The following is a 57,671-nucleotide window of genomic DNA, read 5'->3' on the forward strand; positions in this document are numbered from 1 at the left end:
CCCGCAGCAATGGTGATTATCGCACCGGGAGACATCCGTAACGGAGGTATGTATTTATCAACGCGCGAAGCGCGGAGAACCATCAGCGGCGCAGAAAGGCAGAAGGCTGCAATGGCTGCCAAGGCCATAACATTTCTGCTGATGGCCCAACCATAACGGTGGTGCTAAACAGGAGTGCTACAGTCGGACCTGCCGCCAGCCATCGCCAAGCACTAAGCCAGCCTTGAAGTGCGATTACCGTAGCGCGGAATCTATGCGTTCGCCGCGCGCGCAGGTGTTGCAGCCAGTAATATGGGTACAACATCGGTCCCCAGAACCAGATCTTTTTTTGCCGAAACGCAGCGCGATAGGTCGATGGAGCATCGGCGTTCTCGAGATAGGGAATGGGCGAAATATTCTTACCCATTGCCCGCAAGCGGAAACCAAAATTTAAGTCCTCAGTGAGAGTATCTTCGGGCAACCCACCCAACGTTTCGTAGAGCTCAGCCCGAATAAACAAACCGTGACCTACACAATGCGCATTGTAAAACCGCTTTTGAAATTGGAACCCATGAGATTGGTTGAGCAACCGAGGAATTTCATGGCTAAGTGTCCAGAAGCTTTGGTAAAGCGCGTTTGCCTTGGCCAAAATACCATTTAAATCATTGAAGTTTCTTATAAATAGTGCAGATTGTTGAAAGACATCAAATGTATTTTGATTGATAATCTGAGAGTAAACCCAGCGCATTGTCGCCGGGTGAGGGCGAGAATCAGCGTTGTATATTGCGATGTAATCGTCGTCGCCTATCATCCTTGTGCGTCGCATCTCTGTAAAGGCAAAATTAATCTGATGCGCCATTGATCCATTCTGGCGCGGATCATGGACCAAGTGTAGACCTTGCTGCGGATTATGACTAATCATTTCCTGCACAAGGTCATACGTTGACTGACCGGAACCAGGTTTGTAGGGCTCTCTTGCAGTGGTGCAGATGACTATTTTAAGCGAGTGTAGTGATCTCATGTTATTGAGAAAATACGTTATCGTCCCCGGCAAGCGATCACGCTCCAACAATGCCGGGATCACGACAACAATCTTCTTGCCGCATGTAGAACCGTTGGTAGGCGTGCTATCTGATGTATTCTTCGCTGTGGACTGAAGATAAGAGATAGAACGCCATGCACGCAATATATTAATCACGACCACAGTGGATAATAAAATAGTGAGTGTAAAGATCAGTGTGCTCAAGATAGTAATCCCGCAGTGCACAGAGCCTGATTGAACTCAGGGTCTTCCTGCAACCAGATTCTCTGACTTTGTAAATACGTGGGATGAAATGGCATATAGAGAATATTCCAGACGATATTGAGCCGAATGAAAGCGATAAGTTCGGTCAGAGGGGTTGAGGGTATGTAAGCGCTTAGGAAGGTATGAGCCTGACTGGGGCTAAGCGCGGAACTAATGATGAACTGCGAGAGATCCACAAATGGGTGATCAATACGTGCGCTACTCCAGTCGATCAGTCGCAACCGACCATCGAACAACAGCATGTTTCGGTCATGCAGCCCACCATGAACCAAGCAAATTGGGTCTTCTCGTACAGATTCAGCAAAATTCAGAGACTCGAAAAGTCGCTCAGAAACCTTTAGTCCGCGTAGATTAGATATTAGCGGCGCGCAAAGCGCATCCCATATTCGTCGCGGGCAGTAGCGCGATGTGGAGAGTAAATCGTTCTTAAAACCCTCTATATCTAGCTCAGCTACAGGGGCGGTATGCAATATTGATAACAACTGACCAAGTGCGTGAAGATGATCGTTGATCGTCTTATCAATCAGCCTGCCTTCGCGCTCCACTAGAACTAGGCCATCATCGTATTCAACACAACCAAGCGGCTCTTCGATAAGTGCTTGGAACACCGTTCGTGGGAGACACCGGCACAGCGCTTCGCGTTTTATATATGCCGGATCGTAACCCTTGATACAGTGTACTGCTACACCTTGAAAAACGAATGCGTTATGCCCCTGCTGCCGCAGTCGAAAAATTTCCACCACCACTAGCCGTATTCCTTTACTCTTTCTCCGTTATTATTGCACCACTAGCCGTAGCGTTTTCGGAGGCTTAGGTGAGGGAGAGAAGGGAGTTGCTTCCCTTCTCTAATTTGGAACACTTGTATCAATTAGGGTAATTACCGCCCCCGTACTGCCGCCCGAAATCATGCTGTTTACATGAAGTTTGGCGCCGTTTACGACTATGACTTTTGGTCCCTTAATAGTATTCATAGATGGAATACCACCTTTTGGTGTTAATGTAGGCATTCTTCTTCTCCTAATTGTATATTGATGGAAGTATACAATAATAACTGTATGGTAATTATATTTTTTATGTAAAGTGAAAATAATTCGTCTATTATTATAGATGGCAATCAATACAGTATAATTAAAATTATACTCAATACATAAAACACTGCAAATATAACAATGCATTTCGATTGTATACTAAGGTTGTTATGTTTTCGATGATAGAATTGTAGCAATACATCGAGGTTGTTGCACGAATATGCTTCATGCGTTAGCCGTGAGGCGACACCCAAGTGGTCCGGCACAAATCCTATTGGCTCTTATTGCTCGTTAGCCCCCGGTTGTTCAGGATCTTCTTACGGATAAGTAGCTGTTTCAGATAGAATTGTTGTTGCTCCCGACGTGTTGTTCAAAATGCACTGACTGGGGGAGCTATAGAAAGAGTATCCAAAAATAAAAAGTGCTTTTTCAGTCATATCGTGCACTCAGCAAGCTAGTTAAAAATGTCAATTAACCACCGTTATTGTACATGTCCATAACGGCCAAGGGTGCATTGAAAATACTGGGTTTTTGAACCTGTTTTTTGCGAATGTACAAAAGTAATTCAATTATTTTATTTTTGTACATCGACTTGTGTACATGCTGAAACCATAATATAATTAGCAAACACAGTGGGTTAGTTTTAAATTCCTATTGTCGCATCTTATCAATATTTATGTTTTTGGACAAACAGGCTGCAAAAATGATTTTTGGCTATGTTCGTGTCTCTACCGAAGAGCAGAATCTAAGAATGCAAGAGCAAGCTTTGCAGGAGGCTGGCTGCGAAGAAATTCTAGCTGACAGAGGGGTGAGGGGCAATGCTGTTGTCAAACCTCAGCTCGCGCGCCTTCTCGATAAAGCACGAGACGGGGATACCATTGTCGTTTGGCGGCTGGACCGTCTTTCCCGATCCCTGCAAGACCTCCTTGCTTTGATGGAGGATCTGGAGCAGCGTGGTTTGCATCTACACTCCATTAAGGAACAGGTTGATACGAATAGCCCAGGCGGAATGCTCTACTTTCATATGGTGGGAGCATTTGCGCAATTTGAGCGTGACGTAATTCGCGAGCGTACTCGGTCAGGCTTGGAGAGTGCCAAGCTTGCGGGTGTGAAGCTTGGCAGGCCGCAAAAGCTAACCGACGAGCAGTGGCAGGCTTTAAGGCCACACATAACACTTCATCCAGATAACAACGGGAAGTGGCAAGGCATCGCGAAAGCAGCAACGCTAGCTGGGGTCAGCAGATCTTCAATCTACCATCGCCTGCAATTGGAAGCGCAATCACTCAGTGATGACTAATGTGGGTTGCCATCAATGTAGAAGGTAGCTCAGTGACCATACCGGACATTCGACCTGATATAGAACTTCCCCAAGCAGAACGAGCTTTCAACTTTAGGTCGATCTCATTCTGCTTGCTGCTGAGGGCGGAAAGCTAACCTTTACAATGGTTGTAAGACGACAAGCAACCTCCCGCAATCGAACACTCATAGCATCAACAACTCAACGCACTACAAGCTGTTTGAATACACGGTTACCTACGCTTAGTACGAACAAGGCGTGCTTTTGATATTATTGCTGAAAGACTAACCACAAGATCAATACTGCCTGTATCATCAATGCATTGTTTAATGACACGCCCAATCGTTGCGTCATCGAAACCGGAAGTGATTACAATGTCGGTTGCTTTGTCTAGGCCCGGGAAACGCTCAATTATCGCTCTCTGTGAGTAATGATTTTCACTGCGTTGCTTACTGTCGGACTCTCGGTGTTTAACAAATTCAAAACTGTTTTGCTCAATCCTGCGCTTAGCGTGACCACTAGCTGATTTTGACAATAGCGGTTCACGGGGCATTTGATTTTCATTTACAGATGAGTAAATTTTCGCACGCCTCTTTGCTAGCACACTTTGCCCAAAGGGTAGATAAAACCATTGCCAAACCGAGCTTCCAGAAGGATATTCTTTTCATGAACCTCCAACTCACCAATACCGGTAAGTGCGAGCACATCTTTCCACAGAACAACAGCATCTGATTGGTTTGCTGGTGGTTCCCACTCAGAAACATCTGGTAAGAAAAACTTATTGCATCCGCTCCTCGCGCGATATCAGCCATCCGATGGGCTTCCGATTTAAGATAACCGAGGTCTTGAATTTTCCAAGTCGGTTCATGCTTTGTCAAAGCACCCAGAAGTGCTCCAGCCATCGTTGCAATTGTATCGGTATCGCTTTCCAACTCGTTTGCAGACTGGACAAGCGCATCCGTGATATTTTCTGGGGTGTGCAACAGTGAGAGCACTTGAGCTGCTAGTGCCGTTTGAACCCAGATCCCCTAAATTTGTCAGTTAGGCACCCTAGATGACTTAGTAGTTCGTGGTAGTTTGGCGAAGAAGGCGTATTGAAAAACATCTCTACCAGCGAGATGTCATGAAACGCTTCTTCTTGAAACTTCTGAATAGCTTCTTCAAAGCTCTGATGGGATTCTCGTTCCATGATGGCCTCCAGATAGAACCAAGCTCGTTATCTCTGTCGATAATACCGGGCAATTTATCCATGTAGGCAATGAATTGCTTTGCTTCTAAAATTGATGGAATCTCACGATTGACCATTGTTCCCCAAAGGCACAAAGCGTGAAAAACAGCGCCGCAGAAACCATGAGGATGCCCATGTGTAACAATCGAGTCACGCATGACACGAAGGATCATTTCATCAAGAGTACCTTTTGCGCTCCAAACATGAGGCTGAACCCGCATGGCTGCACCGTTGCCGCCAGCCATGGTATATCTTTGGCGATCAGTAGCAAAGAAATTTGAAAACCAATTTACGCCTCGCTTAGACAGGTTTGGCTGCTGCTGCTTTGGAACCAACGCCAGCACCCAAGCAGTACCCTTGCCAAGCAGTCATTTCAATTTTTGCGAAAGCTTCCACGTCAAAAACGCCATTGCCGCGAATAGCTCGGGAAACACAAAGCCTGAGCTGGGTGTCATCTGAATAGGTGCCCGCCGGCAAATCGACCTTAACACCATTTCGTCCTCCTATTAGCCGCAGCCAAGCGATTGGCTCAGAGACGGTCGCTTGGCCTGTTCTATGTTTCACGCCACCTGGGCCTCTAGAAAGTTCAGTCATCCAACCAATCGCATCGCCTGCTGCCGCCCAGAGGGCAGAATTAGTCACCGCGCGCTCGTAGTCAGGCTGACTGTGCAAGGTAACTGGAGCATTTTCGATATGATCTCTCAATTTCCCTGCCCTCCAAACTTCTCAGGTTTGACAAACACTTCAACACCACTGTAGTTGAAATCTCGTAGCAATCCTACCGCCTTATCATGGTGATCATCTTCCTCGACATATACCGCTCTCAAGTGATCTAGACTAAGTCTTTTTGGGTATAAGACTTCTGCCTGTTCACAGGTCGGCAAGTGCGCTCGTCTTGTGCCACGAGAGACACTCCAAGGTCCATTGTATCCTTTGGTTTTTCTATTTACCCTGGGTGCAAACAGTGCTTCAAATCCTACGACATTTTGTCCTCGCTGACAGCAGTCATAGCTATTATTTGTTGTTGCGAACCATACCCCCTCGTGCGTCATCACCTGTGGGTCAAAGGAAAGGATACACCACCAATCCGCATCATCTTTATGCCAGCTTTTGGAAACGTCCAAAATCTACTGTTGATCTCAGAAATTGAAAGATTAACAAACCTGATCCAGTCTTCCGTTTTATCAAAGTAGATAGACTGCTCTGGGCGCTCAGAGGAGTTGAACTTAAGAACGTGTCGGAGCAAATCACTTTCTACCAAAAGTGGGCGAGAAAGCAGATCTTGACTAGCTAGCGCACCCGTTAACCCGCGGTTGGTCGAAAAATGCAAAATCTCCAAAATGTTTCTTTGGTCGATAATCGCTTCTAAACTCAAAGCGCCACACCTTTGTACGTACTCGCCACGAAAAAGTCAGTTAACCTCGACTCTTCCCCAGGTTTAAATCCGACGATTACCTGCTTTCTTGCACGCGCAACAGCAACCGCCAGAAGGCGACGAAGGACTTGAATCTGATCCGTCATCTCCTCATCGCCAAAATGCGTATTTTGTGATTGAAACCGAGAATGATCACATGGTCGTACTCAAGCCCTTTTGCGGAGTGAAATGTCGAAATCGCGACATTGTCGCTGCCTTCAGGCCAGTCAGGGTTCTGTTGCATATTGACAAAGCCAATGCCCGCAGAGTTGAGTTCGTTTTTGATTGTCTTGAACCACTCACCTCCCTCGGGCTTCAAGAATGCAACCGTTTCATTTGCAAGGTCAACATTTGAATGAATGTAATCAATCGCCCAAGCAATCTGCATGGAGTACTTGCCCGAAATCACCTGGGGAAGCGGCCCAGTTGTTTTAGCCGCATTTAGGTCAGGTAAAACACCGTCGGTATCCACAGAAATGCCTTGCAAGATACCAGATGCAAAAGCAGCGATTTCCTTCGTGTTTCGATGGTTTCATGCAGGCGATGAGACCGATTGCCTGTAACATCAATGCCTGCCTCAACCCAGGTAAAGCCTCGCGCATATATTCGTTGTGCGGTGTCGATCACAAACGTTGCAGAATGATCATCGGCCAAATGATGCTTAATTGCTCTAATTTGATTTGCAGAAAAATCTTGACTCTCGTCAACAATGGCAATGTCATATCCAAGGCAGGACACCTCATGGCGCATCTTTATGGCCAGCAGGTTCCAGTCCACCAATTTTTCATCATCAAGATACTGCAAATATGGGTAAACAACCTCGTCGAGAATTTTACGTCTGAGGCCTGCTCCAACACGTGGCTTTACACCACGACCACTGCGCTCCGTGTTTATGTATTTTTCAAGATTATCCGGTTCGAATCTACCAAGAAGATATTCAGCTTCTTGATCAACGTAAGATGCATCTAGGCCACTAAATCCACTTGCCAGTTGTTTAAGCGTAGTACGACAATTTGCTGAAATCTTTGTAACACCAGTATTGTTCATCGCCCACTTTGCAAAGGTGCAAATTTCAATATGGTGACTTTGGTCGATCACTTGAAATTCAGCTAAATCCCGAACATATCCAGCCAACGTTCTGTTAAAGGTGAGCAAAAGAACTCGGACGGGGCTATCATCTTCGACACGATCTTTCCTTGCTCGCAGCATGTTGGCCAACGAAGTCAATCTGAGCAATGCAGTTGTGGTTTTACCACTTCCCGCAGAGCCCCGTATTAGTTCTGCGCCGGACTGGTTTGCGCTAAATAATTTTAGCTGTTCCGATGAAGCCGTAATGCGCCCCAAGTGTTTCATAATCTACCTATGTATATATCGACCTCCCGCAGCTTGCACACTTCATTGCTAAAAGCGAATATATAATTATATTCACTCATGAAAATTTTACGCCTAATATATTGTTGCAGATCAATCGAATGTCATTCCAATCCTGTGTAATGCGTTAACGTCTGTGATGACAGGCAGAAATGCAACATAAAGCAGAGTTGTCTCGAATAGCGGGTTAGGGCGCTCAAGTATTCACAAAGAAATTATTTGGGTATCTGCAAAGGCTACGCCCAAAAAAAAGCGAATTGTCTCAACCCTTGATGGAACCACCTGAGTGGCTGCTTGTGGCCCAATATAACTCGATGCCGATATATTTCTTCCATTTTTGCACCGCAGCGAACGGCAGTAAAGTCCGCATTGCAGACCTCTAGCCGTCGCAAAACTGATCGTTTGTGCAACATGGGGTCGGTTCCGGTATGGGGCAGAATGACACCCTAAGGGTTTTTGCTATGCGCTTCATGGTATTCAGGACGGTATTTTTGTTGATACCGAGATCGCGAGCGATCCAGCGGTAGCTGCGCCCTTCGTTGACAGATTGAATTACGGTCCTTGTTAATCAGTAGTCTGTTCAGGACAATTTGAGCGCCAGTAAAATCAACGTCTTACAAGGTCAAAATCCAAGGGGTTCAATTGAGACAAAAAAGCGGCTATCTACGCTCGGGTTTCCACATCAGACCAATCCTGTGATCGGCAGGTCGCAGAACTGACGGCGTTTGCGCAGCGCGGTGATTATGACGTCATTAGCATCTTCAAAGAAACGGCTTCAGGAATCTCCGAAAACCGGCATGGTTCAAAAACAGCAGTTTTTAGTTAACACCGAGCACACGCCATTCAGCCATGGGGCGGCATTAAATATGCCTCCTTCTTATCCCGCAAGACACAAAAGTGTTCACTTGGTTTGAACCATGCCTAGAAATGGACTAAATTCTCTACGCGTGAGGATGCCATGTAATTGGCATCCTCCTTGCAAAACCATTAGACGACAAAGTTAATGCTGTACTCGCCATAAGAGGTGCTCTCATCCTTCCATTGTTGTTGGGCATTGGCATAGGACGGCATTTCTTCCAAGCGTGAGTGCATATCTTTATTATAGGCTTCAAATAGCTCCTCGTAGGCAACCAATAATCGGTTAACAATGGGATTGTCAGATTTAAAATCTTCATCCCCGTGATCAGCGTGATTTTGATAACCGACCTGAGCTGTTGCTCGTGCCTTCGCCCATTCAAAGGAAGCTTTCTCCTCTGGGCTCGCCTCATTCTCAAGAAAAAGAATATGATCTTTAGATGCTTGTAAATGAGGTTTTAGGCTAGGAACATCTCCGAACATTGCTTGCTGCTCTTGATCGTCCATCGCGGACTTAGCTGCACTCATTTCCTCCGTGGAGAACTGCCCACCTTCATTGCTGGCAATTGCAAAGAAAGTTCTCCGATCAAAATCAAGAGCATCAAACGTTTCTCGTCTGAATGTACCCGTGATGTTGCGGTATTGACTGGAAGTGACACCAGTTTCTTTATAGCGGGCATCCAAAGCAGAGCGAGCATCGGATGCTACTTCTGAAATCGCTTTTGACTTTGGAATATCAGTTGCTTTTTTGTAGGGGAGGCAACCTCAGGTGCTGGTTTGGTCTTTTCTGCTTGTGTACTGGTAGCCTCTTTTGGTGATTTATTCATTGTTTTTGAAAAACTATAAACGCTACTAAATGAGCTTGAAATGACGGACATAATATATCCCCTTGCGTGATGTGTGAAAGTTGCATAAATTATAACATGCACTCTATGTAGTATTGAAATGATTAGTTAGGGAAATTAAATGAAATTTACTAATGATGAAATTGTTTTTACTACAATTAATGTTTGAAAACTCAATATTTGTCAAATTTTAATAGATTGATAAACATCCGATTGCAAGTCAATATTTCTCCAATTCTATTCAAATTACATTGAGGTCTCAAATATAAGCTTAGAGGTTTGGAAATTCAAAACTGGGCTTACTATTAGCTCAAATGGCTCGCTAAATGTTGAATGTATCTAATATATCGAAACGCGGATTCAACTCGCCAGTACAATTTTACCCATGGTAGGCCCAGTGGGCACGAAGTTGCATATTTGGCCATCTTGAAGATCAGATGGAGAACGAATTGCACGGTATTTAGAGTATACCCAAATTCACACTTTCAGTGAACACAGAGTGAGCCCGGTATCTTGTTCATTTTGGGTTAAATTTGTGTTAGTGAACAGAAATGGCTCATGGCATACCCAAAATGAACAAATTTATGTCTCGCATCGGTTACGCTCGCACCTCTACCACCGATCAGAATCTGGAAGCGCAAGTTCTTGCATTGGAAGCAGCTGGGTGTCATCTGATCCGCTCGGAACAGAAGAGCGGGGCTTCTCTCAAAGAGCGTATTGAGTTGCAGACAATCCTGGACTTTATCCATCCGAGCGAAACTCTGGTGGTCACCCGCATTGATCGGCTTGCCCGGTCTATGCATGACCTGCAAGTTATTGCACGGCGCTTGCAAGACAAGGGTGCTCATTTGTTTGCGACTGAGCAGCCTATCGACACCTCAACGGCTGCCGGCAAAGCTTTCTTCGATATGCTCGGTGTCTTTGCAGAGTTCGAAACCAATCTGCGCCGCGAGCGACAAGCAGAAGGCATTGCGGCGGCAAAGACAAGAGGTGCTTACAAAGGCCGCCCGCCACAGATTGATACAAAGAAGATTGAAGTGCGGCTTGCTGCTGGCCAGAGCCCAACGGAGATTGCCCGAGAGCTCGGCGTCTCTCGAGGAACAGTTTACAAGGTAAAGAACCGATGACCAGCCAACGTGAAAAACATGTGCGCATCACACCCCGCCTGAGCGAAACCCTTGAGAAGGAAATGCTGAAAGCCTGTCGTAAAATTGCGGAAACTCATGGGCTGGAAGTTGAGCAAGGTGGGAAGCGTCTCAAATCCAGAGGCGATGCTTTTGAAATGGTGCTGCGGGTAAAGGTTCCGGTGGCAGAGGGCCAGGATGAGGATTTAGACAAAGAACTCTTTGAACTTCTGTGTTCGCGATATGGCTTAAAGAAGGAAAACTACGGCGAGATATTTAGTGATGGGGAAGAGCGTTTCCGCATTGCTGGCCTGGATACTAGGCGTCCCAAATACCCGATCTCAGCGAAACGGATCTCTGATGGGCGACTATTTAAGTTCTCGCCCGAACAGGTTCGCGTGCTGCTTCAATCAATAGCTAAAGTTCGCTGATTGTTCCTCAAGATGGCCAAATATGCAGCTATGTGCCCATAGGGCCAACCAGCGGGCGGCGGTTGGGTAGCCAATCAGCAGCAGCCGACAAGCCAATTAGAATATCAAGAACATGATAGTCGGTTCCATCGATGCCCAGAGCAGGGGCAGCCTTTTTAATCGCGATTGAGACTTCGGCTTTGGTGGTTTCAACAATATCATTTGCCATTGCCAAATTCTGACTGGCGATGATAGCAGGCGTCAGTTTGCGAAACGACGCAACATTACAATTCATAGTCATGGTTTCTCTCATATTTGAGTAAAAACCCGAGACCTTGAAAAAAGGCCGCAAAAAACCTGTCGCATAAATGCGTTTTTTGTCTTGCAGCAATTTTTTGGGGATGCTAGAAAATAAGTGCGAGTTATTTGTTCTAGCATTCCCCTGGTGGCCTCCGGCTTCCGGGGTTTTTGTTATTTAGGGTTTGGCTTTTGCCTGTCTCCAAATATTTCAAATAAAATTCATATTAACTTGCAACGCTAAGCTTGTGCCTATCTCTATTCAAGGCATGCTTGGCTAAATGCACAGATTACTCATGCTGTTAAGCTCAAACCCTCACCTGATGCTTTCCAGAAGTCCCTGCAGCCGCGCACCATCAGGGCTGTCCAGCAACGTCACTTTTTCCTGATTGGCTTTGCCCGGATTGATGATCATGTCGTAGGAACTTGCGACCTGGGTCCCGCCATCGACATTGCTGAACCGCAGAACAGCTCGGGCACGAGGAACTCCATCACTGTAGGACGCGTGCTGTTTTCGCTCATCACTGTTTGGGGTGAGGATCTGCTCCACGACAACCGTAGTGCCGGCACTGCGAGTAACTTTGAAGCCTCTGCTTTTGAACTCTTCAATCACAGCCTTTTTCGCTGCTGGAAGAGGCTTTTGCATCACCACACGGGGCGGCTGTTTTGATGAGACCACAACAGATGTTGTCTGACACGCGGCCAGCATCATGGTAGCGGCAATAATAACAAATATCTTTTTCATTAATGGTTCCATTTCAGAGGTTTATCGGATTTCGATTTGGGTTAATTTGCGAGATTTCTTTCATTGCGTGTTTCATTTTCCCGCCATCAAAACGGGGGAGAGCGCTGTCAAGGATCGGGCCTCTGGTGGGGTTTCTCCCACCGAAGTGCTCTTGCACGCAGGCCGACCTGCAGGAGCGATTAGCGGTTGCAGGTCGTGTCCTTCCTGTGTGAATTTCGGGCCGGAACTGCCGGCGCGAAATTCACACAGGAAGGATGGGGAGGCGGGAGGTCCGAGGAGCGATAGCTCCCTTGTCCTTGACAGCGATCGGGGGCAGCGCCCCACTTTTTTTACGACTATTCATCAAGGTTTCCCTTGCTGAGCAGGCCGAAAACAGATTTGTGTAGATGCAGATCGCCAGCCTGAGCTTTGGCCACACAGCCGCGAACAAACCCACCATATGAGTTGATCGTTGTCTTCGGATCGGTGCTTCTGCGCTCGGCAATCAGGGGTCTGTTCGGGCTGAGTGCGAAATCCTACGCTAAGAGCTTAGGACTCGTTTTCCATAGTCTCTTAGATTTCCATTTGGATCGACGTATCTGTATAGAGTGACTGGTTTCACGCCCAGTTCCTTGCAAAGATCGGCAACAGATGTACCCCGATTTTTCATTGCGGCTTGGGCCATACGAACCTGAGTTTTAGAAAGTGCAAATTTGCGGCCACCTTTTCTGCCTCGTGCTCGGGCAGCGGCTAAGCCGGCCATTGTTCGTTCGCGGATCAAATCGCTTTCAAAGTCTGCCAACGCCGCAAATATACCGAATGATAAGCGGCCTGCTGACGTTGCTGTATCGATCTGCGCACCCGTGCCGGTTAACACCTTAAGGCCCACACCGCGTTTCGACAGATCATTCACAGTGTTGACGAGGTGGTGCAGGCTGCGCCCAAGGCGATCTAATTTCCAAATCACAAGGGTATCGCCTTCTCGCAAGGCTTTTAGGCACGCCTCAAGCTCTGGGCGGGCCTCTTTCTTGCCTGGCGCACGATCTGAATAGCAATTGGCCACGTCAACCCCGTTTAAAATCAGCGCATCGTGTTGCAAGTCAAGCGACTGACTACCATCAGCTTTTGAGATCCGAGCATAGCCGATCAGCATGTTTCACAAACGTACGTTTGTGATACATGACCTTCAGCGTCGCAATTAGCCATTGAACATGTTCCTTTTCGCATATCACAAACAAAGATAAATAATCCCCTGATAGAAAGCAAAAGAAACATGGCACACCGCACCATCTTAACAGAACGCCAACGCGCAACCTTATTCGGCTTGCCCACCGACGAAGCCTCGTTACTTCGCCACTACACATTGGCTGATGATGACCTCGAGTACATTCAAACACGACGTCGGGCCCACAATCGCTTCGGTTTTGCTCTGCAGCTTTGCGCTTTACGTTTTCCAGGACGATTACTTACTCCCGGTGAAGTGATCCCCGAGGAAATATCCCAGTTTCTTGCTGCGCAACTTAATCTGAAGCCCTATGACCTGATGGAGTACGCGGCCCGTGAGGAGACGCGTCATGAACACCTCGCCGCTCTGCGATCAATCTACGGCTACAAAATGTTTTCCGGGCGAGCCGCACGCGAGCTGAAGGTTTGGCTTGCCGGCGAGGCTGAGGTGGCGCACTCCAATGAGGACTTGGTGAAGCGATTCATAAAGGTGTGCCGGCACACGCAAATCATCTTACCAAGTATGACCACGGTTGAGCGCCTATGCGCTGATGCCCTAGTCGCCGCTGAACGGAGGATTGAAACACGTATCGTTGAACGCTTGACTAATGTGATGAAAGAACAGCTTGATGCTCTTCTTACCGAAAACGTAGAGGGTCGGGTCAGTCGGTTTATCTGGCTGCGCCAATTTGAGGTTGGCAAGAACTCGGCGGACATCAACCGGTTGTTGGATAGGCTAGAGTTTCTGCAGGGTGTTGAGTTGCCTCTTGATGTGGTGAGCAGCGTTCCTCCCCATCAGATTACCCGCCTGCGTCGACAGGGTGAACGCTATTTTACAGACGGCTTGCGGGATATTTCCAGTGATCGGAGGCTCGCTATTTTGGCGGTTTGTGTTTTGGAATGGCGTGCTGCCATAGCAGATGCCGTTGTGGAAACCCATGATCGTATTGTGGGCAAAACCTGGCGAGATGCAGCAAGGGTATGTGATTCACAGATCAAGGATGCCAAGGCATCTCTGCGAGAGACTATGCGTTCTTTTGAAGAGTTAGGCGCGGCGTTGCTGGAAGCAAAAGAGGAAAATGCACCACTTGATCCGGCAGTCGCAACCGCTTGTGGATGGCACAACCTCAAAGGCCTTGTCGCCATGGCCGCACAGTTGAACAAAACGATATCGGCAGAACCATTGGCGTATGTCATTCATGGCTATCATCGATTTAGGCGTTATGCGCCGCGAATGCTGCGTGCGTTAGATATCAAGGCGGCATCGGTTGTGGAACCGCTGATGGCTGCGGCCAGTATTATTCAGGAAAATAGAGTCATAGAAGAAAGGCCCATAACCTTTCTGCGACGGAGTTCAAAGTGGCTCCGGCATCTCAAGACCGCTGCCCCTGACACTCACCGCTTGTGGGAAGTGGCTGTGATGTCCCACCTGCGCGATGCCTTTCGGTCTGGCGATATCTGGCTGGCGCACTCTCGGCGCTACGGTGATTTAAAGCAAGCTTTGGTATCGATTGAATCCGCGAAGGCCTCATCCCGCCTGACTGTACCGTTCGATCCTGAGGAGTGGCTGAATGATCGAAAGATACGTATGGCTGACGGGCTAAAACGCTTGGCTATTGCCGCCAAAACGGGTGCCATTCCAGGAGGAAATATTGAGAATGGCATCCTGAAACTAGATCGTTTGTCTGCCGACGTCCCCACTGAGGCAGATGAACTCGTCCTTGATCTCTATCGGCGGCTGCCGGATGTGCGAATTACCGATATGCTGTTGGAAGTGGACAAGGCCACTGGCTTTACAGATGCTTTTACCCATCTGCGCACGGGAGCACCCTGCAAAGACAGGATTGGGCTGCTCAATGTGCTGCTCGCAGAAGGGCTTAATCTTGGCCTCAGCAAAATGGCAGAAGCCACCAACACACATGATTATTTCCAGCTATCGCGCCTATCTCGTTGGCATATAGAAAGTGACGCCATCAATAGGGCACTGGCTATGGTGATAAAAGCACAATCTGCCTTACCCATGGCCCGGTATTGGGGCGCAGGCACAACCGCATCCAGTGATGGCCAGTTCTTCCCAACAACTCGGCAAGGAGAGGCTATGAACCTCATCAACGCGAAGTACGGCAATGAGCCAGGACTGAAAGCCTACACCCATGTATCCAATCAGTTTGGCCCCTTTGCCACCCAAAATATCCCAGCGACTGTGAGTGAAGCGCCGTTCATTCTTGATGGTTTGTTGATGAATGAAACTGGCAGAAACATCAAAGAACAATACGCTGATACCGGCGGGTTCACTGACCATGTCTTTGCAGTCACATCCCTTCTGGGGTATCGGTTTATCCCTCGCATTCGAGATCTGCCATCAAAACGTTTGTATGTATTTGATCCAACCGGCGTTCCTAAAGAATTGAAGGGGTTGATTGGTGGTAAAGTCCGCGAAGGCACAATTGAGGTCAACTGGCCAGACATTTTGCGCAGCGCAGCTACCATGGAGGCTGGGGTCATGCCTCCCAGTAAGCTCCTGCGAAAGTTCGCCGCCCATCCCAGACAGCATGATCTGGCTATCGCCCTTCGTGAAGTGGGACGGGTTGAACGGACACTTTTTATAATTGAATGGGTGCTTGATACAAGTATGCAGCGCCGTGCTCAGATTGGGTTAAACAAAGGTGAATCTCACCACGCCTTAAAGAATGCGCTGAGGATCGGGCGTCAGGGTGAAATCCGTGATCGTACGACAGAAGGTCAACACTACAGAATGGCTGGCCTCAACTTGCTTGCCGCCATCATAATCTATTGGAATACTGACCAGCTTGGTAAGGCCGTTGCACAACGAAAACGTAGGGGCCTGGACTGTTCACCAGAGCTTCTAGCGCACATCTCACCCCTTGGGTGGGCCCACATTCTAATTACAGGCGAGTACAGATGGCCAAAACGCTAATTAAACGCTTAGCGTAGGATCTCACACTCAACCTGAACAGACCCCAGACTAAAATCGTTTCACAAGGCAGTTTCACAAATGCCGCTGAAGCAAGGTTGTTGGGTTCTGGCGTAAATGTTGCTGCATACTCCATTGTAAATAATGGCCAGCTCTCTAGTTTCGATGCGGATCTGGAACTTCGCTCACAAACTTTTTTGAAAAACACTCAGACAATTAGCACCAATGCGGATGCCGTTTTGAACCTTGCCGGAGATTTGGTTAACAGCGGGACCTTGCTGGCTGAGCAAGCTCTGGTGATTGCTGGCCTTGGGCCTAATTCTGCCATTGGCGGCCTGACCAACCAGGCCGGTGGTGAGATCAAAGCCTCCACCGTGACAGCACGGGTGTCCTCGCTCGATAATGAAGGACTGATTGGCGCCGTTAACGGTACGCTTGATCTGAGCAACAACGGTGATCTAACCAACTCTGGGCGTTTGATTGCCAAGGGGGATGCGACACTCAAGGTCGATGGCAAGGTTACCAACAGCGGTGATATCGCCAGTGAAGGTGTGCTGACGCTGAAGAATACGTCTGGCGGTGCCACGGGTACGTTCACGAACACCGCAGAAGCCAAGTTTCGGGCCGCAAGTATTGACGCAACCGTGGCCTCTGTTGCCAATGATGGTCTGATCGGATCGGCAGAAGGTTCTGTGACCCTGACCAGTCAGGCTGGTGTTCAAAACAGAGGCCTGCTGCTAGCCAAGGAAGGCCTGACACTGAGCCTTGCCGGTGACCTGGTTAACAGCGGGACGTTGCTGGCCGAGCAAGCTTTGGTGATTGCAGGTCTTGGCACGGAGACTGCCATTGGCGCGCTGAGCAATGCAGCTGGTGGTGAAATCAAGGCCTCCACCGTGACAGCACGGGTGTCCTCGCTTGATAATGGCGGCCTGATTGGTGCTGTGAGCGGTACGCTTGATCTGACCAACAGCGGTGATCTGATCAATTCAGGCCGTCTTGTTGCCAAGGGAGATGCGACACTCAAGGTCGACGGCAAGGTGACCAACAGTGGTGACATTGCCAGTGAAGGTGCATTGACACTTAAGAATACCTCTGGCGGTGCCACCGGTGCGTTTGTTAACACCGCAGAAGCCAAACTTCGGGCTGCCAGTCTTGATCTTGCGGTTGCCTCTGTTGCCAATGATGGTCTGATCGGATCTGCGGAAGGCTCTGTGATCCTGACCAGTCAGGCTGGTATTCAAAACAGTGGTCAGTTGCTGGCCAAAGAAGGCCTGACACTGAGCCTTGCCGGTGATCTGGTTAACAGCGGAACCTTGCTGGCCGAGCAAGCTTTGGTGATTGCAGGTCTTGGCACGGAGACTGCCATTGGCGCGCTGAGCAATGCAGCTGGTGGTGAAATCAAGGCCTCCACCGTGACAGCACGGGTGTCCTCGCTTGATAATGGCGGCCTGATTGGTGCTGTGAACGGTACGCTTGATCTGACCAACAACGGTGATCTAACCAACTCTGGGCGTTTGATTGCCAAGGGAGATGCGACACTCAAGGTCGACGGCAAGGTGACCAACAGTGGTGACATTGCCAGTGAAGGTGCATTGACACTTAAGAATACCTCTGGCGGTGCCACCGGTGCGTTTGTTAACACCGCAGAAGCCAAGCTTCGGGCCGCAAGTCTTGATCTTGCGGTTGCCTCTGTTGCCAATGATGGTCTGATCGGATCAGCAGAAGGTTCTGTGATCCTGAGCAGCCAGGCTGGTGTTGAAAACAGAGGCCTGCTGCTAGCCAAGGAAGGCCTGAGCCTCACTCTTGTCGGTGACCTGACCAACAGCGGGACGTTGCTGGCCGAGCAGGCTCTGGTGATTGCAGGTCTTGGCACGGAGACTGCCATTGGCGCGCTGAGCAATGCAGCTGGTGGTGAAATCAAGGCCTCCACCGTGACAGCACGGGTGTCCTCGCTTGATAATGGCGGCCTGATTGGTGCTGTGAGCGGTACGCTTGATCTGACCAACAGCGGTGATCTGATCAATTCAGGCCGTCTTGTTGCCAAGGGAGATGCGACACTCAAGGTCGACGGCAAGGTGACCAACAGTGGTGACATTGCCAGTGAAGGTGCATTGACACTTAAGAATACCTCTGGCGGTGCCACCGGTGCGTTTGTTAACACCGCAGAAGCCAAACTTCGGGCTGCCAGTCTTGATCTTGCGGTTGCCTCTGTTGCCAATGACGGTCTGATCGGATCTGCGGAAGGCTCTGTGACCCTGACCAGCCAGGCTGGTGTTCAAAACAGCGGTCAGCTGCTGGCCAAGGAAGGCCTGACACTGAGCCTTGCCGGTGATCTGGTTAACAGCGGGACGTTGCTGGCCGAGCAGGCTCTTGAGATTGCAGGTCTTGGCACGGATACTGCCATTGGCGCGCTGAGCAACCAGGTCGGTGGTGAGATCAAAGCCTCCACCGTGACAGCACGGGTGTCCTCGCTTGATAATGGGGGCCTGATTGGTGCTGTGAACGGAGCTTTGGCACTCACTAACTCTGGTGATCTGATCAACTCAGGCCGTCTGGTTGCCAAGGGGGATGCCACGCTCACAGTCGATGGATCTGTCACCAACAGCGGCGACATTGCCAGTGAAGGTGCGCTCACACTGACCAATGCATCTGGCGGTGCCACCGGTGCGTTTGTTAACACCGCAGAAGCCAAGCTTCGGGCTGCCAGTCTTGATCTTGCGGTTGCCTCTGTTGCCAATGACGGTCTGATCGGATCAGCAGAAGGCTCTGTGACCCTGACCAGCCAGGCTGGTGTTCAAAACAGCGGTCAGCTGCTGGCCAAGGAAGGCCTGACACTGAGCCTTACCGGTGATCTGGATAACAGCGGAACCTTGCTGGCCGAGCAGGCTCTGGTGATTGCAGGTCTTGGCACGGATACTGCCATTGGCGCGCTGAGCAATGCAGCTGGTGGTGAGATCAAAGCCTCCACCGTGACAGCACGGGTGTCCTCGCTTGATAATGGCGGCCTGATTGGTGCTGTGAACGGAGCTTTGGCACTCACCAACTCTGGTGATCTGATCAACTCAGGCCGTCTGGTTGCCAAGGGGGATGCCACGCTCACAGTCGATGGATCTGTCACCAACAGCGGCGACATTGCCAGTGAAGGGGCGCTCACACTGACCAATGCATCTGGCGGTGCCACCGGTGCGTTTGTTAACACCGCAGAAGCCAAGCTTCGGGCTGCCAGTCTTGATCTTGCGGTTGCCTCTGTTGCCAATGATGGTCTGATCGGATCAGCAGAAGGTTCTGTGACCCTGAGCAGCCAGGCTGGTGTTCAAAACAGCGGTCAGCTGCTGGCCAAGGAAGGTCTGACACTGAGCCTTGCCGGTGATCTGGTTAACAGCGGAACCTTGCTGGCCGAGCAGGCTCTGGTGATTGCTGGCCTTGGATCTGAGACTGCCATTGGTGCACTGAGCAATGCAGCTAGCGGAGAGATCAAAGCGTCCACCGTGTCAGCACGGGTGTCCTCACTGGACAATGCCGGCCTGATTGGCGCCGTCAACGGAGCTTTGGCACTCACCAACTCTGGTGATCTGATCAACTCAGGCCGTCTGGTTGCCAAGGGGGATGCCACGCTCACAGTCGATGGATCTGTCACCAACAGCGGCGACATTGCCAGTGAAGGTGCGCTCACACTGACTAATACTTCCGGCGCCGCCACCGGTGTGTTCACCAATACAAAAGATGCCAAGCTTCGGGCTGCCAGTCTTGATCTTGCGGTTGCCTCCGTTGCCAATGACGGCTTGATCGGATCTGCAGAAGGTTCTGTGACCCTGACCAGTCAGGCTGGTATTCAAAACAGTGGTCAGCTGCTAGCCAAGGAAGGCCTGACACTCAGCCTTGCCGGTGACCTGACCAACAGCGGGACGTTGCTGGCCGAGCAGGCTCTTGAGATTGCAGGTCTTGGCCCTGAGACTGCCATTGGCGCGCTGAGCAATGCAGCTGGTGGTGAAATCAAAGCTTCCACCGTGACAGCACGGGTGTCCTCGCTTGATAATGGCGGCCTGATTGGTGCCGTCAACGGTTCGCTTGATCTGACCAACTCTGGTGATCTGATCAACTCAGGCCGTCTGGTTGCCAAGGGAGATGCGACACTCACAGTCGATGGATCTGTCACCAACAGTGGTGACATTGCCAGTGAAGGTGCATTGACACTTAAGAATACCTCTGGCGGTGCCACCGGTGCGTTTACCAATGCGTCTGAGGCCAAGCTTATCGGAGGGACGGCTAATCTAAGGATAAGATCTCTCGATAATGATGGGCTTTTAGGAGCACGCGCAGGTACCCTCTCCCTTCATTTAAATGGTGATTTTGAAAATAGTGGGAAGCTTGCCTCTACGGGGAGTATCTCACTTAAAACGGATGGTTCTGTAGAGAACTCCGGGAAGTTGCTAAGTGATCAAATCATAAGAATTCAAGGAGCGAGCAACGCGGAAGTAGCTCAGTTCCACAATAAGAGTGGTGGTGAAATTAAGTCACAAGGCTTGGAGAGCACCTCATCAAGCTTCAGCAATGCCGGTACCATTCAGGTGGGGGCTGCCGGTATCGCAATAAACAGCGTTTCGAGCTGGACAAATACAGCTGAGATTGAGACTTCCGGAGGGCTTGTTATTGCATCTGATGGAAATATTGCAAACCAGGGTGATGGTACACTCAAATCTGATGGAATTTTGACACTAACAGGCCATACAGGCACGAATGCTAAGGCGGTTTTCAATGAAGCAGATGCATTGGTCAGTGGTGCAGGTGGCGTTGTCCTTAATGCAGAGAACTTCACAAATGAGGGTCGCGTAGGCTCCCAGGATGGTGATGTAGATATCGCATTGACGGAGAACCTTGCAAACGGCGGGCTGATCTATGCCGGGCAAGATGTCACCGCAAAAGTGAATGGAGAAATCCGTAATACGGGCGGAGACATTCTTGCTGAAGAGAACATCCGTTTGGTCGGGCTTGATAAGGTCAGAGCCGGATCGTTGATCAATGAAACTGGTGGAGTGATTGAAGCTGTAGCGGGTGATTTGAGAATTGATGCTGATCTAATCAAAAACCTGACTGATAAACCAGTCGTTACGCAGAAAGTTTATGCTCCAGTCGAGGAAACCGAAGGAAATCCGGATACTCGGCCCGGTTTAAGTGGTGGCCGTACCAACATTTGGATTGTTCGAACGATTAAGAAAACCGTCGATGAAATAGCTAGCCTACCAGCAGTTTCGCGTTTGCTATCTGGACGTGATTTTGTAGCTTCTGCAAACAGTTTTGAAAACGCGTATGGTCAGGTTGCCGCTAATAATAACGTAAGCATAAGTTCGGGAAGCCTTACAAATACAGCACAAGATCTAATCGAGGCTGTAACTGTAGATACAGTTGAGCGTCACACTTGGGCAGTAAAGAAAAAATGGGGTGGCAAGAAGTGGAAGAAGAAATATCTAGAATATTCTGACACCACAACAAAAACCTTAGGAGCCAGCTTCGGAACGATTGAAGCTGGCAATAATCTGACAATTGACGTCGAGGGTTTCGTAAAAAATGAGGCCATCAGAGAAAATGCCGGGCAAGTCGGCCTTTCTTCAGGTAACCGGAAAATTGCTGAGAGCGTAGATGCCCCGAGCAATGCGGTAGACGTTGAGTCTGTTGCGATTGGAGGACCTGCAAATTCCAAGGTCTCTACTGATGCTAACGTATCGGGTACGAATGTTGATTTACGCGCAGGTACCAACCTTACGACTGCAACCGCGAATGTTGGCACAACGTCTAAAAATGTTACCGCAAAAGCAAATGTTAAAACATCAGCTGAAACAGGTAGCACCTCAACGGATGTGAAGACTAAGGTTGAGACAAAAAACACTTCAGCTGTGGTCTCAACGCAGCCTGACGAGAAAATCGAAGCCAAAAACAATCAAGACAAGGTTGTGACTGAAACGGATCTGTCAGAGGTAGAAAAGCAAACTCCACCGGAAAAGCAAATCGTAGACGACATTAAAAATCTACAAAATCGCAAGCACCTGTTCGTCTCCAATAAAGATCCTGATGCGCCCTATAAGATTGAAACACGATCTGATTTCATTGACCCGGGCAAGTATCTCGGCTCAGATTATTTCCTGAAAAAAGTGGGCCTTGATAAGCCAGGATCACAACAAAAGCGCTTGGGTGATGGTTTTGTTGAAACAAAACTTATCCGGGATCAGATTTTTGAGCTAACCGGCAAACGCTACCTCAAAGATGAGGCGGATGAACGTACGCAGTTGGAGCAACTTTACAACAGTGCTGCAACTGAAAAAGAGCGCCTTCACCTCACAGTTGGCACGTCGTTATCGCCGGACATGGTCGCTAGCCTTACAGAAGATATTGTCTGGCTTGAGCGTCAATTGGTTGATGGGGAAGAAGTTCTCGTCCCTCGTGTTTATTTGGCATCAGCGCCGCAGCCGACGTCCAGTGCACGCCTTACTGGTAAGAATGTCAGCATCGCATCGGGAAGCTTGACCAACAGTGGTGACATTGTTGCTTCTGCTGACTTGGAAATTGAAGGCACTGGCTCTGTTAAAAACGTTGGGGGTCGTTTGCTGTCTGGAGAGCAACTCTCAATCACAGCGGGTGATGTCTTCAGTAACCTGTCTGGGTCTGTTCAGGGTACCGACATCACGATCACTGCAGAAAGCCTCATTAACGAGACTTTGACGACCCGAGATTTGAGCAGCCAAGGCTATGCTGATCGGCTTCAATCAAAAGCAGAGATCTCAGCGCTTGGCAATTTAAAGATCAATACTACCGGGGATATTACCTCCCTTGGAGGGCTGCTCTCTGCAGGTGTTGATCTGAATCTCACTGCAGGTGGCGACGTAAAGCTTGCCGGCATTGGTCTGGAGCGTAATCGTGAGACTTACTTTAAGGGTGGTCATGATAAAGCCTACAGCCTTACCCATGAACTTGCTGAGGTTAGTGCGGGATCTAACCTGTCAATTTCTGCGGCCAATGATATTGGGTTTGAAGGTGTCGACCTTAGCTCCGGTGGTGATGCAAACTTAACAGCTGGCAATGATGTCACCATTGCAGCCGTAACTGACATCAACGAGACCGACTTCAAACTGAAGATTAAGGGAAGCGGGATCTTTGGCGGTGGCCTGAACCAAAAGAATTACTCCTATCAGGAGACAATAGTTGGTTCCACTTTGGATGTCGAAAACGACCTCAATATTACCTCTGGTCAGGACAGCAACATCCTTGCCTCCACTCTGGCGGCTGGCGACAATCTATCAGTCGACGCAGGTGGTGCCTTAAATGTTGAAGGGCTAAGTGGGGACACAACCTCCCAGAATTATGAGAAATCAACGGGTTTCCTTTCGAAGAAGAGCCACACACGTAATGTGTCCAGCGAAAACTATACCACGTCCTCGCTCATTGCGGGTAATGACCTGATTTTAGATGCTGAGAAAGACCTTACAATAACGGCGTCATCTGTCGTCGGCGGTGGAGATGTTTCTCTCTCTGGTGAGAACGTCTCGCTTGAAACCTCAGAAACGCAAAGTTCTGTTTTTGATCAAAAGAAGAAAAGTGGTTTCTTTGCCGGCGGTGCTGACGGTGGCTTTGGTTTCTCAGTGGGATATCGCTCCCAAAAAGATAAAACCGATCAAAACGGCACCACGCGCATTGTCTCCAACGTGAATGCTGGCAAGTCTCTCACAATCACCGCTGACAATGACATCACGTCAGAAGCGGCATTACTAACAGCAGAAGAAGATATAACGCTGGAGGCTGGCAATGATGTCAAACTCACGTCAACGAGCGAAACGCAGAACTACAATGAGAGTCACAAGCTAGATGAAATCGCGCTCACGGTTGCCATAAGGGAGAACGTCAGCAGAAACGTTGAAGCGCTCATTAACGCGCCGCAGGAGGCGACAAAAGGTAAAGGGAATGGCTTCAATAAGGCTGTAACTGCGGCCTCAGCCGCCCTCAAGGCAGCGGAAGCAGCACAAGCTTTGGTGACCGGTCCGCTCATTTCCAACGAAATCGGTATTGGAGTTAGCTCGAAAAAATCACGCTTTACGAGTGAAACAGTAAGTGAGCGTGTCGGGCAGGTTAATGCTGGCCAGGATCTAATCGTTAAAGCTGGTCAGGATATTATCTCTGAAGGTACTCAGATGTCCGCCGAGCGTGATGTAACGCTGGAAGCTGGCCGTGACATCACTCTTGAGGCCGCTGAAACTGAGACGTCTTCCAGCAATAAATCGTCAGAACGCTCCGCTGGGATTAAGGCAACTGTTGGTGTTGGTCTTACCGGTGTTTCTGCAGGTGTCTCAGGCACTGTTTCGGGACAAAACAGCAAGGGTCATAACTCCTCCAACACCAAGACGAACGCTCTGGTTCAAGCGGGTGAGACTGTCACTTTAATTTCCGGAGAAGATACCGCCTTGAAAGGCGCTCGTGTTCTTGGGGAAACCATTACCGCAGACATTGGTGGTGATCTGAACATCGAAAGTCTGCAGGACACAGCCTCTGGTAAAAATAAAACCCGCGGCGGTTCTGCGGGTGTGAGCATCAGTTCAAACAGCGTCAGCGTAAACGGCAGCATCAATCTGGCCGACGGCAGCTCGTCAAAGGCCTGGGTCGGCGAACAGACAGGCCTTTACGGGAAAGAAAAAGTTGATGTTCGGGTTGAAAGCAACACCGATCTTAAGGGCGGCGTTATCAACTCGGAAAGCGGAGATCTGAAGCTTGATACGGGCACGCTGACGTTCTCGGATATCCAGGATCACGACAAATCCAGCCAGACCAGCGTGAGCGTCTCCGCAAGCCTTTCCATGACCACGGAAGGCGATAATGCTCTTCAGGAAACGTTGGGTGATGTACAGGATGCAGGACAGGATGTGGTTGATAAGGTTGATCAACCCACGGAAGCAGAACTGAAGCAACGTGAGGCAAAAGCCGATCCTGGTCAGGTGTCTCCGGGTGGATCCGTTGAAGGCTCCTACGGCAGTAAAGACAAAGAGCAAATCACCCGTGCCACCGTTGGCGAAGGTGAGATCATCATCCGCGATGAGGACAAGCAACAGGAGCTGGAAGACAGCGGTGAGACTGAGAATGTCGCCGAACTGAACCGTGACATTGATGCAGCGCAGGAAGTCACCAAAGACGAAGAAGAGTATGTTGGCGTTTATGTAAGTGATACGGCTGTGAGGGCCGCGATTGAAGCGGGTGCAAAGGTTGCTGAAGTTGCTGAGCTTATCATCGATAAGATGCTTGAAGATGACAAAATTCCAGAAGCAGACAAATCGGCTGTAGAGGAAATAAAAAAACATCTCGATGACCCGGAAGTAGTAGCACAGCTTCAAGCCTGTCAGGCTTCGGGCCAGTCCGCAAGCTTTAGTCTTTGGGATCTGATTATCCCGAAAGCACATGCGATTGCTCCGGTCTTGGCTTTTTGTGGGGGGCTCCTTGCGGAAGGCGGCGCTGTTCTCGGAGGTGTGGGAATTAGCGCAGAAACCGTTGCACTTCTTCTTGCAGCCGTAACTGGAGGAACAATTGCATATGATAAAATCAAAGATGAACAAGAAAAGGCAGCTACTACTACATCAGCTTTGGCATTAGCTTTTGTCGTCTTGAATAGGGATCGCGCGGCTGACGATGACATATATGAGGAGATAAAAGCAGAAGGCGGAAAGCTGATTACCATTAGTGGTGTTGGGAATGAATTAATTCGTAATATTATTATTACTTACCCAACTGGTGAAGAGGTTAGTCTACGGGTATTTGTTACTCCTGAAGATAAGGGCTTTGTCGTTGATCAGGGTTTCGTCAACGGCGAAAGAATGCCGGAGACGATGCTCGAAGGAATGGCCGCCGATCTTTCTGGAAACGGATTTAATGTCCTTTACAAAACTGACACAAATAGTGATATACCCACTATTGGAGGTCATAGACCAAAGAACTATACGTGGGCGGGGAGAACTCATCCTTCTGGCCTAGAATTTGATAAACAAGGCTTCCCGAAGTTCGAGCCCCACACTGAAACCAAGGTACAAGCGGAAAACTTGACGGGTGTCTATGCAAAAGACGAGAAAATAGCAAACCGAGCCGCTGGTTTTGACAAGACGCCCGACGGTTATGTTTGGCATCATCACCAAGATGGAAAATCTTTGCTATTAGTTCCTAAGAACTTGCACAATTCTTGTAGACATACTGGGGGATGTGCTGTGATTAGAAATGGAGGGAGTTTTGACTAATGTATAAACAATTAATCATATCTGCTGAGAAAACCACAAAGGCAATAGTCTCGCTTGCAGAAGAAAAAAACGCGGTAAAATTTTCGGGATCTTTTATAAGTTTTTGCCTTGAAAATGATGGAGCAAAGTTTAAAGACGCTGAAATAGAAACTGGATCATCCCAAGCTCGGCAATGTTGCTATGGTATACGGGAATTTATTCCGATTAAGAAAATCGGCGACTTGGATGTTGAAAGTTGGGACCCAGAACTAATTGCATTCGCAGAGGCTTCCGGCGGGAATTATTTCGTTTTTAAAAAACCGGATATGACTTCAGTGTTTTTCTGGGACCATGAGACAAATTTATTAGAATTGGTTTCAAAGAGTTTTGAAGAATTTTTGGATGGTATAACAAAGGCAGATTACAGTGACTTACCTGAGCCAGAAAATCTTAAAGTTTGGGTGAACCCAGCTTTTTTGAAAAAACAGAAAGATATGGGGAACGCTTAAACGTAACCGTCTGCTCACGGCGCCAGGGTTTGGGCTTGACGCTGTGATATTGCGTACGGCTTCCAGTTCTATGGCATGAGCTCGTGGAGGCGGTTGATTTTGTGATCGTTGATGGGGTGGGTTGAGGATACATGTAAAAACCGGTCACAAAGGAATTTCGAAGGGGAGATTTCTTGGAACTAACGGGCCTGGCCGGCGCTGTTGCATAAATACGCTTCAGGCGTATATTCCGGCTGATATTTCCTTCAATGAAGATTCACTTCATGCCGTTTAAAGCCAATGCTGATCGCCGACATAAGTTTGCCAAAGCCAAATACAAAGTGACGAACTGGTCGAAATATAATGAAAGCTTGCGTCGTCGCGGCGATGTTACGGTTTGGATTGAAGAGAGCGCTGCCAAGGCTTGGTTTGCACCGGCGTTGTTGCAGAACTCTACTTTAGCTTACAGCTTGCCCTTACCCGCTTAACTCAGGTCGCGATGATCCGCTCAAACGTCGCACGTCCGAGGGCGGCCATTGTGTTGAGGACGGAGACATTGATCCTGGCTTCCGTCTTCTGGTTTTCAAACTCACGGGACCTCAACGCGGTCCCGAATATCTGTTTATATCGCCCCATCAAGGTCTCGCCTCTTGAGCGCCGCCCGTAGCCGGTTTGCTTCTGCCACCCCATTCTGCCATGTTTCTCAATGGCCAATATATCTCGATCACGAGCAGTGGGAACAGTCTCAGCCTCAGGGCTGGGGACGGCTGTTTTGGGCGGCGGTATGATGACCTCGACACCGTCATGGCCCAATGGGCACATAGCTGATGGAGTGGATGCTCCCTCTACCGGGCATCTAAGCATGCCATAGTGATGTTGATGACGTCAGCAAGGAAGGGGGATCTCATGGGTGAGGTTCATTTTATCGGGATTGATCTGGCTAAAACAGTTTTTCATTTGCACGGTGCTGGGAGGGACGGAACCGTCATTTTCCGGAAAAAGCTTAGCCGCAGCAGAGTTCTCGAATTTCTTTCAAAATGGGATAAATGCACAGTGGCAATGGAAGCGTGCGCGACTGCTCACTTCTGGGGCCGGGAGATAGCCAAGCTCGGACATGAAGTGAAATTAATTCCACCTGTCTAGGAGAGCACCACAAAGCGTGGGGTATTTGCTGTTTTAGGCCATTGTGTCAGTGCTGGATGTATTCTCCCCAAAAGCGCTGGTTGAAAATTCCCCACTTTTTCAGCTTTGACTTTTGTTTGAAGGGGCATGCCCCTTCAAACAAAAGTTGGCCAAACTCTCCTCTACGTTCCTGTTGGAAAGAAGGGGTGTGGAGGAGTGGTCAATCTAGGGAAGATCGTAATGATCCATAATTTGAAGCAGCAGGGACTGTCTGTAAGTGCCATAGCGCGCAAAGCCGGGCTGGATAGAAAGACGGTCAGCAAATACTTACACCAAGGCCTTGAAGCTCCTGTCTACGGCCCCCGCCAGCGTGACGGGCGTGTACTGGAGGAATACAAAGGCTATTTACTTGAGCGACTGGAGCGGTTTCCCGGTCTATCTGCCCGGCGCTTGCTTCGTGAGCTGAAGACACTGGGGTTTAAGGGCGGTTACTCCACTGTAACGGAATATCTTCGCCTGATCCGTCCAGCTCCTCCGCATGCATTTGAACGGCGCTTTGAGACAGCACCAGGCCAGCAGGCACAGGTAGATTTTGCTGAGTTTCAGGTGGAGTTCACCAGTGAACCAGATGTGGTGCGAAAAGTCTTTTTGTTTTCAATGGTGCTGAGTAATTCACGGTTTTTGTGGGGGCGCTATTGTGCCAATCAAAAACTAGAGACAGTCCTGCGTTGTCATATCGCGGCCTTTGAGGTCTTCGGCGGAGCGACACTGGAAGTCCTGTATGATCGCATGAAGACAGCCGTTCTGGGAGAGGAGCCAGATGGCACTGTTCTTTTTAATCCTGCTCTTGTCGCTCTTCTGGACCATTATGGCGCTCAGCCGGATGCCTGCCAGCCCTACCGGGCCAAAACCAAGGGCAAGGTGGAGCGGCCATTTCGTTACATCCGGCAGGATTTCTTCCTTGGTCGTACGTTCCGCGATCTGGACGATCTTAATGCCCAGTTCACACGCTGGTGCAAGGAAATTGCCAATGCCCGTGTTCATGCCACCACCAACCGTGTGGTGGGCGAGGTCTTTGGAGAGGAACAGCCCGCTCTGATCCCTTTGCCAGCGCACCCTTATGATGCTGTTTTACTGGTGGAGCGGCGGGTCACGCGTGATGGCATGGTCTCCGTTGGAGGTAATCTTTATTCAGTGCCGGACACCGTTAAGAAACGGATGGTCGAAGTCCAGCATCACCCGCAAGAGGTGCGCATCTATGAAAACGGTCAGCTCATCGCCACCCATCCGGTCATGGAGGGAAAGAACCAGCGCCGGGTTGATCCATGCCATCGCAAGGCTCCTCCACGGGCAACACAGCGCCGTCGTCTGGCTGCGGAGCCAACCAAACACAGCGGTGTAAACCAACGCCCACTGGAGTTCTATGAAGCGGTAGGCCAACGACTTGCCAGTACTGGAGGTAAGCCATGAGTTCGCTCAGTAAACGCATTCAGTCTTCACTGGTAGGCTTAAAAATGCCGCGGGCTTTAGAGGTGCTCGACCACACGCTGAGCCAATTGGAACAAGGGGAACTCACGGCACTGGAGGCCCTGGATTCTCTGCTCAATGAAGAATATTCAACACGCGAGGGCCGCCGTATCGGCGTCGCCCTGACGACAGCGCGGCTTACTCCGATAAAAACACTGGAAAGCTTCGACTTTACCTTCCAGCCCTCGCTGGACAGGGATCGCATCATGGCTCTAGCCGAACTGGAGTTCATCACTCGCAATGAAGTGGTACACTTTCTCGGTCCACCTGGTACAGGAAAGAGCCATCTGGCAACTGCTCTTGGGGTTGCAGCCGTTAAAGCGGGTAAACGGGTGTATCGCATTGCTTTAGCTCACCTCATCGAAGCCTTGGCAAAAGCTGAAAAAGAAGGGCGGTTGACTGAGAAACTACGCTTCTTTGCACGAACTTCACTGCTAATCGTCGATGAAATCGGTTATCTGCCAATTACCAATGGGGGAGCAAACTTGTTCTTCCAGCTCGTCAATGCCAAATATGAAAAGGGATCCATGATCCTCACCTCAAACCGTGGCTTTGCGGAATGGGGGGAGATCTTTGGTGATCGCGTTATTGCCACAGCCCTTCTCGATCGGCTTTTGCATCATGCCGTCGTCATCCAGATCGAAGGTGCTAGTTATCGGTTGCGCAGCCATGCGGACCTCATGCCAGAGCACGTACGGGCTAACGCTTCAATAGCTCCACCTCCACCACCAAAACGACGCGGCAGGCCACCCAAAAAGGAGAGTTAGACCCACAGAAAAGGCTGGTCACCAAATACTCAAACTGAGGACTTTCCGTCCAGCACATGTGGGGAAATTTGACTCAGCATTGACACATTGATGCGACGGCGTTAGGATGGCTTCACTCGGGGAAATTATCCAGCTCAAAATCCGCCTTTTAGGGATCAGCCCGATGATCTGGCGCCGGATCCTTGTTTCATCATCGACCACCCTGCACGAGTTGCACGGGATTTTACAGGTGGTGATGGGGTGGGATGGCATTCATCTGTTTCAGTTTGATATTCGGGCCGTCGACTATGGTTCTTGGGAACTACATATGGCGCGCCCGGATAATTCGCTGTGCGACTTCGGATTTCGCCGGAATGACCGGTTTTTCTACATCTACGATATGGGAAGTTACTGGCGACACGAAGTCCGTGTTGAAAGCTTATTGGATACTGATCCCAAGAAGTTCTATCCAATTTGCACCGGTGGAACAGGCGCTTGCCCACCGGAGGATTGTGGAGGAGCGAGCGGGTTTCTAGTGCGCCGGGATGAGGCCAATGGCTATGACGCGTGGCGGAACGTGTCAACGACTTTGAGACAGTGGCATTTGGACTTTAAGCTTGATTTTCTTTCTCTGACTTTGGTGGATTGATCCAGACGGCCGTCGGGATTTGAGGTGGTTTTGGCTGTTTTAGTACGAAGCGCTCGGGTGTACTGATGAACGCAGCCTCGAGGGTTGCTTGGCGTGCGGCATAGACTGCCTCGGCCTGTCCAAAGTGAACCTGATCAGGGGTCATGAGTCCGATGCCTGCATGATGGTGTTGCTCGTTGTACCATGCAAAGAATCTGCGACAAAAGTGGCGGGCTTGCTCGATGGCTTCAAACTTCTTGGGAAATTCGGGCTGATATTTTAGCGTCTTGAAGTGGGCCTCTGAGAACGGGTTGTCGTTTGAGGTATGGGGTCGGCTGTGGGATTTAAGCACACCAAGATCCACCAGCATCAGGGCAGTTGTCTTTGCCTTCATTGGCCCGCCACGATCGGCATGTAATGTCAGTTGATCGCGTTGCACAGCATGCTTTTCCATTGCATCCATGAACAGTTCCTTGAACTGGCTGGCGCTTTCGGCCTGCTCAATGCGCCAGCCAACAACACGGCGGCTGAAGATGTCCAAGATGACATAGAGATAGAAGTAAGACCATTTCACTGGGCCCATCAGCTTGGTAATATCCCAAGACCAGACCTGATTGGGAGCTTCGGCTAGAAGTTCCGGCTTTTGATAGACAGGGTGCGTGCGCTGACGGCGACGCTCAATGACTTCGCCCTGAGCGGCCAATATCCGATACATCGTGCGGATCGAACACAAGTAGGTGCCTTCATCCAGTAAAGTGGCGAATACCTCGGTGGGGGTCTGGTCGGCAAACCTGGGCCCACGCAGATGATCTAGTACCCGAGTCCGTTCATTTTCCGGCAAGGCACGCGCTGAAGGGGGGCGTGGCTTTACCGCGCGTGGCGGAGCAGCCAATGTAGCGCGATGGCGAAGAACGCTTGCCCGCGACAACGAGAGCGCGGAGCAAACAGCGGAGGTCAGGCCGCTGCCTGAGGGCAGAGCAATCGCGACGGCCATCATGACTTGCCGCTGCGCTCTGGCGTCTGCTCCATCTCGTCCAACAATGTCGCCACTTTTTTTTGGATTGCAAGGATGGCTTCCGCCTGGTCCAGACGCCGCCGTAGTGCTGTAACTTCACGGTTAGCCTTGGCCAGTTCGGCCTGTAATGGGTTGGCGGGTGCTTTTTGTGGGCCACGGTGACGCGGCTGCAATGCTCCCAATGAGCCTGCAGCGCGCGCCCGACGCCAATCCGTTAGCGCAGAAGAATAAAGCCCTTCGCGCCGTAGTATGGCTGTAACACCACCTGTGTCTGCTGCTTGGTCCGTCTCATCCAGAATGCGTAGTTTGTATTTGGCTGTGAAACTCCTGCGTTTAGGGATCGCAGTCAGCTCGGCTGTAGGCTGCACTGGCGCTGCCACCATGCGGGCTGGCGGTGGCGTGGGCACAATATCATCAGGCCCAGTATCGGCTGAAAGCGGTGTCTGTGAAGGCATAACCATGGGGTCGTTCTCCTACGCCATCAAGTGTAAACTTTGGCCAGTGGAATGTCTCACGCTTATTGGCACGGAGGGTGGCGAGACTTGGACATCTTATCTGGCTTTGCGAAAGACCTTCTAGACTGTCGTGACACGGAACGAAGTCTGAGTGACCTGGACTTGGAGGAACTGCAGTTTGCCGTAGACCGAGTGAACAGCCGGGAGCCTTTCACATCCTGGCGTTTTTCACGCAAACAGTTGAATGCTTATTTTCGGGAGGGACGACATCGGGAGTTGATGCACCAGCAGTTGATCTGACCTGTCCAGAATCGAGCGATTTTGAACAAGTCGCGGGGCTCTGTTCAAAACTTAGCTTGACGGGGTATAGGACACAGGTAACATTACGGACACCTATTTCTTTACAGTGCACTGAGCCGATATGTCCAGAATATTTGCCTACGCTAGGGTGTCGACCTCCGACCAAGAAACACAAAACCAAGTCGCGGAGATTGAAGCGGCTGGGTTCAAGGTCGAACCACACCGCATTGTTACAGAAACTATCTCCGGGTCTGTATCCATTGCGCTACGCAAAGGTTTCGCCAGTTTGCTGGAGAAGCTGGAACAGGGGGATGTGCTTATTGTCACCAAGCTTGATCGGCTTGGTCGCGACCCTCCGTGCCAATAAGTGTGAGACATTCCACTGGCCAAAGTTTACACTTGATGGCGTAGGAGAACGAACCCATGGTTATGCCTTCACAGACACCGCTTTCACCCGATACTGGACCTGATGATATTGTGCCCCCGCCACCGCCAACCCGCATGGTGACAGCGCCAGTGCAGCCTACAGCCGAGTTGACCGCTATCCCTAAGCGGAGAAGTTTCACAGCCAAATACAAACTGCGCATTCTGGACGAGACGGACCAAGCAGCAGACACAGGTGGTGTTACAGCCATTCTACGGCGCGAAGGGCTTTATTCTTCTGCGCTAACGGATTGGCGTCGGGCGCGCGCTGCAGGCTCATTGGGATCATTGCAGCCGCGTCAACGTGGCCCACAAAAAGCACCCGCCAACCCATTACAGGCCGAACTGTCCAAGGCTAACCGTGAAGTTTCAGCACTACGGCGGCGTCTGGACCAGGCGGAAGCCATCCTTGCAATCCAAAAAAAAGTGGCGACATTGTTGGACGAGATGGAGCAGACGCCAGAGCGCAGCGGCAAGTCATGATGGCCGTCGCGATTGCTCTGCCCTCAGGCAGCGGCCTGACCTCAGCCGTTTGCTCCGCGCTCTCTTTGTCGCGGGCAAGCGTTTTTCGCCATCGCGCTACATTGGCTGCTCCGCCACGCGCGGTAAAGCCACGTCCCCCCTCAGCGCGTGCCTTGCCGGAAAATGAACGGGCTCGGGTACTGGACCATCTGTGTGGGCCCAGGTTTACCGACCAGACCCCCACCGAGGTATTCGCCACTTTGCTGGATGAAGGCACCTACCTCTGTTCGATCCGCACGATGTATCGGATACTGGCCGCTCAGGGCGAAGTCATTGAGCGTCGCCGTCAGCGCACGCACCCTGTCTATCAAAAGCCGGAACTTCTAGCCGAAGCTCCCAATCAGGTCTGGTCTTGGGATATTACCAAGCTGATGGGCCCGGTGAAATGGTCTTACTTCTATCTCTATGTCATCTTGGACATCTTCAGCCGCCGTGTTGTTGGCTGGCGCATTGAGCAGGCCGAAAGCGCCAGCCAGTTCAAGGAACTGTTCATGGATGCGATGGGAAAGCATGCTGTTCCACGCGATCAGTTGACATTGCATGCCGATCGTGGCGGGCCAATGAAGGCAAAGACAACGGCTCTGATGCTGGTGGATCTTGGTGTGCTCAAATCCCACAGCCGACCCCATACCTCAAACGACAACCCGTTCTCAGAGGCCCACTTCAAGACGCTGAAATATCAGCCCGAATTCCCCAGGAAGTTTGAAACCATCGAGCAAGCTCGCGACTTTTGCCGCAGATTCTTTGCATGGTACAACGAACAACACCATCATGCAGGCATCGGACTCATGACCCCTGATCAGGTCCACTTTGGACAGGCCGAGGCTGTCTATGCCGCACGCCAAGCAACTCTCGAGGCTGCGTTCATCAGTACACCCGAGCGCTTCGTACTAAAACCGCCAAAACCACCTCAAATCCCGACGGCCGTCTGGATCAATCCACCAAAGCCAGAGAAAGAAAATCAAGCTTAAAGTCCAAATGCCACTGTCTCAAAGTCGTTGACACGTTCCGCGATGCCATTGATGTGTCCAGCACTGTGGCACGGCTTGAGCAACTTGGCATTCGCGTTCACTGCCTTGCTCTGGGTGGAGTGGATCTGACGAGTTCCGCCGGAAAGCTCACCATGGGTGTGATCAACGTAGTCGCCCAGTTTGAGCGCGACCTTTTGATCGAGCGGACACAGGCTGGTTTGGCGCGCGCAAAATCAGAAGGGAAGACTCTGGGACGCCCACCCGCTCTGTCTGGTGAACAACAAGACATCGTACGCCAAAGGCTGGCCAATGGAGAGAGCATCTCTGCTATCGCACGGGACATAAAGACCAGCCGGCAAACTGTCATGAGAGCTCGGGATGCTGCCGGGTAAGAAGGGCGAGTAGAGATGGACATTCAGGTAAAGATAGCGATTACCGCCCCAGATGGGGAGATACATGAATTTAACATTGCCGCTTTTGAAAAGGGGCATGTAGACGCCGCCGAAATCGGACTGACCATTGAGGAAAGCAAGGAGCTTTTGGTGAAACTGCAACGGGAAATTGTTGCGGCCCAAACAGCGGCGTTTTGCGCTGCACGTTCAACTTGCCCAAGTTGTGCAGCTAGACTTAGGCGAAAAGGCAGCAAGCGTATTCAATATCGAACCGTCTTTGGCGATATCACCATAAACAGCCCACGCCTCAATCATTGCGGATGCCAGCCAGGGTCTGCCCAGACCTTCAGCCCACTGACAGAACTACTGCCCGATCATGTCGCGCCGGAAATGCTCTGGCTGGAAACAAAATGGGCCTCGCTGGTCTCATATGGCATCACAGTAGATTTGCTTAAAGACGTACTGCCAATCGGGAAGCGTCTGAATGCAGAAACCGTACGCAGGCATTTAGGGCGTGTTGCAAGCCGCATGGAGGCTGAGTTGGCCGACGAGCGGTACAGTTTTATCGAAACCTGTGCCTTTGATCGGGAACACCTGCCAAACCCGGAAGGCCCGATCACGGTTGGCATCGATGGCGGATATGTGCGATCGCGCGAAAAGGGCCAATCTCATTTTGAGGTCATGGTTGGCAAATCCATCCCCACAGACCAACCAGATCGTTACCTTGGCCTTGTGCAAAGCCATGATGAAAAACCAAAACGGCGATTGCATGAAGTCCTGAAAGAACAGGGTTGGCAAGAAAATCAGCAAGTCACATTTATGACCGATGGCGGCGAAACTGTCATCAATATTGCCCGTAATATGGCCCCTGCGTGTGAACATCTTCTGGACTGGTTCCATGTCACGATGCGCATCACCGTGATGGGGCAATATGTCAAAGGCCTTGCCCATCTGAACTCGAATGAGGCCGGGGAGATGGCCAGTGCGCTTCGTCAGATCAAAGGGTATCTATGGAATGGCAATCTGCATGATGGGCAGGCGGCCATAGATGATTTGGTCATGGACCTTGACGAAATCGAAACGGAATACGCCAGCATTAAGGCCCTACGAAAAGCAGCAGCCGAATTCCAGACTTACATAGCCAACACCGCCTGGATGATCCCGAACTATGCAGAACGACGACGTTACGGCGAACGTGTTTCTACCGGCTTTGTCGAAAGCACTGTCAATACCGTTGTCGGTAAGCGGTTTTGCAAACGCCAGCAGATGCGCTGGTCAAAAACCGGTGCTCATCTCATGCTGCAAACCCGGACACGCACGCTGGATGGCACACTGCGCACAAAGTTCCTGCAATGGTATCCCGGCATGAAACCAGACGGGGAAGCCAAAATGGCAGCCTAATTGCCCCACGCTTTGTTGTACTCTCCCACCCTAGGCCCTATGGGCACATAGCTGAATGAGGATGTTAACCCCACTCGAATTAATGTCGGTAGGTCAATAGGATACGGTCATGTGAGTATATTTTACACGTATCCTCAACAGACCCCATGTAGACTGTGGTTTAAGAAGCTGACTGACTTCTTTTTTCACGTGAAGGCGGGGAAAATTGGTTACCCAGGAGTAGGGAAATAGTTTTCCTGAGCTAGGGGTGATGAATGACCATCTAAGTAACGTATATCGAAGTACCGTATCTTCTAAGTAGCGGAATGAACGAATATACAGGTAGGGAAAAATGTTGCCCCACCATGACGCCCTAGCGAACTTGTTTGAACCTCGTGATCCACCTACTGTTAAGTTGAAAGCGAGGTTGCAATGACACAAGCAAACAAGGAAGTAATTCCTTTTACTGGAACTGCAGGTACGAAGAGTAAAAAGCAATCATCCACAGAGAGGATCTGGGGGAAGGATGTGTGTTCCCATGGATATGCGGGCGTACCCTCAATCCTTATTAGGTGCCAACAGCGTTTGGGGCTGAACCCTACCCAGATGAACATAATTCTTCAGCTGTTGAACTATTGGCATGATCCGCGACGCAAGCCATTTCCGCGAAAAAAAGAGCTTGCTGACAGAATTGGCGTTACACCAAAGACAATTCAAAACAATATTAGGGCTTTGGAAGTTGCTGGATTGATTAGGCGCGAGCAACAAAAAACAGCGGCAGGTGATTGGGGTAGCAATATCTATCATCTCGATGGGCTAGTCGAAAAGGTGAAGAGCTTCGAGCCAGAGTTCACAAAAGAAAGAGACGAGAGAAAGGCTAAGAAGGAAGAACTTGAAACGCCAAAAGGTAAGCGCAAAAGTAGTTGAAAAATAATTTACCCCGGCCGCGTGCATAAGCAGAGACGGTACCGGGGTGTACAACACTTATATACGCTAGGTAGGGAAAATAATCAAGGCAATGTGTGAAGTGCTGCAATATCAAGGGTTTGAGACTGCTTTGTCACTGGAGAGGTTCGGTCGTTACCTAGAGTGGGCAGGTGGTGATAGAGAGAAGGCAATCTTGTTGTATTCTCTTAATACTCGGATCTCGGAAGCTTTTTATCCATCTCTGCAGATGTTGGAAGTGTCGTTACGTAATCGTATTCATACAGTAATGACAGACTTATATAATAATAGATGGATCTTTGATGAAAGATTGATTTTGAATGCTCGCCATCAAGAACAAATAGCTAGTGCTCGAGAGGATATAAAAGAGAGCAAAAAAGAGGAAACTCCTGACAGAGTTGTAGCTGAGCTTACTTTCAGTTTTTGGACCGCCATGTTAGGTCCAAGTCATGACGCCCTCTGGAATCAAGGGCTTCATAAAATTGCAAAAAAAGCTGATGGCAAAGGTCTTCGTCGTAAGGATTTGTCTTCTCCCCTTACTCCGATCCGGGTACTACGCAATCGCATTGCTCACCACGAACCTATAATCGCTTGGAACTTGAGAAAGCATCACAGCAACATACAGAATATTATTCTCTGGCTTTCTCCTGCCGCCCATGACTGGTGCAACGACCACTGCCGTTTTAATGCTGTTTATCCTACCCAGCGAATTGAGCTTATCAAGTGAAGCTACGAGCTAGAGGTTCCCATTACTCGCTTTCGACCCCTCTAGAGCACCAATAAGAAATAATCGCATTACGTGACATGCCACGGCGTCAGACCATGCTTTTCGCTGTAGGCCCCATCGGAAGGTTTGTGCGTAGAATCCAGTTAAGGAGGAACGTACGTATAGCGAACAATGATATAGGACCACGCAATAAAACTGTTGCCGAACAACAGGTTGCAAAGACGAGGCATTTTAAGCCAATTTATGATCTTGGGCAGGCAACTCTACCTGTCTCAAAATCGACCGTTATAGAGGCATAAGCCGCCGAGCCTTGCCAAGTGTCAAAATGACCCGTTATTGTGTCTCTAAACCTGTCTTTTTACGTTCTCCGTCCTAAAACTGACGTTAGACCTTTAAGAGAATTTAGACCAGCAGCAAGGTTTCTCATTTGTTCTCCCTTAGCGGGATCGTACGCACAAACCTTCCGACTGGGCCTTAATGGGGTTAAGTCCGGCTCAGTGCAGGATAGTACGTTTAGGTTTACCCTGCACTGCTTGTCTTAAAACAAAAAATGTCATCCAAGGGTGACAAAAATGACAGTCACATACTTAATACAACACCAACACACTTAGAATCTCTTGTAATTAACAAAATGTTGCAAGGCTCTAGCGAGCCATACTTTACTCATAATCTGACAGTGGCTACGCCACTGAGAACGCTTTTGATTACAGAAAATCGCAGCTAAATTTGTGCGATTTCACCCACTAGAACCTGCTGATGTACAGCCAAAAAAGAGCAATACTACACAGTCTAGAAGGCTACACGTCTAAGTTTGAAGCAGTCCGGGAGGAACCTAAACCAGACCGCAAATCTCATCTGAGATTTTTGCACAGTATCCGATTCTATCCCTTGTTGTGAGATCGGCCTATGTTTGCCTTGCACAGTTTTGTTGAGTTAGTCGTTCCACTCGCCTTGGTATGCAGCGAGCAGTTAAGTTATTGTAATTATTGAAAATAATCATTTTTGTTACTCTTTTGATATTATTCGTTAACGAGCATTAACTAATAATATGTTGACTAAACGTGGTATTTTCGTAACTTTGCAACGAAATGTTGATTTTGCCTGTTTTGATACAAACTAGGTGCTGCGATAGGGTTGTTGGCGATGACAGAATTGATTGAGTCCGAAGTTATGCTTCTTCCAGAAGGAAGTTTGGAGAGCACAGTTTATTCTGACCTAACTAACCTACAAAGGGTTACGCAGATTACCGCTGAACATGCGCGCGCTCCACATAAAGAAAAATTACTTCGTCACTTCACTCCTAAAGAGGCTATTCAGTATCTTGGAATGGCGTCAACCAGCCAGCTAGCTCAATTTGCTGATAAAATAGGACTTGAGTTGGTGCGAGATGCCAGTGGGCGTTATCGCCAGTATACACTCAGTGATCTGAATGCCGTGCGACAATTTTTGAGTGCAAAGCACGGGGAAACAACAACTCGGGCGCTCAAGTTTAATCCGCGTAGACGAACGGGTGACGAACTCTCGATTATCGCCTGTGCAAACTTCAAAGGCGGATCTGCAAAGACCACAACCTCGGTACATCTGGCTCATTACCTCGCACTCAAAGGCTATCGCGTTCTGGTACTAGACTTGGACCAGCAGTCGTCAGCGTGTTCGATGTTTGGGGTCGATCCTGTTCTAGAGCCTGAAGACAATCTGCTAGGTAGCGCTCTTCGGTATGAAGATCCATGTCCGATTGAACAGGTTATTCGGCCTACATATTTCGAAGGGATCGATTTGGCGTTTGGTGGTCAATGGATTTCTGAATGGGAACAAGATACTCCTCGCGTCATAACAGAGGCAAAGTACCATGCGGACTACGCTCGCCAGCAGCTTGAGCTAATCGAAGAAGAACTAGATGAAGATTCAATTCCAGCTGCGCGATTGGCTGAATTGGAAGATTTTCGAAGCCAGCACCTTATCACATTGGAAGATGCTACAGAGAAAAAGCTATACTTTCAGCGATTGAGAAAGGTTCTTGGACCAATTGAGCACAACTATGATGTGGTTATCTGTGACACGAGCCCAACGATTAACTTCCTTTCCCAAGCCACGATTGGTGCAGCCGACCACCTTTTGATTACAGTTCACCCAGAATGGCTTGATATCAAATCAATGGAACAATATTTGACTGCGCTGTTCAGGCACCTATCCGATCTGCGTTTGGCAGCGGAAAGCGTCGGTTTGAATGCAGCCTATGTGGGCCGGACGTTAAACTATCTCATCACTCGCCATGACCCGTATGATGTTACCGAAAAGAACATTGCGGACATGATGCGAGCCTACTTGTCTGGTGTGCTCGATAACGTAATGGTCAAGTCATCAGCAATCTCGGAGGCTGGACTTTCGGAGCAATCTATCTATGAGGCGGATCGTAAGGATTTTACTGCGAAAACCTATGATCGTGCAAAATCCGCAATGGATGATGTGAACTCAGAGATTGAGCAAATTATGTTGAAACGCTGGGGGCGTGTCTGATGGCTAAGAAGTCGAAGATGTTTAGTGAAAACTTGGCTAAAGGCATGCAAGAACCTACCAAAATGCCTGCCACTATGACACGTTCTTCGTTAGAGCAAACTTTCGGAAAAACCCCTGCAAAGGGCGCGGGACGCGGGATCGAAGATTTAAGTAAAGCCGTTGCGGAAGTCGTAAGTCATCGTGCGTCTAAGCGCGATATTCAACGTCTTGAGCCTAGCAAATGCGAACCCTCATTCATCCGAGATCGCATGAATGAGGAGAACGACGAAGAATTTCAAACGCTCAAGCAGGCTATTGATAAAGTTGGGCAACAGTCGCCTATCTTGGTTCGACCACACCCAGTAAACCGTGATGTTTATCAAATTGCTTATGGGCATAGACGTTGGCGTGCCTGTGCTGAGCTTGACATTGCCGTGAACGCGGTAGTCAAGGAACTTACTGATGAACAGCTATTAATCTCTCAAGGGCAGGAAAATCATGAGCGTAAGAACCTTTCGTTCATTGAGACAGCAATGTTTGCTGAGGCAATGCGAAAGGATTATCATAGTGGCGTGATCATGGAAGCGCTTGGGATAGGTAAGTCCACTTTGTCGCAACACCAAAGTGTTACACGAGCAATTTCGCCAGCGATAATCAGAGCTATCGGGCCTGCTCCTAAGACTGGCAGACCTAAATGGACGACACTTGCTAAGCAATTTGGCGCGGAACCGTTGAAATGCAAAAACATCGTTCAAGGTTTAAGTACAGGGGCAACATGGGTAGGTTCTTCTTCCGACCAGAAATTTGACTCGGTGATGGAAGCTATAGCAAAGGGGCAAAAAGCCTCTGCGCAGAAAATCGCAAATACTCCCGTTGAAGCATCAGATGGAACCTGTGTGGTCACGGTCAGCAAGTCGAATACGGGTGCAAAGTTCTCTTGGCAAGGTGAGACTGGCCGCGATTTTAGTTTGTTTGTGGCAGATCGAATGCAAGAACTGTTAGCGGACTTCGAAAAATCAAAGGAAACTGAGCGATGACTTAGGCAAAGCAAAAGGGCTTGCCTAAGCAAGCCCTTTCAAAAGAATTATAGCGCCGTGAAGCACCCAACTCATATGTAGCAATTTGAAGTTTAGTGCTGAAATGTAAACGAATCAACCTAATTCTATGGGGCTGACTTGTTTTGTGCGCCGTTTTGATCGTTTCCGATTGCTCGTCTAAGAGTATATTGAGGATTGCGCTATGCTACACACAAAGACAATTCCTAGTTTTCGCAAGCTGAATGCTGCGGCGCTGGCAAGCCAGCAGCTTGCTAGTTCCCCCCTCTCAGGTCAGGTCAGCAAGTCATCGCTTTCGCAGGTCGTTAAGCGAGTATGCCCTGCCCTGGGTGTTACTGGGACAGCCTATCACGTGCTTGATATTCTCTTAGGTCTCGTGAAAGAAAAGGATCTGGATGAAGGTCGTTCTCCTGTTGTCGCGATTTCAAATAACAAGCTGGCAAATTATGTTTGTCGCAGCGAGCGTTCCATCATTCGTGCCGTCAAGAAGCTGGTTGAAGTTGGATTTCTTGCCTATCGGGATAGTGGGAATGGACGCCGGTTTGTAAACAGTCAAGGCGAAGCATATGGATTGGATCTCACTCCAGCATGTAAGAGACTACCAGAGTTGCGACAGCAAGCTGAAGCCTACAAAGCTCAACTCGATGCCGAGCGAGCTTTGAAACGCAGAAGCAAAGGATTGGCGCGGGCCATCAACGATGCCTGTGCTGAACTTTTAGAGCAAGGCAAACATACTCAGGCGAGTGAACTTCACCAACGTGCTATCGCGATCATGGAGTCTTCTCAAAATCTTTCCAATAAAACCAATTTCCTTGAGGATCTTTATGAAGAGGTGCTGAGCGTTACTGCCATAGAGTTTGCCCAATGCGAAATAGAGCAGGTTGAGCATGGCGAACCTGTTGAACCGGTTGGGAATTCTAATAGAATTAGAAAGGAGGAAGGCCGAGAGAACGGAATTTCCATTGAAGCACTGGCGCGTGCGCTGCCAATGGCTGTTGAGAACGTTATCCGCCCGATCCGAAGCTGGAACGATTTGAGGATGGAGGCGGAGACCCTACGCGTTGCAATAGGCTTAAGCGAACACGCTTGGAAAAAAGCAATTCAAGAACTCGGGTTGAACCTTTCAGCTGCTTGCCTTGCCGTGGTCGTTGAGAAAGTACTTCGCGAACCAGACAGATTGAGCAGGCCTGCTGGATACTTCAATGGCATGGTTGCCAAAGCGCGACTAGGCGAGCTCAATCTCAATAGGACAGTCTGGAGTCTAGCCTGTAACCACTAAACATTTTGTGAAAACGCAGATTTAGTAAGTAGCTGAAATATAGGTCCTTTCAGGAGATTGTTTACAGCTGTAAACTCGATAGTTCCCTCCTGCTACTATAGCTTGGCTACGGCCAGTTTCATCCGTCTTTTAAGATAGCAATGTGCTTTGCATGTCAAACGGTCACCTTTTTGAATGATCTTAGTGCGTCACTTTTTTTTCTTGAACATCTTATCAAGAATAGCCTTGGCGTCTTTGGGTTTTACCTTGTCGGGATAGCCCTTAGGTTTTTTGATTTTGCCCTCATCAACAAACTTTGCGACCCACTTCATTTGGCTGTCGCTGGCAAAGTTATTTGCATCAATCCAGCCACTGAGAGCCGTTGCAGTGCTTTTAGCTTCATCAGGAAGAGGGTGGCCTTGGCGCTCCGCTATTGCCACGGCAAGCGCGAGTTGCGCCGCACTTGGGGCTGTTGGCTCCCCTGCCCGCTCCTTCTGCGGCCCCAGAAGCGCCCGCAAGGGGCGCTGTTGCATAAATACTCTTCAGGCGTATATTCCGGCTGATATTTCCTTCAGTGAAGATTCACTTTATGCCGTTTAAAGCCAATGCCGATCGCCGACATAAGTTTGCCAAAGCCAAATACAAAGTGACGAACTGGTCGAAGTATAATGAAAGCTTGCGTCGTCGCGGTGATGTCACGGTTTGGATTGAAGAGAGCGCTGCCAAGGCTTGGTTTGCACCCGAGAACCAACGACGTGGACGGCCCGCCAAGTTTTCAGAGCTTGCCATTGAAACCTGTTTGCAGATCCGGGTCGTATTCGGTCTTGCTTTGAGGCAGACTCAAGGGTTTGTGAGGTCTGTGTTCCATTTGATGGAGTTGGTTTTACCGGTTCCTGACTTTTCAACCCTGTCGCGCCGCGCAGATGGCTTGAAACTTTCAAATCCCAAACCGCGAACGAACTCAGAGCCAGTAGAGCTGGTAATCGATAGTACAGGCGTTAAGATCTTTGGTGCCGGAGAATGGCAGGAAACCAAGCATGGAACCAGGATAAAGCGCAGAACTTGGCGCAAACTTCACCTTGGCCTTGATCTGAATACCGGCGAAATCGTATGTTCTGAACTGACCGAAGACAATGTTGGTGATCCAACCGTTGTGCCGGATCTGTTGGATCAGATCGAAGATACAGTTGCCACGTTCCTTGGTGATGGCGCTTATGATGGGGCGCCTGTGAGGCAAGAATTAGCAGACCGTTTTGAAGGTATCGAGGTCATCATTCCACCTCCCAAAACAGCTATCCCCGGCTCACAGGCTACGACCACTCCCACTGCTCGCAACCGGGATATTCTTGCCATTCAAAAGAACGGCAGGATGTCTTGGCAAAAGCAAACCGGATATGGCCGAAGGTCTCGAGGCGAAACTTTGATGGGTCGCTTTAAGCAGGTGATCGGGACCACGCTCCGGTCACGAAAGTTGAACAATCAGAGGACAGAGGCAAAACTTGGAGTCGCCGTTCTCAACACAATGACCGCCCTCGGACGCGCCACGTTCGAGAAGGTTTCTGCATGATCAGATGCATGGGATTGGGCAAGCTGCAAGCTAATTTCGAATTGTGCAACAGCGCCCAAAATCACAGCGTCAAGCCCAAATCATGGCGTCTTGAGCGGGCGGTTACGAAGTCATGTTCCTTACTTAACCATCAGAACTGGTGCCAGCGTTAAGTTGATAGCGCCCGTAGTTAGCTCTGTCGAGTTTCTTGTTGGTTAAAGTGGAACCCGTGCCTATTTCTGTCTAGCCGCAAGACATGGGTTGCGAATGACATGACGGCGGGTCGATGAGCTACAGAGATGATGATTCCACCACGCATTAGGTCCCGCACGGCTGCATATACCTTGCGTTCAGTAGTCTCGTCCAAATTGGCGGTGACTTCATCAAGTACTAGCACTTGAGGCCTCCGGTAAAGCGCTCTCGCCAAGCATAGACGCTGCACCTGTCCGGCGGAAAGGGTGTTGCCAAACTCAGTCACCGGATGGTCCATTCCGCAGGGTAAACTACGGATGAAATCTGCGACGCATGCTGCCTCACAGACCTGCCAAGCACGGTCATAGTCAGGAGGATTCCTAGCGTATGCAATGTTGTCGATCAGTTTACCACTGAGTAAAATATTGTCTTGAGAGACATAACTGATCGCATTTCTCCAAGCTCCAAGCGTAACATTTTCGATCGAAACATCGTTGACCAGAATTTTACCCTGCGTCATTGGCAACCAGCGCATCAGAATTCGGGTTAGCGTAGTCTTGCCCGTGCCACTTTCACCAACGACCGCAACCCAGTCGCCGAGTACAGCACGACAGGTGACGTTGAGTAACACGTCTCCATCTGTTCCAGCGTAGCTTGCTGAAACTTGGTCGAGGGTTAGTGACTTCACATAAAGCACTTCGTCTGCAATATGTTCATTTTTTTGTACTCGACTTTCGGGTTCTTGAATTTCTAATAGGCGGTCCATCGCACCTTGTGCCGCGGCCAGCTTCACGTTAAAATTAGCGAGGTTGTCGAGTGGCCAGAAAATTTGCCGTACGAAGAGTGTAATGGCTGCGAAGGATCCGACGGTTAAGTACCCCTGCGCAACAACAATCCCACCGACGCCTAGAACCACAAAGGAAGGTAGCTGAGTTAGGAAATTCGAAACCATAACGCTGGTGCTTTTCATGCGTGAGCGGCGTTGAGCAGAGCGACGGGCTTGGTCGAAAACTTGTAGCGCGGAGTGCGTTTCGAAAGCGGCGGCACCATGATCTTGTATCATTTGCACTGCCTGTACCCGTTCCTGTACATGCGCAGACAAGCAGCCCAGGTCACGTTGCACGTCCAGCGATAAGTGGCGAATCCTTTGACGGAAGTAACCTAAAGACCAGTAGTAGATCGGTAGTACCAGCAAACAAAGACCACCAACTAGGAAGTCTTCATAGAGAATAAAGACAGAGACTATGATGATTGAAACTAGGTCAATCCAGAAGTAGATTAATCCTTCACCCAAAAGTGAAGCGGTCTGCTGGACGTCGGTTAGCAGTCTGGCACCCAAATCTCCAGCGCGATGTTGGGTACGTTTTAGGAAGGGAAGATCGAGTAACCGAGTAAAGACCTGGATCCGTAGATCTCTGGCGGCGCGCACCACCAGCGTATCCGTCAAATATTGACGGAAAAACGCGGAGGGTAAACTGATGCACAGGACAAGTGCAATTACCCACGTAGTAGAAAACAGGATATCGTGCACTACTTGAGGTTCGTACACAGTCGTAGATGTGATCGTGTCAATGACTTCGGCTGTTAGGCTGATTATGATTAGTGGGATGGTAAATTTCAGGGCTCCTGCCAGTAATGCGCCACCGACAAGAAACTTGTTCGCCACGAGGAAGGGCCAAAGCAGGCTCAGACGTCCACTAAGCGGGTATCTATTCATGAACATATCATTCCTTCGCGTAGATCGTTTTGCGGAAGTTGCTCAATTAGACCAAATAGCTTGGGATACTGCCAGCCGAAATCGAAGGTGCGATTACCTACCTGAGGATGTAACTTTTCTAGAATATTTGGCGGAATATCAAGACCGAAAGTATTCTTTAAGAAGGCGAAGGTGTACCAGATCGGGGGGTGGGTTTCATAGCTGTGGGTCAGCTTTTGCAGTAACTCCCAATCGAGGGTATAGCGACTAATAGCTGAGGTAATATAGGCCAATTCTCGAATATTGCGTCGACGCTGGTTCAGCGCCACTTCATTATAGTAGCGCAACGCCGACAGCCAGACCTGAACGGTAATATCGGTACATTGGGCTTTAAGAGATGGAGCATCCCAGGCCCGTTCCCAGATAATCTCCGGGCCGATGTCAAGAGATGGCGCCACATGGATATCGAAACTTATTGCTATCTTTCGGTCTGATGAAACGGCGTAGACCGGGCCTTGAAGCATGTTGGAGGTGGCGGCCTCAGGCACATCTATTAACTTAGTAAAGGCATATAATTCATAATTGTTGCTATCGTAGTCTTTCAGGTAGGACTCGGATTGGGGGAGGATCTGCAACGTTTCTTGGACCAAGTCGCCTTGGATGTAGCCCTGTTCGCGCAGGATGGTCTTGATAACGGGAACATGGTTGACTGGCACTACTAAATCGATATCATGCATCATGTTGATTGGCACGTCATCCAGAACATTATGGATATAGTTAAGTCCTTTGTAGGCGCAAATTGAACAGCCTTTCGCTATGGCCGCTGTGTTGACTTCCTGAAAAGCCTTGCGCTGCGCATCGAATACTAATTGATAAAATGCCTGCTGTGCTGCTTGTGGTTCAAACTGACGGAAGTAAAGGCTATCAATCCGGCGCTTGAATAGCTCTGCTGCCACAGCACGGAAGGCCTTGGGCGAGACCGGATATGTTGGCTTTTCCTGATGCAACATCGCAGGGATGTTAGCCAACAATCTGAGTGAAACTTTATTGACCTGGTCCATTTTTCGAGTGTCCTGTTCCGGGGGTAATAGGCCTAGGTCTTGTTCAACAAGGCGCGGACTATTGAATGAGCCTCGCTGGCCGTAACGAAGCGGGTGTCAATCATCGGGCTGACGTGGGTGTCAAAATATGCCCGATATTGATTTAGAAAGATGGGATTGCGTGTCATGCTGTCCTGGCGAATACCAATCCTGTCGGCGTACTGGGAGCTGATGTGATCAGGGGTCGTCAAAAAAAGGATCATGTCTGGCGCGCGGAAGGATTTTCGTGAGAAAATCTGCTGGGTTGCTTGCCAGTTGATACCTCGCTCAACCTTGCCACGTGCAAAATCATGGGCAATGCAGCTGAAAAAAGTCCGGTCCGAAACCGTTAGTAGTCTCTCTGCGATGCTTGCTCCGATCATGCGTTGGCGCTGACGTTCAAGACATACGAGGCGGGCCAGAACCCTCCGCTGTACAGATCGGTTACGCAGCTGTCCCTGAGAGACAAAGGACTTACAACCGTTCAATTCATAATATTCAGGAATTGTGGCCAACTGCGGATGCATGGCCGCCAGCCTCTCGATTAGCACTGTTTTACCTGAATACCCAAGACCTTCGATACCGACATGCCGAGGTAACGTGTCAGATTTAAAGACATATGTATCAACCAGTTTGTCTGACATCACCGCTCCATTTTCACTCAGGTCATATCCATCTTGCCACGCAGTTGCTGTGCAATGCGACAAGCGATCTCCGCAGGGTCTCCGTTGGAAATTTCCACGTACTGTGCAAGCTTCTGGTAGACTGGTAGCCGTTCAACGAACTTCCGACGCTCGTTCTCTTCGCGCAAGCCAAAGCCGCGTTCCACCTGACGCCGGGCTACTTCGTCGGCGGCGATCTCTTGGTCGTGCGAAGGAATCAGCAGGACTGTCCGGCCCAGACGACGTACCATTTCGCGATTGGCGGTTACCACCTCTGCTGCTTCTTCGATGATCAGGAAACCCGATGATAGAGTGACAACAGCCTCGTCTTTACTATTCGAGGCGATCTCCCGGAAACAACGGGAGTTTTGGCGGACATATTCCTCGTAGCCATACTTCGAAATGAATGCCCGAATGTTTAGGACATTAGTGCAAAAATAGTCGTCCAGATCCACGAAGGGCACACTAAGCAAGGCAGCTAGGTGTGGGCCCGTAGTCGTCTTGCCCACGCCGCCTGGGCCAATCAGAAAGATAAAATGCTCCACTACGCCAGAAAACTTGCGAAGCCTATGCGTTACTTCACTGGAGGAAGAAGTGTACTTCGTCTTCATGGCCCAATATCCAAGGTTGCGAACTGGTTTAGGTTGAGGCAGTGCTCAAAGCGCCTGTCGCCGCGCATTTCCATGCGAGGTATCACTTCTTCTGGATAGTCAGCGGGATTGAACCAAGGGCCATACACCAAATGCACCCTGTTGTATCCCACATCCAATAGCGCATGGGCTTGATCCGGCGAGCAATAGCCGTAAGGTACAGCAACCTCCTGCACCTCGATCCCGAGTTGTGCCTGTAATATAGTTCTAGACCGGTCCGCCTCATATCGCAGGGCCTTTAGCGAAAGCCTCTTCATGTGCGTGTGACCCATCAGGTGACTGCCGATGCGCAGTCCATCGTCCACAAGTACTTTTAGTGTTCCCCAGTTAAGCAATGGGAATGGATTATTTTCAATCCAAGTGGCTGCCTGGCCTACGAGACCTGGAAGTATAAACTGCATGGCTTCGCGCCTGCAGGCTTTGAGAAGGGGCCATGCGGTGTCAGCAAAACCCTGGCAGCCGTCATCAAAAGTGATCCTTGTACTAATACCAGTTGCCTGTTCAAATCGCGTGAGTTGCCTGAGATGCTGTGTAAAAACGTTGCTCGATAAAGCAAAGCGGTCTTTTGCCTGTGTCGGCAGTATCCTATGGTATACGAGTGTTAGCGTCCGTGGCATTGAGTCAAACCTTGTCGACGGTATTGGTAGCTGCATTGACCATGGCGGTATAGACTTCGCGCAGAACCTCAACATCAGATGTCCAGATGATGTTGGTACTTGGGGCCAACACACGTAATCCTGCACCCAACATCTCTGCTGTTACCTGCGGCTGTAGCAGTTGCCTATTTTCCGTTTTCCGTGGAGGGACCACGTAGCGTTTGTCGAACATACCTTCGATCTTTTCTCGATGGTTATCGGGATGAACGAGGTCAAGGATATTGCCTTCTGGCAGCGCTCCTGCTGTGATACCGCTGTCAGCAGGCACGAACAGCAAACAGTTCTGACGATACCACCAAGCGATGTCTCCGTCCGACCAAATCGTCGGCCGGATTATGTCAAGGCATCGAAATCCGAAACGCTGGAATAGTGCGACCCAGTAGGATTGGGGACGCTCGTTGATATGATTAACACCGCCCTGGAACGGGATGGCTGCACTGAAGAGAACTGCCTTGGATGATCCCGTGAGCCCCGCGACGAGGGCCTCTGCGGACCGCGGCGCGAGGTGTTCAGCCACCTCCATGCAAAGCGTTAAGTCGAATGTCCGTTCCAGCGCAAACTCTGTTTCGATGTCAATGTCTCGTACAGAGCACCCCGGGGGAAAGGACCCAGAAAGCGCACTGACGGCATGATCGCAGCCAGTAAGATCCGCCACTCCCAAGTGATGAGCGGCCTGAAGCCAGACTCCATCACCACAGCCAACATCAATGAGAGAGGTAGGGCACAACAGAGGTAAGACAATCTTTAATATCCTGTCCGCCGAAACGGAAGCTCCTTCTCTGATGTTTGAATAGAATGTCTCGTCGTACGATGCGAAAATTGCAGTTTTCATGACGACTTCCCTTTGGTTGTTTTTTGATCCTCCGACAGTTCACAAAGCGCCTCCGGAAGATTCTGTGCGACTGCCCAAGTACGGGCTGCTTGCATCAGATCTTGGTTTTCCTGCATGAAAAAGCAGGTCCATAGGTAATTAAGGTAGCCGAACAGCAGCAGGTCCTCTGTGGTCAGAGCTGGGTCGTAGGCACGTATTACCTCTCTGATCTGAGATTGTGGGATAGCATTGACAAAGAGGAACTGCGCCAAGTCTATCAGTGGGTGGTCGATCCGAGCATCTTCCCAATCGATCAGTCGCAGTGTTCCGTCAAGTCGTACCATGTTGCCAAACTGTACATCACCGTGTATCAAGCACCCCTTCATCCTAGCGATGGTGCTGCGATTGAAGCTCTCGCAAGACATTTTGAACGTTTTCAGTACTGCTTCTCTGGTTTGCTTCGGCAGCATAGTGACTCTTCGCGCGAACAACGAGTCCCAAGCCGACAGCGGACAATAACGTCCGTCGACGAGAAAGGGATTCACTAGGATTTTTGGTGGATTCGTTACTTCTACAGAATGTAATCCCTTGAGCAGCTTTATCGCGGCAGCGCAGCTGTCCGGGGTGCTAATGGCTGGTTCCCCCCTTGGGTAGATCATTATGACCGCCCGTTCGAGGATCGTCGTTGACGCGGGCGGAATCGCCAATTCGTCTGTTCGGCCCCCTAACATGTCCAGAGCTGCGACTGTCAGCGCGCGCTTAGCGCAATCCTGCGGGCTAATTGATATTATCGCGTCAGAAAAACCGGCCATCAGCGCCCCGTGTTTATCAAGCCGCCAGACCTTAAGGCTGGCGTCGGGTCGTGCGGTCTGGTTCATAGCGTCGATAGAGGTACGGATGTTCATTGCAATTCTAGTTCCTGGTTTTTATGCTCTTGGCTCAAGAACTCATTATGATATTTTAAGTAAGACTTGCGTAGCATCTCATCCTTGTCGGCGCGCGACTGCGCCCCGTCCACGACGTCAATGTGAAGGTTCCGACAATCTTTCAAGGGGACGAGTTTGGCACCTGTCAGTCCCATTAGCTTCGCTACCAAGGTAGTCTCTTCGTAACCATACTGATCAAAGGATTCATCGAACCCACCTACAGATCGTGCCTCGCCTGTGGGTACCATGAAGAAGCCTCCGAGACACATCTCGGGCAACATCCAGGGTCCGAACCATCCTTCTCGTGGCCATGCGTTTAGGTCATTTGTGTCACGGAATATCTCGAACCGACGACCGACAAAAGCTGCATCTTCGGAGCAGCAAGTATACGCTTCCTTAAAGTCACATAGGATACGAAAGTCGAGCGCTCCAGTGCTCCCCTTCAAATCCGTGCGGGTCAGACGTTTGGCCTCGTTCGCCGAGACCTTGAACGTCTCAAATAGTCCAAAAGTAATGGCAGTGCTCCCTGCGGTTAGCATTTGGTGATGGATGGCGACATGGCGGAAAATTGCAGCAGGGTCTACCCAAACGTCTGCATCAACGAAGGCTGTTAGCGCACAGAGAGAGCCAAACAGACCAGTATTACGCGCAGCTGCGCGGCCTTTGTTAACGAAATGATGTTTCGTCTCGATCTGGATCTGCGGCTCGTTCGGTATCCCACTTAGATCGGGCATAGCACAGCCATCGACCACTACGCATATGGAGGCATGGTGTATGACTCCTTGTTTTAGCGCGTAGGCACATGCGAGTTGGAGACAAAGCACGGTTTCACGGATCGTCTGGTCGGCGCGATAGAAGGGCACTACGCAGTTTAAGGTGAGTAGGCTTGATAGCAAAACTGACGGCTTTGCCCTGAAACACTTACTATATGTGTTTTGATGTGCGATTAGACGCTCTTGTAACGTCATGTGAGTCTCCACGTAGTTGAGTTTCCCGCCTATATCACTCCGTTTTTGGCTTGGCCGGCAAGCGGCCGGTGACAAGCCAGCGCACCCCTGCACCTAGAGTAATCATACCCGCATAGCTGTGTGCAATAATCTGCGGTAGGCAACCCGCAGCAATGGTGATTATCGCACCGGGAGACATCCGTAACGGAGGTATGTATTTATCAACGCGCGAAGCGCGGAGAACCATCAGCGGCGCAGAAAGGCAGAAGGCTGCAATGGCTGCCAAGGCCATAAACATTTCTGCTGATGGCCCAACCATAACGGTGGTGCTAAACAGGAGTGCTACAGTCGGACCTGCCGCCAGCCATCGCCAAGCACTAAGCCAGCCTTGAAGTGCGATTACCGTAGCGCGGAATCTATGCGTTCGCCGCGCGCGCAGGTGTTGCAGCCAGTAATATGGGTACAACATCGGTCCCCAGAACCAGATCTTTTTTTGCCGAAACGCAGCGCGATAGGTCGATGGAGCATCGGCGTTCTCGAGATAGGGAATGGGCGAAATATTCTTACCCATTGCCCGCAAGCGGAAACCAAAATTTAAGTCCTCAGTGAGAGTATCTTCGGGCAACCCACCCAACGTTTCGTAGAGCTCAGCCCGAATAAACAAACCGTGACCTACACAATGCGCATTGTAAAACCGCTTTTGAAATTGGAACCCATGAGATTGGTTGAGCAACCGAGGAATTTCATGGCTAAGTGTCCAGAAGCTTTGGTAAAGCGCGTTTGCCTTGGCCAAAATACCATTTAAATCATTGAAGTTTCTTATAAATAGTGCAGATTGTTGAAAGACATCAAATGTATTTTGATTGATAATCTGAGAGTAAACCCAGCGCATTGTCGCCGGGTGAGGGCGAGAATCAGCGTTGTATATTGCGATGTAATCGTCGTCGCCTATCATCCTTGTGCGTCGCATCTCTGTAAAGGCAAAATTAATCTGATGCGCCATTGATCCATTCTGGCGCGGATCATGGACCAAGTGTAGACCTTGCTGCGGATTATGACTAATCATTTCCTGCACAAGGTCATACGTTGACTGACCGGAACCAGGTTTGTAGGGCTCTCTTGCAGTGGTGCAGATGACTATTTTAAGCGAGTGTAGTGATCTCATGTTATTGAGAAAATACGTTATCGTCCCCGGCAAGCGATCACGCTCCAACAATGCCGGGATCACGACAACAATCTTCTTGCCGCATGTAGAACCGTTGGTAGGCGTGCTATCTGATGTATTCTTCGCTGTGGACTGAAGATAAGAGATAGAACGCCATGCACGCAATATATTAATCACGACCACAGTGGATAATAAAATAGTGAGTGTAAAGATCAGTGTGCTCAAGATAGTAATCCCGCAGTGCACAGAGCCTGATTGAACTCAGGGTCTTCCTGCAACCAGATTCTCTGACTTTGTAAATACGTGGGATGAAATGGCATATAGAGAATATTCCAGACGATATTGAGCCGAATGAAAGCGATAAGTTCGGTCAGAGGGGTTGAGGGTATGTAAGCGCTTAGGAAGGTATGAGCCTGACTGGGGCTAAGCGCGGAACTAATGATGAACTGCGAGAGATCCACAAATGGGTGATCAATACGTGCGCTACTCCAGTCGATCAGTCGCAACCGACCATCGAACAACAGCATGTTTCGGTCATGCAGCCCACCATGAACCAAGCAAATTGGGTCTTCTCGTACAGATTCAGCAAAATTCAGAGACTCGAAAAGTCGCTCAGAAACCTTTAGTCCGCGTAGATTAGATATTAGCGGCGCGCAAAGCGCATCCCATATTCGTCGCGGGCAGTAGCGCGATGTGGAGAGTAAATCGTTCTTAAAACCCTCTATATCTAGCTCAGCTACAGGGGCGGTATGCAATATTGATAACAACTGACCAAGTGCGTGAAGATGATCGTTGATCGTCTTATCAATCAGCCTGCCTTCGCGCTCCACTAGAACTAGGCCATCATCGTATTCAACACAACCAAGCGGCTCTTCGATAAGTGCTTGGAACACCGTTCGTGGGAGACACCGGCACAGCGCTTCGCGTTTTATATATGCCGGATCGTAACCCTTGATACAGTGTACTGCTACACCTTGAAAAACGAATGCGTTATGCCCCTGCTGCCGCAGTCGAAAAATTTCCACCACCACTAGCCGTATTCCTTTACTCTTTCTCCGTTATTATTGCACCACTAGCCGTAGCGTTTTCGGAGGCTTAGGTGAGGGAGAGAAGGGAGTTGCTTCCCTTCTCTAATTTGGAACACTTGTATCAATTAGGGTAATTACCGCCGCCCGTACTGCCGCCCGAAATCATGCTGTTTACATGAAGTTTGGCGCCGTTTACGACTATGACTTTTGGTCCCTTAATAGTATTCATAGATGGAATACCACCTTTTGGTGTTAATGTAGGCATTCTTCTTCTCCTAATTGTATATTGATGGAAGTATACAATAATAACTGTATGGTAATTATATTTTTTATGTAAAGTGAAAATAATTCGTCTATTATTATAGATGGCAATCAATACAGTATAATTAAAATTATACTCAATACATAAAACACTGCAAATATAACAATGCATTTCGATTTGTATACTAAGGTTGTTATGTTTTCGATGATAGAATTGTAGCAATACATCGAGGTTGTTGCACGAATATGCTTCATGCGTTAGCCGTGAGGCGACACCCAAGTGGTCCGGCACAAATCCTATTGGCTCTTATTGCTCGTTAGCCCCCGGTTGTTCAGGATCTTCTTACGGATAAGTAGCTGTTTCAGATAGAATTGTTGTTGCTCCCGACGTGTTGTTCAAAATGCACTGACTGGGGGAGCTATAGAAAGAGTATCCAAAAATAAAAAGTGCTTTTTCAGTCATATCGTGCACTCAGCAAGCTAGTTAAAAATGTCAATTAACCACCGTTATTGTACATGTCCATAACGGCCAAGGGTGCATTGAAAATACTGGGTTTTTGAACCTGTTTTTTGCGAATGTACAAAAGTAATTCAATTATTTTATTTTTGTACATCGACTTGTGTACATGCTGAAACCATAATATAATTAGCAAACACAGTGGGTTAGTTTTAAATTCCTATTGTCGCATCTTATCAATATTTATGTTTTTGGACAAACAGGCTGCAAAAATGATTTTTGGCTATGTTCGTGTCTCTACCGAAGAGCAGAATCTAAGAATGCAAGAGCAAGCTTTGCAGGAGGCTGGCTGCGAAGAAATTCTAGCTGACAGAGGGGTGAGGGGCAATGCTGTTGTCAAACCTCAGCTCGCGCGCCTTCTCGATAAAGCACGAGACGGGGATACCATTGTCGTTTGGCGGCTGGACCGTCTTTCCCGATCCCTGCAAGACCTCCTTGCTTTGATGGAGGATCTGGAGCAGCGTGGTTTGCATCTACACTCCATTAAGGAACAGGTTGATACGAATAGCCCAGGCGGAATGCTCTACTTTCATATGGTGGGAGCATTTGCGCAATTTGAGCGTGACGTAATTCGCGAGCGTACTCGGTCAGGCTTGGAGAGTGCCAAGCTTGCGGGTGTGAAGCTTGGCAGGCCGCAAAAGCTAACCGACGAGCAGTGGCAGGCTTTAAGGCCACACATAACACTTCATCCAGATAACAACGGGAAGTGGCAAGGCATCGCGAAAGCAGCAACGCTAGCTGGGGTCAGCAGATCTTCAATCTACCATCGCCTGCAATTGGAAGCGCAATCACTCAGTGATGACTAATGTGGGTTGCCATCAATGTAGAAGGTAGCTCAGTGACCATACCGGACATTCGACCTGATATAGAACTTCCCCAAGCAGAACGAGCTTTCAACTTTAGGTCGATCTCATTCTGCTTGCTGCTGAGGGCGGAAAGCTAACCTTTACAATGGTTGTAAGACGACAAGCAACCTCCCGCAATCGAACACTCATAGCATCAACAACTCAACGCACTACAAGCTGTTTGAATACACGGTTACCTACGCTTAGTACGAACAAGGCGTGCTTTTGATATTATTGCTGAAAGACTAACCACAAGATCAATACTGCCTGTATCATCAATGCATTGTTTAATGACACGCCCAATCGTTGCGTCATCGAAACCGGAAGTGATTACAATGTCGGTTGCTTTGTCTAGGCCCGGGAAACGCTCAATTATCGCTCTCTGTGAGTAATGATTTTCACTGCGTTGCTTACTGTCGGACTCTCGGTGTTTAACAAATTCAAAACTGTTTTGCTCAATCCTGCGCTTAGCGTGACCACTAGCTGATTTTGACAATAGCGGTTCACGGGGCATTTGATTTTCATTTACAGATGAGTAAATTTTCGCACGCCTCTTTGCTAGCACACTTTGCCCAAAGGGTAGATAAAACCATTGCCAAACCGAGCTTCCAGAAGGATATTCTTTTCCATGAACCTCCAACTCACCAATACCGGTAAGTGCGAGCACATCTTTCCACAGAACAACAGCATCTGATTGGTTTGCTGGTGGTTCCCACTCAGAAACATCTGGGTAAGAAAAACTTATTGCATCCGCTCCTCGCGCGATATCAGCCATCCGATGGGCTTCCGATTTAAGATAACCGAGGTCTTGAATTTTCCAAGTCGGTTCATGCTTTGTCAAAGCACCCAGAAGTGCTCCAGCCATCGTTGCAATTGTATCGGTATCGCTTTCCAACTCGTTTGCAGACTGGACAAGCGCATCCGTGATATTTTCTGGGGTGTGCAACAGTGAGAGCACTTGAGCTGCTAGTGCCGTTTTGAACCCAGATCCCCTAAATTTGTCAGTTAGGCACCCTAGATGACTTAGTAGTTCGTGGTAGTTTGGCGAAGAAGGCGTATTGAAAAACATCTCTACCAGCGAGATGTCATGAAACGCTTCTTCTTGAAACTTCTGAATAGCTTCTTCAAAGCTCTGATGGGATTCTCGTTCCCATGATGGCCTCCAGATAGAACCAAGCTCGTTATCTCTGTCGATAATACCGGGCAATTTATCCATGTAGGCAATGAATTGCTTTGCTTCTAAAATTGATGGAATCTCACGATTGACCATTGTTCCCCAAAGGCACAAAGCGTGAAAAACAGCGCCGCAGAAACCATGAGGATGCCCATGTGTAACAATCGAGTCACGCATGACACGAAGGATCATTTCATCAAGAGTACCTTTTGCGCTCCAAACATGAGGCTGAACCCGCATGGCTGCACCGTTGCCGCCAGCCATGGTATATCTTTGGCGATCAGTAGCAAAGAAATTTGAAAACCAATTTACGCCTCGCTTAGACAGGTTGGCTGCTGCTGCTTTGGAACCAACGCCAGCACCCAAGCAGTACCCTTGCCAAGCAGTCATTTCAATTTTTGCGAAAGCTTCCACGTCAAAAACGCCATTGCCGCGAATAGCTCGGGAAACACAAAGCCTGAGCTGGGTGTCATCTGAATAGGTGCCCGCCGGCAAATCGACCTTAACACCATTTCGTCCTCCTATTAGCCGCAGCCAAGCGATTGGCTCAGAGACGGTCGCTTGGCCTGTTCTATGTTTCACGCCACCTGGGCCTCTAGAAAGTTCAGTCATCCAACCAATCGCATCGCCTGCTGCCGCCCAGAGGGCAGAATTAGTCACCGCGCGCTCGTAGTCAGGCTGACTGTGCAAGGTAACTGGAGCATTTTCGATATGATCTCTCAATTTCCCTGCCCTCCAAACTTCTCAGGTTTGACAAACACTTCAACACCACTGTAGTTGAAATCTCGTAG

The 57,671-nt window shown here is 49.4% G+C and carries 49 protein-coding genes and 5 pseudogenes (1 of these 54 running past the window's edge); 23 read left to right on the forward strand and 31 right to left on the reverse strand.

Annotation, left to right across the window (positions count from 1 at the left end; genetic code table 11):
• Positions 1-82: 82 nt before the first annotated feature.
• From BLS62_RS03455 to BLS62_RS30975, 3 genes are all read right to left on the reverse strand, one after another.
• Positions 83-1,225, reverse strand: coding sequence for a glycosyltransferase family 2 protein (locus BLS62_RS03455; protein WP_159436473.1), 1,143 nt, complete (start codon positions 1,223-1,225; stop codon positions 83-85).
• Positions 1,222-2,031 (reverse strand): phosphotransferase, encoded by an 810-nt coding sequence (locus BLS62_RS03460; protein WP_159436474.1) that lies wholly within the window; start codon positions 2,029-2,031, stop codon positions 1,222-1,224. Before BLS62_RS03460 ends, BLS62_RS03455 begins: the two co-directional genes overlap by 4 nt.
• 99 nt (positions 2,032-2,130) lie before the next feature.
• The gene (locus BLS62_RS30975) at positions 2,131-2,292 is read right to left on the reverse strand and encodes a hypothetical protein (RefSeq protein WP_159436475.1); all 162 of its coding nucleotides are present in this window, start codon (positions 2,290-2,292) and stop codon (positions 2,131-2,133) included.
• A gap of 724 nt (positions 2,293-3,016) precedes the next feature.
• On the opposite strand from BLS62_RS30975, the gene BLS62_RS03465 reads away from it, so the two are divergent.
• Complete coding sequence (locus BLS62_RS03465; RefSeq protein WP_093177227.1) at positions 3,017-3,610, forward strand: recombinase family protein; 594 nt, start codon at positions 3,017-3,019, stop codon at positions 3,608-3,610.
• A 560-nt stretch (positions 3,611-4,170) separates the two neighbouring features.
• On the opposite strand, the gene BLS62_RS32535 is transcribed toward BLS62_RS03465, so the two are convergent.
• The 7 genes from BLS62_RS32535 to BLS62_RS31260 all read right to left on the reverse strand — a co-directional run bounded on the left by BLS62_RS32535 (position 4,171) and on the right by BLS62_RS31260 (position 7,605).
• Positions 4,171-4,605, reverse strand: coding sequence for an ADP-ribosylglycohydrolase family protein (locus BLS62_RS32535; protein WP_093177111.1), 435 nt, complete (start codon positions 4,603-4,605; stop codon positions 4,171-4,173).
• A gap of 112 nt (positions 4,606-4,717) precedes the next feature.
• Positions 4,718-5,182, reverse strand: a complete 465-nt coding sequence (locus BLS62_RS32540) for an ADP-ribosylglycohydrolase family protein (RefSeq protein ID WP_159436476.1) — start codon at positions 5,180-5,182, stop codon at positions 4,718-4,720.
• Entirely contained in the window at positions 5,139-5,543 is a 405-nt protein-coding gene (locus BLS62_RS32545; RefSeq protein WP_093177118.1) for an ADP-ribosylglycohydrolase family protein, read from the reverse strand. Before BLS62_RS32545 ends, BLS62_RS32540 begins: the two co-directional genes overlap by 44 nt.
• A 346-nt stretch (positions 5,544-5,889) precedes the next feature.
• Positions 5,890-6,213 (reverse strand): hypothetical protein, encoded by a 324-nt coding sequence (locus tag BLS62_RS31245; RefSeq protein ID WP_143521496.1) that lies wholly within the window; start codon positions 6,211-6,213, stop codon positions 5,890-5,892.
• Positions 6,210-6,359: a hypothetical protein gene (locus tag BLS62_RS31250; protein WP_200798450.1), complete on the reverse strand. Its 150-nt coding sequence runs from the start codon at positions 6,357-6,359 to the stop codon at positions 6,210-6,212. Before BLS62_RS31250 ends, BLS62_RS31245 begins: the two co-directional genes overlap by 4 nt.
• A complete protein-coding gene (locus BLS62_RS31255; protein WP_200798451.1) occupies positions 6,356-6,640 on the reverse strand; it encodes a 3'-5' exonuclease in 285 nt (94 codons plus the stop codon). The genes BLS62_RS31250 and BLS62_RS31255 overlap by 4 nt, the downstream gene beginning before the upstream one ends.
• Positions 6,641-6,693: 53 nt before the next feature.
• A complete protein-coding gene (locus tag BLS62_RS31260) occupies positions 6,694-7,605 on the reverse strand; it encodes a UvrD-helicase domain-containing protein (protein WP_200798452.1) in 912 nt (303 codons plus the stop codon).
• A gap of 679 nt (positions 7,606-8,284) precedes the next feature.
• Here BLS62_RS31260 and BLS62_RS03505 point away from each other — a divergent pair.
• Positions 8,285-8,449 carry a recombinase family protein gene (locus BLS62_RS03505; protein WP_093177229.1) on the forward strand — a complete coding sequence of 55 codons (165 nt, stop codon included), beginning with the start codon at positions 8,285-8,287 and terminating at the stop codon, positions 8,447-8,449.
• A gap of 161 nt (positions 8,450-8,610) precedes the next feature.
• On the opposite strand, the gene BLS62_RS03510 is transcribed toward BLS62_RS03505, so the two are convergent.
• Both BLS62_RS03510 and BLS62_RS30980 read right to left on the reverse strand, forming a co-directional pair.
• Positions 8,611-9,162 (reverse strand): hypothetical protein, encoded by a 552-nt coding sequence (locus tag BLS62_RS03510; RefSeq protein WP_093177123.1) that lies wholly within the window; start codon positions 9,160-9,162, stop codon positions 8,611-8,613.
• Positions 9,163-9,182: 20 nt separating this feature from the next.
• Positions 9,183-9,356: a hypothetical protein gene (locus BLS62_RS30980; RefSeq protein WP_159436478.1), complete on the reverse strand. Its 174-nt coding sequence runs from the start codon at positions 9,354-9,356 to the stop codon at positions 9,183-9,185.
• Positions 9,357-9,907: 551 nt separating this feature from the next.
• Here BLS62_RS30980 and BLS62_RS03515 point away from each other — a divergent pair.
• Together BLS62_RS03515 and BLS62_RS03520 are read left to right on the forward strand one after the other, a co-directional pair.
• Positions 9,908-10,450, forward strand: a complete 543-nt coding sequence (locus BLS62_RS03515; RefSeq protein WP_093177232.1) for a recombinase family protein — start codon at positions 9,908-9,910, stop codon at positions 10,448-10,450.
• Positions 10,447-10,878: a hypothetical protein gene (locus tag BLS62_RS03520; RefSeq protein ID WP_093177126.1), complete on the forward strand. Its 432-nt coding sequence runs from the start codon at positions 10,447-10,449 to the stop codon at positions 10,876-10,878. Before BLS62_RS03515 ends, BLS62_RS03520 begins: the two co-directional genes overlap by 4 nt.
• Positions 10,879-10,906: 28 nt before the next feature.
• Here the strand turns inward: BLS62_RS03520 and BLS62_RS03525 are convergent, their stop codons facing one another.
• The 3 genes from BLS62_RS03525 to BLS62_RS03535 all read right to left on the reverse strand — a co-directional run bounded on the left by BLS62_RS03525 (position 10,907) and on the right by BLS62_RS03535 (position 13,031).
• Positions 10,907-11,158 carry a helix-turn-helix domain-containing protein gene (locus tag BLS62_RS03525; protein WP_093177129.1) on the reverse strand — a complete coding sequence of 84 codons (252 nt, stop codon included), beginning with the start codon at positions 11,156-11,158 and terminating at the stop codon, positions 10,907-10,909.
• A 312-nt stretch (positions 11,159-11,470) separates the two neighbouring features.
• A complete protein-coding gene (locus tag BLS62_RS03530; protein WP_093177132.1) occupies positions 11,471-11,899 on the reverse strand; it encodes a putative periplasmic lipoprotein in 429 nt (142 codons plus the stop codon).
• Between the two features lie 520 nt (positions 11,900-12,419).
• A complete protein-coding gene (locus tag BLS62_RS03535; protein ID WP_093177134.1) occupies positions 12,420-13,031 on the reverse strand; it encodes a recombinase family protein in 612 nt (203 codons plus the stop codon).
• Positions 13,032-13,151: 120 nt separating this feature from the next.
• On the opposite strand from BLS62_RS03535, the gene BLS62_RS03540 reads away from it, so the two are divergent.
• The 4 genes and pseudogenes from BLS62_RS03540 to BLS62_RS32040 all read left to right on the forward strand — a co-directional run.
• The gene (locus tag BLS62_RS03540; protein WP_093177137.1) at positions 13,152-16,040 is read left to right on the forward strand and encodes a Tn3 family transposase; all 2,889 of its coding nucleotides are present in this window, start codon (positions 13,152-13,154) and stop codon (positions 16,038-16,040) included.
• A 98-nt stretch (positions 16,041-16,138) separates the two neighbouring features.
• Positions 16,139-26,296 carry a hemagglutinin repeat-containing protein gene (locus tag BLS62_RS03545; RefSeq protein ID WP_093177140.1) on the forward strand — a complete coding sequence of 3,386 codons (10,158 nt, stop codon included), beginning with the start codon at positions 16,139-16,141 and terminating at the stop codon, positions 26,294-26,296.
• A complete protein-coding gene (locus tag BLS62_RS03550) occupies positions 26,296-26,784 on the forward strand; it encodes an SMI1/KNR4 family protein (RefSeq protein ID WP_093177142.1) in 489 nt (162 codons plus the stop codon). The genes BLS62_RS03545 and BLS62_RS03550 overlap by 1 nt, the downstream gene beginning before the upstream one ends.
• A gap of 263 nt (positions 26,785-27,047) precedes the next feature.
• Positions 27,048-27,167: pseudogene (locus BLS62_RS32040) on the forward strand (IS5/IS1182 family transposase); the annotation flags it as partial.
• 85 nt (positions 27,168-27,252) lie between these two features.
• Here the strand turns inward: BLS62_RS32040 and BLS62_RS03560 are convergent.
• Positions 27,253-27,627, reverse strand: coding sequence for a hypothetical protein (locus tag BLS62_RS03560; RefSeq protein WP_143521497.1), 375 nt, complete (start codon positions 27,625-27,627; stop codon positions 27,253-27,255).
• 42 nt (positions 27,628-27,669) lie between these two features.
• Here BLS62_RS03560 and BLS62_RS03565 point away from each other — a divergent pair.
• The 4 genes and pseudogenes from BLS62_RS03565 to BLS62_RS03580 form a co-directional block, all read left to right on the forward strand.
• Positions 27,670-27,900: pseudogene (locus tag BLS62_RS03565) on the forward strand (IS110 family transposase); the annotation flags it as partial.
• Positions 27,901-28,101: 201 nt separating this feature from the next.
• A complete protein-coding gene (gene istA / locus BLS62_RS03570; protein ID WP_093176930.1) occupies positions 28,102-29,355 on the forward strand; it encodes an IS21 family transposase in 1,254 nt (417 codons plus the stop codon).
• Complete coding sequence (gene istB, locus BLS62_RS03575; protein ID WP_093175407.1) at positions 29,352-30,179, forward strand: IS21-like element helper ATPase IstB; 828 nt, start codon at positions 29,352-29,354, stop codon at positions 30,177-30,179. Before istA ends, istB begins: the two co-directional genes overlap by 4 nt.
• A gap of 106 nt (positions 30,180-30,285) precedes the next feature.
• Complete coding sequence (locus BLS62_RS03580; RefSeq protein WP_093177152.1) at positions 30,286-30,807, forward strand: plasmid pRiA4b ORF-3 family protein; 522 nt, start codon at positions 30,286-30,288, stop codon at positions 30,805-30,807.
• Here the strand turns inward: BLS62_RS03580 and BLS62_RS03585 are convergent.
• Positions 30,770-32,262, reverse strand: a protein-coding gene (locus tag BLS62_RS03585; protein WP_093177155.1) for an IS3 family transposase whose coding sequence is annotated in 2 segments (ribosomal slippage) — positions 30,770-31,833 and positions 31,833-32,262 — 1,494 coding nt in all. Because the reading frame shifts where the segments join, the coding sequence is not laid out codon by codon here. The genes BLS62_RS03580 and BLS62_RS03585 overlap by 38 nt on opposite strands.
• A 415-nt stretch (positions 32,263-32,677) precedes the next feature.
• Between BLS62_RS03585 and BLS62_RS03590 the strand changes: the two are divergent.
• The 9 genes and pseudogenes from BLS62_RS03590 to repC form a co-directional block, all read left to right on the forward strand.
• Positions 32,678-32,908: pseudogene (locus BLS62_RS03590) on the forward strand (recombinase family protein); the annotation flags it as partial.
• A gap of 179 nt (positions 32,909-33,087) precedes the next feature.
• Positions 33,088-34,472: pseudogene (locus BLS62_RS03600) on the forward strand (IS3 family transposase); the annotation flags it as partial.
• Positions 34,473-34,510: 38 nt separating this feature from the next.
• Positions 34,511-34,864: pseudogene (locus BLS62_RS03605) on the forward strand (recombinase family protein); the annotation flags it as partial.
• Between the two features lie 15 nt (positions 34,865-34,879).
• Positions 34,880-36,265 carry an ISKra4 family transposase gene (locus BLS62_RS03610; RefSeq protein WP_093177164.1) on the forward strand — a complete coding sequence of 462 codons (1,386 nt, stop codon included), beginning with the start codon at positions 34,880-34,882 and terminating at the stop codon, positions 36,263-36,265.
• 411 nt (positions 36,266-36,676) lie between these two features.
• On the forward strand, positions 36,677-37,171 hold the full coding sequence (locus BLS62_RS03615) for a helix-turn-helix domain-containing protein (protein WP_093177166.1): 495 nt from the start codon (positions 36,677-36,679) through the stop codon (positions 37,169-37,171).
• 91 nt (positions 37,172-37,262) lie between these two features.
• Complete coding sequence (locus BLS62_RS03620) at positions 37,263-37,916, forward strand: Abi family protein (protein WP_093177169.1); 654 nt, start codon at positions 37,263-37,265, stop codon at positions 37,914-37,916.
• A gap of 1,143 nt (positions 37,917-39,059) precedes the next feature.
• Complete coding sequence (locus BLS62_RS03625) at positions 39,060-40,433, forward strand: AAA family ATPase (protein WP_093177172.1); 1,374 nt, start codon at positions 39,060-39,062, stop codon at positions 40,431-40,433.
• Positions 40,433-41,449, forward strand: a complete 1,017-nt coding sequence (gene repB / locus BLS62_RS03630) for a plasmid partitioning protein RepB (protein WP_093177175.1) — start codon at positions 40,433-40,435, stop codon at positions 41,447-41,449. The genes BLS62_RS03625 and repB overlap by 1 nt, the downstream gene beginning before the upstream one ends.
• A 202-nt stretch (positions 41,450-41,651) precedes the next feature.
• Positions 41,652-42,746, forward strand: a complete 1,095-nt coding sequence (repC, locus tag BLS62_RS03635) for a plasmid replication protein RepC (protein WP_093177178.1) — start codon at positions 41,652-41,654, stop codon at positions 42,744-42,746.
• A gap of 188 nt (positions 42,747-42,934) precedes the next feature.
• On the opposite strand, the gene BLS62_RS03640 is transcribed toward repC, so the two are convergent.
• Positions 42,935-43,258: a hypothetical protein gene (locus BLS62_RS03640; RefSeq protein WP_093177181.1), complete on the reverse strand. Its 324-nt coding sequence runs from the start codon at positions 43,256-43,258 to the stop codon at positions 42,935-42,937.
• Positions 43,259-43,299: 41 nt separating this feature from the next.
• On the opposite strand from BLS62_RS03640, the gene BLS62_RS03645 reads away from it, so the two are divergent.
• On the forward strand, positions 43,300-44,292 hold the full coding sequence (locus tag BLS62_RS03645; protein ID WP_244283491.1) for an IS5 family transposase: 993 nt from the start codon (positions 43,300-43,302) through the stop codon (positions 44,290-44,292).
• Positions 44,293-44,461: 169 nt separating this feature from the next.
• On the opposite strand, the gene BLS62_RS03650 is transcribed toward BLS62_RS03645, so the two are convergent.
• From BLS62_RS03650 to BLS62_RS30985, 11 genes are all read right to left on the reverse strand, one after another.
• A complete protein-coding gene (locus BLS62_RS03650) occupies positions 44,462-46,180 on the reverse strand; it encodes an ABC transporter ATP-binding protein (RefSeq protein ID WP_159436479.1) in 1,719 nt (572 codons plus the stop codon).
• On the reverse strand, positions 46,177-47,220 hold the full coding sequence (locus BLS62_RS03655) for a nucleotidyltransferase family protein (RefSeq protein WP_093177190.1): 1,044 nt from the start codon (positions 47,218-47,220) through the stop codon (positions 46,177-46,179). Before BLS62_RS03655 ends, BLS62_RS03650 begins: the two co-directional genes overlap by 4 nt.
• 32 nt (positions 47,221-47,252) lie before the next feature.
• Positions 47,253-47,882, reverse strand: a complete 630-nt coding sequence (locus tag BLS62_RS03660; protein WP_093177193.1) for a nucleoside/nucleotide kinase family protein — start codon at positions 47,880-47,882, stop codon at positions 47,253-47,255.
• 17 nt (positions 47,883-47,899) lie between these two features.
• Positions 47,900-48,511, reverse strand: a complete 612-nt coding sequence (locus BLS62_RS03665; RefSeq protein ID WP_093177196.1) for a shikimate kinase — start codon at positions 48,509-48,511, stop codon at positions 47,900-47,902.
• Positions 48,508-49,242: a polysaccharide deacetylase family protein gene (locus BLS62_RS03670; protein WP_093177199.1), complete on the reverse strand. Its 735-nt coding sequence runs from the start codon at positions 49,240-49,242 to the stop codon at positions 48,508-48,510. The genes BLS62_RS03665 and BLS62_RS03670 overlap by 4 nt, the downstream gene beginning before the upstream one ends.
• On the reverse strand, positions 49,172-50,038 hold the full coding sequence (locus tag BLS62_RS03675) for a class I SAM-dependent methyltransferase (RefSeq protein ID WP_093177202.1): 867 nt from the start codon (positions 50,036-50,038) through the stop codon (positions 49,172-49,174). Before BLS62_RS03675 ends, BLS62_RS03670 begins: the two co-directional genes overlap by 71 nt.
• Positions 50,035-50,922, reverse strand: coding sequence for a phosphotransferase (locus BLS62_RS03680; RefSeq protein ID WP_093177204.1), 888 nt, complete (start codon positions 50,920-50,922; stop codon positions 50,035-50,037). The genes BLS62_RS03675 and BLS62_RS03680 overlap by 4 nt, the downstream gene beginning before the upstream one ends.
• Complete coding sequence (locus tag BLS62_RS03685; protein ID WP_093177207.1) at positions 50,919-51,911, reverse strand: glycosyltransferase; 993 nt, start codon at positions 51,909-51,911, stop codon at positions 50,919-50,921. Before BLS62_RS03685 ends, BLS62_RS03680 begins: the two co-directional genes overlap by 4 nt.
• A gap of 34 nt (positions 51,912-51,945) precedes the next feature.
• Positions 51,946-53,280, reverse strand: coding sequence for a glycosyltransferase family 2 protein (locus tag BLS62_RS03690; protein WP_159436481.1), 1,335 nt, complete (start codon positions 53,278-53,280; stop codon positions 51,946-51,948).
• A complete protein-coding gene (locus BLS62_RS03695; RefSeq protein ID WP_159436474.1) occupies positions 53,277-54,086 on the reverse strand; it encodes a phosphotransferase in 810 nt (269 codons plus the stop codon). The genes BLS62_RS03690 and BLS62_RS03695 overlap by 4 nt, the downstream gene beginning before the upstream one ends.
• Positions 54,087-54,204: 118 nt before the next feature.
• Positions 54,205-54,348, reverse strand: coding sequence for a hypothetical protein (locus BLS62_RS30985; RefSeq protein ID WP_159436482.1), 144 nt, complete (start codon positions 54,346-54,348; stop codon positions 54,205-54,207).
• Between the two features lie 725 nt (positions 54,349-55,073).
• Here BLS62_RS30985 and BLS62_RS03700 point away from each other — a divergent pair.
• Complete coding sequence (locus BLS62_RS03700) at positions 55,074-55,667, forward strand: recombinase family protein (protein WP_093177227.1); 594 nt, start codon at positions 55,074-55,076, stop codon at positions 55,665-55,667.
• Positions 55,668-55,899: 232 nt separating this feature from the next.
• Here BLS62_RS03700 and BLS62_RS03705 read toward each other — a convergent pair whose 3' ends face one another.
• Together BLS62_RS03705 and BLS62_RS03710 are read right to left on the reverse strand one after the other, a co-directional pair.
• Complete coding sequence (locus tag BLS62_RS03705) at positions 55,900-57,603, reverse strand: ADP-ribosylglycohydrolase family protein (protein WP_200798457.1); 1,704 nt, start codon at positions 57,601-57,603, stop codon at positions 55,900-55,902.
• On the reverse strand, positions 57,600-57,671 hold the 3' end of the coding sequence (locus BLS62_RS03710) for a DarT ssDNA thymidine ADP-ribosyltransferase family protein (protein WP_093177214.1). Its footprint extends 603 nt past the window's final position; 72 of the gene's 675 nt are visible here — the last part of the coding sequence; its start codon lies off the right edge, out of view; it ends in the stop codon at positions 57,600-57,602. Before BLS62_RS03710 ends, BLS62_RS03705 begins: the two co-directional genes overlap by 4 nt.

Origin of the sequence: Pseudovibrio sp. Tun.PSC04-5.I4, assembly GCF_900104145.1 — a bacterium.
In the GTDB taxonomy this organism is placed as follows: domain Bacteria; phylum Pseudomonadota; class Alphaproteobacteria; order Rhizobiales; family Stappiaceae; genus Pseudovibrio.

What these genes read in the sequence shown, in the direction of transcription:
- BLS62_RS30975 (WP_159436475.1), bottom strand. Translation starts at nt 2,292, where the DNA reads ATGCCTACATTAACACCAAAAGGTGGTATTCCATCTATGAATACTATT.
- BLS62_RS03465 (WP_093177227.1), top strand. Translation starts at nt 3,017, where the DNA reads ATGATTTTTGGCTATGTTCGTGTCTCTACCGAAGAGCAGAATCTAAGA.
- BLS62_RS31250 (WP_200798450.1), bottom strand. Translation starts at nt 6,359, where the DNA reads ATGACGGATCAGATTCAAGTCCTTCGTCGCCTTCTGGCGGTTGCTGTT.
- BLS62_RS31255 (WP_200798451.1), bottom strand. Translation starts at nt 6,640, where the DNA reads ATGCAGATTGCTTGGGCGATTGATTACATTCATTCAAATGTTGACCTT.
- BLS62_RS31260 (WP_200798452.1), bottom strand. Translation starts at nt 7,605, where the DNA reads ATGAAACACTTGGGGCGCATTACGGCTTCATCGGAACAGCTAAAATTA.
- BLS62_RS30980 (WP_159436478.1), bottom strand. Translation starts at nt 9,356, where the DNA reads ATGTCCGTCATTTCAAGCTCATTTAGTAGCGTTTATAGTTTTTCAAAA.
- BLS62_RS03515 (WP_093177232.1), top strand. Translation starts at nt 9,908, where the DNA reads ATGTCTCGCATCGGTTACGCTCGCACCTCTACCACCGATCAGAATCTG.
- BLS62_RS03520 (WP_093177126.1), top strand. Translation starts at nt 10,447, where the DNA reads ATGACCAGCCAACGTGAAAAACATGTGCGCATCACACCCCGCCTGAGC.
- BLS62_RS03525 (WP_093177129.1), bottom strand. Translation starts at nt 11,158, where the DNA reads ATGACTATGAATTGTAATGTTGCGTCGTTTCGCAAACTGACGCCTGCT.
- BLS62_RS03530 (WP_093177132.1), bottom strand. Translation starts at nt 11,899, where the DNA reads ATGAAAAAGATATTTGTTATTATTGCCGCTACCATGATGCTGGCCGCG.
- BLS62_RS03535 (WP_093177134.1), bottom strand. Translation starts at nt 13,031, where the DNA reads ATGCTGATCGGCTATGCTCGGATCTCAAAAGCTGATGGTAGTCAGTCG.
- BLS62_RS03540 (WP_093177137.1), top strand. Translation starts at nt 13,152, where the DNA reads ATGGCACACCGCACCATCTTAACAGAACGCCAACGCGCAACCTTATTC.
- BLS62_RS03550 (WP_093177142.1), top strand. Translation starts at nt 26,296, where the DNA reads ATGTATAAACAATTAATCATATCTGCTGAGAAAACCACAAAGGCAATA.
- BLS62_RS03560 (WP_143521497.1), bottom strand. Translation starts at nt 27,627, where the DNA reads ATGCTTAGATGCCCGGTAGAGGGAGCATCCACTCCATCAGCTATGTGC.
- istB (WP_093175407.1), top strand. Translation starts at nt 29,352, where the DNA reads ATGAGTTCGCTCAGTAAACGCATTCAGTCTTCACTGGTAGGCTTAAAA.
- BLS62_RS03580 (WP_093177152.1), top strand. Translation starts at nt 30,286, where the DNA reads ATGGCTTCACTCGGGGAAATTATCCAGCTCAAAATCCGCCTTTTAGGG.
- BLS62_RS03610 (WP_093177164.1), top strand. Translation starts at nt 34,880, where the DNA reads ATGGACATTCAGGTAAAGATAGCGATTACCGCCCCAGATGGGGAGATA.
- BLS62_RS03615 (WP_093177166.1), top strand. Translation starts at nt 36,677, where the DNA reads ATGACACAAGCAAACAAGGAAGTAATTCCTTTTACTGGAACTGCAGGT.
- BLS62_RS03620 (WP_093177169.1), top strand. Translation starts at nt 37,263, where the DNA reads ATGTGTGAAGTGCTGCAATATCAAGGGTTTGAGACTGCTTTGTCACTG.
- BLS62_RS03625 (WP_093177172.1), top strand. Translation starts at nt 39,060, where the DNA reads ATGACAGAATTGATTGAGTCCGAAGTTATGCTTCTTCCAGAAGGAAGT.
- repB (WP_093177175.1), top strand. Translation starts at nt 40,433, where the DNA reads ATGGCTAAGAAGTCGAAGATGTTTAGTGAAAACTTGGCTAAAGGCATG.
- repC (WP_093177178.1), top strand. Translation starts at nt 41,652, where the DNA reads ATGCTACACACAAAGACAATTCCTAGTTTTCGCAAGCTGAATGCTGCG.
- BLS62_RS03640 (WP_093177181.1), bottom strand. Translation starts at nt 43,258, where the DNA reads ATGCAACAGCGCCCCTTGCGGGCGCTTCTGGGGCCGCAGAAGGAGCGG.
- BLS62_RS03650 (WP_159436479.1), bottom strand. Translation starts at nt 46,180, where the DNA reads ATGAATAGATACCCGCTTAGTGGACGTCTGAGCCTGCTTTGGCCCTTC.
- BLS62_RS03655 (WP_093177190.1), bottom strand. Translation starts at nt 47,220, where the DNA reads ATGGACCAGGTCAATAAAGTTTCACTCAGATTGTTGGCTAACATCCCT.
- BLS62_RS03660 (WP_093177193.1), bottom strand. Translation starts at nt 47,882, where the DNA reads ATGTCAGACAAACTGGTTGATACATATGTCTTTAAATCTGACACGTTA.
- BLS62_RS03665 (WP_093177196.1), bottom strand. Translation starts at nt 48,511, where the DNA reads ATGAAGACGAAGTACACTTCTTCCTCCAGTGAAGTAACGCATAGGCTT.
- BLS62_RS03670 (WP_093177199.1), bottom strand. Translation starts at nt 49,242, where the DNA reads ATGTTGAGGTTCTGCGCGAAGTCTATACCGCCATGGTCAATGCAGCTA.
- BLS62_RS03675 (WP_093177202.1), bottom strand. Translation starts at nt 50,038, where the DNA reads ATGAAAACTGCAATTTTCGCATCGTACGACGAGACATTCTATTCAAAC.
- BLS62_RS03680 (WP_093177204.1), bottom strand. Translation starts at nt 50,922, where the DNA reads ATGAACATCCGTACCTCTATCGACGCTATGAACCAGACCGCACGACCC.
- BLS62_RS03685 (WP_093177207.1), bottom strand. Translation starts at nt 51,911, where the DNA reads ATGACGTTACAAGAGCGTCTAATCGCACATCAAAACACATATAGTAAG.
- BLS62_RS30985 (WP_159436482.1), bottom strand. Translation starts at nt 54,348, where the DNA reads ATGCCTACATTAACACCAAAAGGTGGTATTCCATCTATGAATACTATT.
- BLS62_RS03700 (WP_093177227.1), top strand. Translation starts at nt 55,074, where the DNA reads ATGATTTTTGGCTATGTTCGTGTCTCTACCGAAGAGCAGAATCTAAGA.